General features: G+C 35.5%; 47 protein-coding genes, 1 other RNA gene and 2 pseudogenes (2 of these 50 cut by a window edge). 12 read left to right on the top strand and 38 right to left on the bottom strand.

From position 1 onward, the window contains the following. The 18 genes and pseudogenes from ASG22_RS10075 to ASG22_RS10160 all read right to left on the bottom strand — a co-directional run. Positions 1 to 197, bottom strand: partial view of a hypothetical protein gene (locus ASG22_RS10075; RefSeq protein ID WP_055983664.1) — the 5' portion only. Its footprint begins 157 nt before the window's first position; the window shows 197 of its 354 coding nt (coding positions 1-197); the start codon lies at positions 195 to 197; its stop codon lies beyond the left edge, outside the window. Between the two features lies 1 nt (position 198). Beyond that, the gene (gene traK, locus ASG22_RS10080; RefSeq protein WP_055983666.1) at positions 199 to 813 is read right to left on the bottom strand and encodes a conjugative transposon protein TraK; all 615 of its coding nucleotides are present in this window, start codon (positions 811 to 813) and stop codon (positions 199 to 201) included. 18 nt (positions 814 to 831) lie between these two features. After that, positions 832 to 2,064, bottom strand: coding sequence for a hypothetical protein (locus ASG22_RS10085; protein WP_055983668.1), 1,233 nt, complete (start codon positions 2,062 to 2,064; stop codon positions 832 to 834). Between the two features lie 2 nt (positions 2,065 to 2,066). Then, positions 2,067 to 2,897: a hypothetical protein gene (locus ASG22_RS10090; protein WP_055983670.1), complete on the bottom strand. Its 831-nt coding sequence runs from the start codon at positions 2,895 to 2,897 to the stop codon at positions 2,067 to 2,069. 6 nt (positions 2,898 to 2,903) lie between these two features. After that, positions 2,904 to 3,572, bottom strand: a complete 669-nt coding sequence (locus ASG22_RS10095) for a hypothetical protein (protein WP_055983672.1) — start codon at positions 3,570 to 3,572, stop codon at positions 2,904 to 2,906. 48 nt (positions 3,573 to 3,620) lie between these two features. Further along, the gene (locus ASG22_RS10100; protein ID WP_238586895.1) at positions 3,621 to 4,343 is read right to left on the bottom strand and encodes a hypothetical protein; all 723 of its coding nucleotides are present in this window, start codon (positions 4,341 to 4,343) and stop codon (positions 3,621 to 3,623) included. A gap of 10 nt (positions 4,344 to 4,353) precedes the next feature. Then, positions 4,354 to 5,007, bottom strand: coding sequence for a hypothetical protein (locus ASG22_RS10105; protein ID WP_055983674.1), 654 nt, complete (start codon positions 5,005 to 5,007; stop codon positions 4,354 to 4,356). Next, on the bottom strand, positions 4,994 to 8,062 hold the full coding sequence (locus ASG22_RS10110; RefSeq protein ID WP_055983676.1) for a TraG family conjugative transposon ATPase: 3,069 nt from the start codon (positions 8,060 to 8,062) through the stop codon (positions 4,994 to 4,996). Before ASG22_RS10110 ends, ASG22_RS10105 begins: the two co-directional genes overlap by 14 nt. Then, the gene (locus ASG22_RS10115) at positions 8,034 to 8,348 is read right to left on the bottom strand and encodes a DUF4133 domain-containing protein (RefSeq protein WP_055983679.1); all 315 of its coding nucleotides are present in this window, start codon (positions 8,346 to 8,348) and stop codon (positions 8,034 to 8,036) included. Before ASG22_RS10115 ends, ASG22_RS10110 begins: the two co-directional genes overlap by 29 nt. A 1-nt stretch (position 8,349) precedes the next feature. Further along, a complete protein-coding gene (locus ASG22_RS10120) occupies positions 8,350 to 8,670 on the bottom strand; it encodes a DUF4134 domain-containing protein (RefSeq protein ID WP_394366667.1) in 321 nt (106 codons plus the stop codon). Between the two features lie 135 nt (positions 8,671 to 8,805). Continuing rightward, the gene (locus ASG22_RS10125; RefSeq protein WP_131726182.1) at positions 8,806 to 9,399 is read right to left on the bottom strand and encodes a hypothetical protein; all 594 of its coding nucleotides are present in this window, start codon (positions 9,397 to 9,399) and stop codon (positions 8,806 to 8,808) included. 45 nt (positions 9,400 to 9,444) lie between these two features. Continuing rightward, positions 9,445 to 10,095, bottom strand: a complete 651-nt coding sequence (locus ASG22_RS10130; protein WP_055983687.1) for a ParA family protein — start codon at positions 10,093 to 10,095, stop codon at positions 9,445 to 9,447. A 74-nt stretch (positions 10,096 to 10,169) separates the two neighbouring features. After that, the gene (locus tag ASG22_RS10135) at positions 10,170 to 11,660 is read right to left on the bottom strand and encodes a relaxase/mobilization nuclease domain-containing protein (protein ID WP_055983689.1); all 1,491 of its coding nucleotides are present in this window, start codon (positions 11,658 to 11,660) and stop codon (positions 10,170 to 10,172) included. Continuing rightward, entirely contained in the window at positions 11,657 to 12,025 is a 369-nt protein-coding gene (locus ASG22_RS10140; RefSeq protein ID WP_055983691.1) for a hypothetical protein, read from the bottom strand. The genes ASG22_RS10135 and ASG22_RS10140 overlap by 4 nt, the downstream gene beginning before the upstream one ends. Next, positions 12,022 to 12,834 (bottom strand): hypothetical protein, encoded by an 813-nt coding sequence (locus tag ASG22_RS10145; protein ID WP_055983694.1) that lies wholly within the window; start codon positions 12,832 to 12,834, stop codon positions 12,022 to 12,024. Before ASG22_RS10145 ends, ASG22_RS10140 begins: the two co-directional genes overlap by 4 nt. Positions 12,835 to 13,670: 836 nt before the next feature. Continuing rightward, a pseudogene (locus ASG22_RS10150) lies at positions 13,671 to 14,252 on the bottom strand (PRTRC system ThiF family protein); the annotation flags it as partial. Continuing rightward, a complete protein-coding gene (locus ASG22_RS21565) occupies positions 14,209 to 14,544 on the bottom strand; it encodes a hypothetical protein (protein WP_055983700.1) in 336 nt (111 codons plus the stop codon). The gene ASG22_RS21565 and the pseudogene ASG22_RS10150, both read right to left, overlap by 44 nt. A 20-nt stretch (positions 14,545 to 14,564) precedes the next feature. Continuing rightward, positions 14,565 to 14,960, bottom strand: coding sequence for a single-stranded DNA-binding protein (locus tag ASG22_RS10160; protein ID WP_055983703.1), 396 nt, complete (start codon positions 14,958 to 14,960; stop codon positions 14,565 to 14,567). A 563-nt stretch (positions 14,961 to 15,523) separates the two neighbouring features. On the opposite strand from ASG22_RS10160, the gene ASG22_RS10165 reads away from it, so the two are divergent. After that, positions 15,524 to 16,006, top strand: a complete 483-nt coding sequence (locus tag ASG22_RS10165) for a transcriptional regulator (protein ID WP_055983705.1) — start codon at positions 15,524 to 15,526, stop codon at positions 16,004 to 16,006. Between the two features lie 8 nt (positions 16,007 to 16,014). Then, the gene (locus ASG22_RS10170) at positions 16,015 to 16,491 is read left to right on the top strand and encodes a nucleotidyl transferase AbiEii/AbiGii toxin family protein (protein ID WP_082504995.1); all 477 of its coding nucleotides are present in this window, start codon (positions 16,015 to 16,017) and stop codon (positions 16,489 to 16,491) included. A gap of 109 nt (positions 16,492 to 16,600) precedes the next feature. Here ASG22_RS10170 and ASG22_RS10175 read toward each other — a convergent pair whose 3' ends face one another. Next, the gene (locus ASG22_RS10175) at positions 16,601 to 17,155 is read right to left on the bottom strand and encodes a recombinase family protein (protein ID WP_055983707.1); all 555 of its coding nucleotides are present in this window, start codon (positions 17,153 to 17,155) and stop codon (positions 16,601 to 16,603) included. Positions 17,156 to 17,382: 227 nt separating this feature from the next. On the opposite strand from ASG22_RS10175, the pseudogene ASG22_RS10180 reads away from it, so the two are divergent. Further along, positions 17,383 to 20,267 (top strand): annotated as a pseudogene (locus ASG22_RS10180) (Tn3 family transposase). Positions 20,268 to 20,768: 501 nt separating this feature from the next. Here the strand turns inward: ASG22_RS10180 and ASG22_RS10190 are convergent. From ASG22_RS10190 to ASG22_RS10200, 3 genes are read right to left on the bottom strand one after another with little or no spacing between them, the layout of a single operon-like run. Next, positions 20,769 to 24,272, bottom strand: coding sequence for a DUF6443 domain-containing protein (locus ASG22_RS10190; RefSeq protein ID WP_055983712.1), 3,504 nt, complete (start codon positions 24,270 to 24,272; stop codon positions 20,769 to 20,771). Positions 24,273 to 24,277: 5 nt separating this feature from the next. Next, complete coding sequence (locus ASG22_RS10195; protein ID WP_055983718.1) at positions 24,278 to 27,001, bottom strand: hypothetical protein; 2,724 nt, start codon at positions 26,999 to 27,001, stop codon at positions 24,278 to 24,280. A 6-nt stretch (positions 27,002 to 27,007) separates the two neighbouring features. Then, on the bottom strand, positions 27,008 to 28,549 hold the full coding sequence (locus ASG22_RS10200; RefSeq protein WP_055983721.1) for a T9SS type A sorting domain-containing protein: 1,542 nt from the start codon (positions 28,547 to 28,549) through the stop codon (positions 27,008 to 27,010). A 365-nt stretch (positions 28,550 to 28,914) separates the two neighbouring features. Here ASG22_RS10200 and ASG22_RS10205 point away from each other — a divergent pair, with 365 nt between their 5' ends. Beyond that, positions 28,915 to 29,094 carry a hypothetical protein gene (locus ASG22_RS10205; protein ID WP_055983724.1) on the top strand — a complete coding sequence of 60 codons (180 nt, stop codon included), beginning with the start codon at positions 28,915 to 28,917 and terminating at the stop codon, positions 29,092 to 29,094. Between the two features lie 5 nt (positions 29,095 to 29,099). Here ASG22_RS10205 and ASG22_RS10210 read toward each other — a convergent pair whose 3' ends face one another. The 8 genes from ASG22_RS10210 to ASG22_RS21660 all read right to left on the bottom strand — a co-directional run bounded on the left by ASG22_RS10210 (position 29,100) and on the right by ASG22_RS21660 (position 35,066). Next, a complete protein-coding gene (locus tag ASG22_RS10210) occupies positions 29,100 to 29,939 on the bottom strand; it encodes a toprim domain-containing protein (protein ID WP_055986737.1) in 840 nt (279 codons plus the stop codon). 421 nt (positions 29,940 to 30,360) lie between these two features. Further along, positions 30,361 to 31,458 (bottom strand): hypothetical protein, encoded by a 1,098-nt coding sequence (locus tag ASG22_RS10215; RefSeq protein ID WP_055983727.1) that lies wholly within the window; start codon positions 31,456 to 31,458, stop codon positions 30,361 to 30,363. A gap of 92 nt (positions 31,459 to 31,550) precedes the next feature. Then, positions 31,551 to 32,327 (bottom strand): hypothetical protein, encoded by a 777-nt coding sequence (locus ASG22_RS10220; protein WP_185113803.1) that lies wholly within the window; start codon positions 32,325 to 32,327, stop codon positions 31,551 to 31,553. Beyond that, positions 32,269 to 32,520: a DUF3853 family protein gene (locus ASG22_RS10225; RefSeq protein ID WP_055983733.1), complete on the bottom strand. Its 252-nt coding sequence runs from the start codon at positions 32,518 to 32,520 to the stop codon at positions 32,269 to 32,271. The genes ASG22_RS10220 and ASG22_RS10225 overlap by 59 nt, the downstream gene beginning before the upstream one ends. Next, positions 32,517 to 33,065, bottom strand: a complete 549-nt coding sequence (locus tag ASG22_RS10230) for a hypothetical protein (RefSeq protein ID WP_055983736.1) — start codon at positions 33,063 to 33,065, stop codon at positions 32,517 to 32,519. Before ASG22_RS10230 ends, ASG22_RS10225 begins: the two co-directional genes overlap by 4 nt. Before the next feature lie 10 nt (positions 33,066 to 33,075). Beyond that, positions 33,076 to 33,339, bottom strand: coding sequence for a helix-turn-helix domain-containing protein (locus ASG22_RS10235; protein WP_055983739.1), 264 nt, complete (start codon positions 33,337 to 33,339; stop codon positions 33,076 to 33,078). Between the two features lie 413 nt (positions 33,340 to 33,752). Beyond that, entirely contained in the window at positions 33,753 to 34,598 is an 846-nt protein-coding gene (locus ASG22_RS10240; protein ID WP_055983742.1) for an RteC domain-containing protein, read from the bottom strand. A 42-nt stretch (positions 34,599 to 34,640) separates the two neighbouring features. Next, on the bottom strand, positions 34,641 to 35,066 hold the full coding sequence (locus ASG22_RS21660; RefSeq protein WP_409991384.1) for a helix-turn-helix domain-containing protein: 426 nt from the start codon (positions 35,064 to 35,066) through the stop codon (positions 34,641 to 34,643). 1,562 nt (positions 35,067 to 36,628) lie between these two features. Between ASG22_RS21660 and ASG22_RS10250 the strand changes: the two genes are divergently transcribed. The 3 genes from ASG22_RS10250 (at position 36,629) to ASG22_RS10260 (ending at position 38,858) form a co-directional block, all read left to right on the top strand. After that, positions 36,629 to 36,856, top strand: a complete 228-nt coding sequence (locus tag ASG22_RS10250; RefSeq protein WP_055983748.1) for a hypothetical protein — start codon at positions 36,629 to 36,631, stop codon at positions 36,854 to 36,856. A gap of 202 nt (positions 36,857 to 37,058) precedes the next feature. Next, entirely contained in the window at positions 37,059 to 38,555 is a 1,497-nt protein-coding gene (locus tag ASG22_RS10255) for a MauE/DoxX family redox-associated membrane protein (protein ID WP_055986739.1), read from the top strand. Positions 38,556 to 38,615: 60 nt separating this feature from the next. Then, complete coding sequence (locus tag ASG22_RS10260; RefSeq protein ID WP_131726183.1) at positions 38,616 to 38,858, top strand: hypothetical protein; 243 nt, start codon at positions 38,616 to 38,618, stop codon at positions 38,856 to 38,858. A gap of 12 nt (positions 38,859 to 38,870) precedes the next feature. On the opposite strand, the gene ASG22_RS10265 is transcribed toward ASG22_RS10260, so the two are convergent. The 3 genes from ASG22_RS10265 to ASG22_RS10275 all read right to left on the bottom strand — a co-directional run bounded on the left by ASG22_RS10265 (position 38,871) and on the right by ASG22_RS10275 (position 45,939). Next, entirely contained in the window at positions 38,871 to 41,411 is a 2,541-nt protein-coding gene (locus ASG22_RS10265) for an alpha/beta hydrolase family protein (protein WP_055983756.1), read from the bottom strand. Continuing rightward, positions 41,398 to 42,684 (bottom strand): RagB/SusD family nutrient uptake outer membrane protein, encoded by a 1,287-nt coding sequence (locus tag ASG22_RS10270; protein ID WP_238586896.1) that lies wholly within the window; start codon positions 42,682 to 42,684, stop codon positions 41,398 to 41,400. The genes ASG22_RS10265 and ASG22_RS10270 overlap by 14 nt, the downstream gene beginning before the upstream one ends. Before the next feature lie 129 nt (positions 42,685 to 42,813). Continuing rightward, positions 42,814 to 45,939, bottom strand: a complete 3,126-nt coding sequence (locus ASG22_RS10275; RefSeq protein ID WP_055983762.1) for a SusC/RagA family TonB-linked outer membrane protein — start codon at positions 45,937 to 45,939, stop codon at positions 42,814 to 42,816. Between the two features lie 672 nt (positions 45,940 to 46,611). Between ASG22_RS10275 and ASG22_RS10280 the strand changes: the two genes are divergently transcribed. After that, positions 46,612 to 46,860, top strand: a complete 249-nt coding sequence (locus tag ASG22_RS10280; RefSeq protein ID WP_055983765.1) for a helix-turn-helix domain-containing protein — start codon at positions 46,612 to 46,614, stop codon at positions 46,858 to 46,860. A gap of 55 nt (positions 46,861 to 46,915) precedes the next feature. Here ASG22_RS10280 and ASG22_RS10285 read toward each other — a convergent pair whose 3' ends face one another. The 4 genes from ASG22_RS10285 to ASG22_RS10300 are packed head-to-tail and all read right to left on the bottom strand — an operon-like array spanning position 46,916 to position 51,806. Continuing rightward, complete coding sequence (locus ASG22_RS10285) at positions 46,916 to 48,610, bottom strand: response regulator (protein ID WP_055983768.1); 1,695 nt, start codon at positions 48,608 to 48,610, stop codon at positions 46,916 to 46,918. Position 48,611: 1 nt separating this feature from the next. Further along, the gene (locus ASG22_RS10290) at positions 48,612 to 49,274 is read right to left on the bottom strand and encodes a hypothetical protein (protein WP_055983771.1); all 663 of its coding nucleotides are present in this window, start codon (positions 49,272 to 49,274) and stop codon (positions 48,612 to 48,614) included. Next, a complete protein-coding gene (locus ASG22_RS10295) occupies positions 49,271 to 50,479 on the bottom strand; it encodes a hypothetical protein (protein ID WP_055983774.1) in 1,209 nt (402 codons plus the stop codon). Before ASG22_RS10295 ends, ASG22_RS10290 begins: the two co-directional genes overlap by 4 nt. Positions 50,480 to 50,525: 46 nt before the next feature. Beyond that, the gene (locus ASG22_RS10300; protein ID WP_055983777.1) at positions 50,526 to 51,806 is read right to left on the bottom strand and encodes a reverse transcriptase family protein; all 1,281 of its coding nucleotides are present in this window, start codon (positions 51,804 to 51,806) and stop codon (positions 50,526 to 50,528) included. A gap of 699 nt (positions 51,807 to 52,505) precedes the next feature. Between ASG22_RS10300 and istA the strand changes: the two genes are divergently transcribed. The 4 genes from istA (at position 52,506) to ASG22_RS10320 (ending at position 57,269) form a co-directional block, all read left to right on the top strand. After that, entirely contained in the window at positions 52,506 to 54,059 is a 1,554-nt protein-coding gene (gene istA / locus ASG22_RS10305; RefSeq protein WP_055983780.1) for an IS21 family transposase, read from the top strand. Next, a complete protein-coding gene (locus tag ASG22_RS10310; RefSeq protein ID WP_238586931.1) occupies positions 54,053 to 54,538 on the top strand; it encodes an ATP-binding protein in 486 nt (161 codons plus the stop codon). The genes istA and ASG22_RS10310 overlap by 7 nt, the downstream gene beginning before the upstream one ends. Positions 54,539 to 54,622: 84 nt before the next feature. Further along, positions 54,623 to 56,089 carry a hypothetical protein gene (locus tag ASG22_RS10315; RefSeq protein WP_131726184.1) on the top strand — a complete coding sequence of 489 codons (1,467 nt, stop codon included), beginning with the start codon at positions 54,623 to 54,625 and terminating at the stop codon, positions 56,087 to 56,089. 649 nt (positions 56,090 to 56,738) lie between these two features. Next, positions 56,739 to 57,269 (top strand): antirestriction protein ArdA, encoded by a 531-nt coding sequence (locus tag ASG22_RS10320; protein ID WP_055986743.1) that lies wholly within the window; start codon positions 56,739 to 56,741, stop codon positions 57,267 to 57,269. A gap of 180 nt (positions 57,270 to 57,449) precedes the next feature. On the opposite strand, the gene ssrA is transcribed toward ASG22_RS10320, so the two are convergent. Next, positions 57,450 to 57,671, bottom strand: a transfer-messenger RNA (tmRNA) gene (gene ssrA / locus ASG22_RS20755) (it continues 177 nt past the right edge of the window).

The raw sequence follows: 57,671 nt of genomic DNA on the forward strand, positions 1-57,671 counted from the left end.
TGATTCGTCTTAGCTTTGGAATACAAAACCGGAGGTCTAATTTTGAATGTAGTGTCGGAAGGGAAAAATATGCCCTGAATGAGAGACCCTATAAATGAAACCGACAGGAGAATCATTGAATAAGTGAAGAATTTCTTCGGATTTTGAACTGCCCATTGCAGCCATTTCTGACCCTTTTGTTTTAATGTAGTTTCCATTTTAGTAAGAATTTTTATTTTGATTGGATAGTTCTTCGTTATTGATGATTCGCCAGTTTTTAAGAATCACACCGTGAGGATTATTGGGACTTCTGATGATGTCTTCAAAGAAACCTTCAGTGATGAGCTTTCTTGTAATGACAGAAGATTTTCTTGTGATCATCTGTTTCCCGAAAAATTGAAATTTCTTCTGTTCCATATTGAGTGCAATAGAATCGGTATGGATACTTACCATCGAACTGGAGGCGATGATCTGATTGTAAAATCCTTTTTCCTTTAAGTTGGTATATTCTTTTTTTCCGCTGTCATCAATGAGATACATGGACTTTTGAATATTATCCTTGATGTAGGTGTCGTCCGGAGCGAGTGTGAAAAACAATCGGTGGAATAATTCAATTTGAGCTTTGTATTCAACAGGTCGGTTAAGCAGGACATCTGTCTGCTTTGCAAGTACCGGAACCCCATTGTCTAAAATGTAAATTGATTTTCTGGAGTCCTCGATCATTCTGTACGCAAAGAAAAATCCGGCAATGACAATGAAAACAGCAAAAGCAATGGTTGAGATTGAAATAATCTTATTGATTTTAATTCTTTGTTCTATGTTTTTAATAAGCATTTGTGGTGTTTTTTGTGATTATTTTCCGTTTTTCATCGCTTGCTGAACCCTTCCCGATGCGGAACCTGTTGCTACACTTGCTGCTACTGAAGCTCCTCCTGTTTTAGCTGCCAGTATTGCTGTTTTAGCACTACTTGCCATTTTTCCTGCAGCATTTTTCATTTTGGTCATTGCTCCTGCTCCTCCGGCTGAAACGATACTGTCTGCAATAGTTGGAGTCATCAGCACACCAATTCCTGTAACAACATAGGCAACGCACGTAAAGAGCTGGTTGTAGATCATACCGGAATTTGAAACGTACACCATCAAAGCATCTAAATTGGTAATCGTTCCGTTGGATAAAAGCGTATCATATCTTTCGATCTCCATTGTATAACCGGAAGCGATGAGTTGCTGACCAATGTTGATGATCGTATAGGCAACAAAAGTGTAAAGATTGATGTTGATGAACTTGGATATCCAATTGTATAATGAACTTTCAAACCCGGGAACAAGAGCCATTCCAACAGCTATCGGTCCCAAAATAATTAAAATGTAAGACCATATTTTTTGAATGAAGAAAATGAGATATACACAAATCCTAAGAATGGAAAGACAACAAAATTCAATGAGTTCTGCCACTAATTTTTGCATTTGGAACTCCATTCTTATCGACCACTCTTTGATGGGCTGAATGAGTTTATCCAATCCTTCGCTGATGTCAAACCACGAATCATCTGCATCTTCAGTGGTATTTTCAATAACTTCCTGCTTGGCATCTTCTTCAGCTTTCAATTTGATGACTGCATCCAATAATTGCTGCTGCTTCTTAAATCTTTCGACCCTTAAGTCGTTGACTTCCGATTCTATTTCACTGAAAATTGAGATTCCTGGTTCGGCAATGGCCTCAAATGGTGCTTGAATCATACTGACAAATCCGCTCCAGTAAACAAGGGTAAATCCTATAAGGATTGGTTTCAGCATTGGGGTGATTTCCCACTCCCTGTCTCCGGCCGCCATTTGCCAGCCCATATATCCGAGGTACATCAGAGCGCCTAAACCTCCAATGGCTTTTCCAACCAAAGCAGAACCGGCGGCGCTATCTTGCACACTATTGTCCAGTTTTGTGAAAACTTCCATAAACCATTTCTCAAAAGCGCCATCCCCTTTTAAAAATTGGAGTAGATTACTGTAATCGCCATCTGTTTGAGCAAAGCCAATAATTGGCAGTAATATTGTCAAAAGGCAAAATAATAACGTTGTTTTATTCATTTTTAAAATCGGTGTTTATAATGATTCATCATATTTTGAACAATTTGTTGGTCTGATGCTGGTGTCCACGCCGGAGGTAACGCATAATTTGAATGGTTCTTTAAAATATTTTTGTAATCTGTAAGAAGTGTTGTCTTGTTATTGTAATCTCTCAATTCCCGTACGAATTTTCTCCACTTGATAAGGGCTTCGTGATACATAATGAATCGTTTTCCTCTTGGCATATCCATACTTCTGGACATTGAATATTTTTCTTTGATCAGATCCAGTTCTTCTTGAAGCCGTGTTATAGTACCCATAGTACTGAGTGTTTCAAACGTTAGCTGGTCTTTCAATCGCCACTCGATAAAATTTTGAGGCGTATCGGGAAATTCGGTAATGGGTTTTAACATTCGTTTGTAATACAACAACCAAAGAGGATCGGCATCAACAGTAGCGGAAGTCCAATGGGCAAAATCCTGAACGCTTCTTTTATGAATGGTGTCCGAAGCGGCTTTTATTTTTTTTGCTTCTTCTTCCTGAAACTTTAACTGGGCAAATCTTTGATTTTGTACTCCTGTAGGTTTTAATGGTCGAATGTCTTCGCCATCTTTATAATCCCTGTTGATTTTTGGAGACCATAACCCCCAAACCGTTGCGTAAGCAAAATTGGTTTGAACTCCTAAAAAGTATTTTGGGTAAGGACGCCAATCTCCCCAATCTTGAAAGACCATTCTTTTATGCTGGGCAACAATCGAAGGGTCATTCAATCTCTTTACACTCAATTGTCCAAAAACAGTGGTTGCGATTAGGAGTAACTGAAATAGGCTGATTTTTTTTAGTAGATTTTTCATGATTTTTTAATTAAAGATGTGGTTGTATTTAGTGATGATGTCGCCAACAATAGCTTTGTCGATATTGATGTAATTGCGGAGAACAGGAACCTGATACAGATAAGGGATCTTCTTGGCATTCTCTAATCGGAGATTGATGTATAAAATATTCCCATTGATATTTCTTACCCTTGTAAAAATCTTTTCAATCAGCATTTCCCTATCCATTGCATCCATCAGAAAGTCTTTGTCTTCATTGAGAATATCCTGAGTAACTTCCTGTTGAAGCTTTATCGTTTGCTTCCCGATTTCTATGTAGTATTTTGAAATGAGTACCGAATATTCAGGATGCTGTGCTGATAAATCCAGCATTTTATTGGAGTTCGTTACTATTTTTCCCAAATATTGATAGAGATAAATAAGTTTTTTGCTCTGGGTCAGGGCTGAATTCACATTTTTTAGTTGTTGATAGATGTATTCCTGAATCGCAATGATTTGCGTTACCTTATTGTTGATGTCATCATACAATTCTTTTTGCTTTTCATAGGAATCCAAAAAAGCCTGTTCGCTTCCTAATCGAACGCCGTGATTTACGGTGATCTGCGAAAGGAGTTTATCATTAATGACTATTTGCTGGCTTTTTACAGATGCAACAGAGAAGAATAAAACTCCGAAAAGAAATATTTTTTTGCTCATATCATTATCATTTTTTTGTTATGGAATTTGCGAATCTTCGATTTCATTTTAAAAAGATTTGATGTTATCCATGATGCTTTCAACTACTTGCTTATCTCTATTGACATAATATTGAAAGGCTCTTTTATTGCGTTTTACTTTGGCTTTAATATCCCTTATCTTCAAAAGCATATGCGTAGAATTCCTGCTCAATGTTTTTACTTCACCCAAGGCATAGTCTAATAATACTTTACGTTCTGATTTTTCCATTTGGTTGATGGCTCCGTAAGACAAAATGATCCCGGTTACAAGCCGTGTTACCATTTGCAAATCATCAACAAACTGAACCTGAGAAGGCAAAACGGCTATAATTGGATAAGGAGCATCGTTTATTTCATTGATAATGGCAGATTGATTGTTTGTTATTTTCGTTATTTCCCTGCTCATTGCTATTCCGGTGGGTATCGCTTGAATGGCAAATGAAACAATTCGCAATCTGTCCTGAACTTTGGTAATTTTTTCTTTAAAATTGTTCCATTGGTTTCTATTGAACGTTTCTACTGTGGCATTCGCAATTTGTTTTTGCCTCATTTCTTTTTGCCTGTCGTGTTCTTTCATCGTGGCATTGATTTCTATATCCATCATCGGAAATGATACATTTTCCTGTTGCCACGCTGGTGTAGAACCACCACCTGAAGAAGTTATTATCACATATACCGTCGGAATAAGCAAACCCATAACAATTTTCCTTTTGCCTCCATAAATTCGGCGAATCTTGTTTTTCGATTTCATCTTTTTGCTCTTAAAAATTCTTTTTATATCGATCCATAATATTTTCAACAATCGCTTTATCTGTATTGATGTAGCCTGCAAACGGATTGATGGAATTCCAGAACCCCAATCGGTTGGCTTTTTCCAGTCGTAATTTTATCGCCAAAAGCCAAAGCTTCAGATTTTTGACATTACCGGAAATATTATGCAGAATTTTGTATCGGTCTCCCGCAGTAGCCAGATTGAGTTCTCCGGAGGCGAGAATATCTGATACATCGGTAACGATTTTCAAACTTTGCTCATAGGTTTTTTGTGAAGCCTTGACTCCAAAAATGGCATACTCCGGATGTTCTGATGCTAATTGTACTACTTGTGAGGAATAAGCATAACATTTATTGAGCTCAGAGTAGATTTCTTGTGCCTGAATTCCGTTTTGTAATGTGCCGGAAACCTCTTTTAAACCCTTCAGAATTTTATTTTGAATATCATTGGCTGCTACCATCTGTGTTCCAACCCACGTTTGTGCGTCCTTTAATTTTGAAGTTTCTTCTATGACTTCATTTTGTTTGGCTTTTAGATTTTCAGAATACAGGATCATTGCCGCCGTTACCGTTGGGTCTATGTAGGTGTTTTGCGAATAAAGGAAACTTCCAAAACCTAAAAATAAAATGCTAAACTTTTTCATATTGTTGTTTATTGATTAATTCTGAAAAGATGATTTGGCGGTCTTCTAATTCCTGTGAGATGATTTTGAAAACATTCTTCCCTTTGTGTTCTTTTTTCATCCTTCTGTAGAAAGAATTGATTTTATCATCCAATGGATTTTGATATAAATTCACGAGTGACACCAAGTTTTCGAGGCTGTCTCCGAAGATTTTCAAATCACTAACTATTCTGCGCAACGCTTCATCATAGTCTCCGTATTGGTGCACATAATATTCAACTGCCGATTTTTCCGGTTTTTCTGTAGTGTAGGTGAGATATTGTTCAAGCGAAACTTCATTTCCATACACTTCTCCCTTAGAACCTCTCTTCAGGTAAAATTCTTTAAATCGGCTTCTACCGAATTTATTGTTGAGATTATTGATGGTGAAAATCTTGTTTTGCTCTACTTTATTAAGTGAAAGCAATGAGGCGATCTTATCAAAATTATCTTTGAACTTCGTCTGGTCAAGCAATATTAAAGTGTCCGAATTATTGATAATGGAATCTTTTACCACCGCATTGCCAATAATGTCATCCAGTTCCTGCGTTACCACCACCGCTTCTCCCCAAAATTTCCTCACTGTTTTATATAAATAAAGAATGTATCCACCCATCAATTTACTAGCAATGGCCTTCCAGGCTTCTTCGATGATGAGTGCTTTTCTGCGGTCTTTTCTAAGCCTCATTTTCTGAATGAAAGTATCCATAATAATGAGCGTTACAATCGGAAAGAGTTTGGGATTATCTTTTACGTTGTCAATTTCAAAAACGATGAATGTTTCATCAAAAAGCGTGTTGTCTGCACTTTCATTTAAAGTGGTTCCGTACCTCCCTCCTTTGTAAAAGTCTTTTAATACAAAGAGAAATGTTCTCAGATTGAACTCCTTTTCAGTGATTCTGTGCTTTCGGTTGTTTAAATAAAGGGGGAGAAATTGATCGCAATAATCATAAAATCCATTAAAGGATAGTTCTTTCGTTTCTAATTTTTCCTCTAATTCGATAATTTTCTTGATAATGGCTTTTCTAAAGGAACTGTACCAATCTTCAGGCGTTTTGGGTTGTTTGATAATTTCATTTGATTTTATAAGAATCAATTGGGTTTCATTATAGATTTTTCTTTTTTCTTCATCATTCAAAGTTTCATAAGCTTCATAAACTTTGTAAAATTGTTCACTGTCATATTCGGGATTATTAACATTCTTATCGGGATGATAAAATTTCAACAACTTTCTTCCCGCATCTTTCACTTCGTCAGAACTTGCATCGAAGGCAATTCCCAAAACATCATAGTAAGTATGTTTACCGTTTGATTCATTCTCATACTCGGTATAAATATCTGATTCGTGAATATTATATTTGCTTAAATACAGCATCAATTCTTCAGAACTTTTATTTTCATACCACTCGGTTCCTGAGTTGAAGTATTGATGGTAATAAGACATCAACACATTATCTAAAATGGATTTTTGTGCCGATGACATCGAAGAATCCGGACCTTGCCAAATCAAGAAAATCAAATTGGTTAAAAACTCGATTTTTTCGATATTAAATTCTTTCTTATCCATCAGAAAAGGATTCATCGTAATGGGTTTCTCTTCAGTGTATTGAATGTATCGTCCTCCCTTATATTTGCATGTTCCTGAATAAGAATCTCCTGTATCAACAATGACCACATCATAATTGTAAGTAAGATATTGCTCGATAATATTATTCATTAAAAAACTCTTGCCTGACCCGCTTGGTCCTAAAACAAACTTATTCCTGTTATTGATCCTTCCTGTTTTCATCGGTAAATCCGAAGGATCTACTTTTAGCGGAACGCCTTGCCTATCTGTAAATCTTAGGTAGAAATTGGATTCTTCATTGACTGGGTAACTTTCTTTAAAAAAAAAACACAACGCCGCTTCGCTTGTCGTCATAAACAGATCGTATTCTCTGAGTTCTGTTCCGTTACCGGGAATCGCTGACCGAAAGAGTTCTAATTGGTTGTAGGCGTTCTTTGAAACAATGATTCCTTTTGTAAATAGCTTATTTTCTATCATGGACTGGATGTTTTCCATTTTCTCCAAAGTATCAGCGGAAAATAAAATCGAGAAATGCGCATTCACTACCAGTTGTCCATCAATAGCGATATTATGAAGCAGGGTTTGAATTTCGTCTGCAATGATGGCATTGGAAGGTGAATTGTTGGCTGCTCCTTCGTGCTTTTTCTTTTTCTTGTCGAGTTCTCTTTGCTGTGGTGCTTGTAGTGGAATCGTAATAATCTGATTATAAACAATCGTTTCATTGTCTTCCAGTTCGTTGATGAATGTAAAATTATCAACTGCCGTTTCAGCTGCTACACCGTTTCCTGCAAGAATAGAATAGGGATCAATTTCTGATGGCAAATCAATGTTTTCTACATCTACGTAAGAGATGTTTTTGACAAACTTTTTGCCTATCTGCAAATATTCATTGGTGCTTTTGATATTATCAAATGTTGGAGAATCAGAAAACTGCATCGATAATACTCCTGAAATATAGTATTCAAAATCTTTCTCAAATAAAAACTCCGGTTCACAGTCATTCTGTTTTAAAAGCATCCATACTTTTTGGCATTTATCCCGAAGTTCTTTGTAGCTTTTTTCTGAAAAATCATAGTGTTTATTTTTCTTTTTCAGTTTGTCATCAATGATGTCGGTATAGAACAATACCGTTTCAATAGTTTTGAAAAGCCTTCCGTCAAAGTGTTCTGAATATTTTTGTTGTAGAAACTGATTGGATTGTTCAGCGGTGTATCTTTTCTTAGAAAAAATATCGAGCTTCTGAACAATTCTTCCTTCTCCAATAATCGACACTACTTGATTTAAAACCGTGTGGAAATTGAGATAGCTATCCGGGTCTGCCGAATACTGTTCTACAATATTTTTTATCCTTATGCCAATGATAGGATTCCCGTACTGTCCAAAAAGTACATCAAAATCCCAATTGAAATCCTCTCCATAATCATATCCGATAAAAGGAATGCTAAATGCTTGTTTTTTTGTTGTTGCCATTCTTTAAAAGTTTATTACTGTCTAACCTTTTTGGAAAAATTAAAATCTGATCGAAGTTTTTGGTTTTATCATACAAACCGTACTTATCCTGTCTTTTGAAAATGAAATAAACACCTCCCGCAGTGACTACAAGACCAAGCAGAGAGCCGAATAGACCGAACTTCGAGAGTACCAATGCTGAAATGACTCCGCCTCCGATAACACCGACTGCGTAAAAGATGTATTTCCCTTTGAGTCCGAAGAATACAAGGGGCTTTTTCAGCCCCTTATAAAGGTAGAATCCCATCTTATGCAAAGAATGCGGTTACGAATTCCGGAACGACAATCAAGAAGATCATCGCTCCTCCATAACCAAGGATTTCTTTGTTGACATCCTGGTCACCATTCGTCCATTTGTTATAAACCCGAAGACCTCCGATGAAGCCGACCAATCCACCTACCGCTTTTAGAATAAGCTTAACAGGATCCCAATAATCTCGGATATCACTTGCTGCGTTAGAAATGGCAGTTGCACCACCTTGGGCAAATGCGGGAGTTATCGCCATAATTGCCAAGGCTAGGGTTAGAACTTTTTTTGTTGTCACGTTTTTTGTGAAAAAATTTTTCATCATAATTCAAAAATTTTATAAGGGGTTAATAATCAATTGAGTGTTAAATTTTGGGCATAGGAGTCCCGGACAACAGATGAAAATCCGCTGTTAAGTCTAATAATCAGTACGTTATATTTTGTTTAAGTTGGCTAACTACATCGTGGATTGATAAACTTTGTATCCGTCATAGTTCGCAACCATTTGAACCAAGGTTTCAGAAAGATTAAGCATCGCCTTCCAATCTTTTATTCTGGAAGTTTCCTGGTCTGCACTAACTGTAATTGGGTTTTCGCGAATCACTTCGTTAGGTTTCTGATTTTCCTTTTCGGCTGATATTTTTTCCGTCTGGTCAAAATCTACTTCGATTGTTTCAGCTTTTTCAGGATGTGATTGGTTTTCGATTTCCGTGGAATCTTTTTTTAGTGCAATGCCCGGTTCATCCAGATCTTGTTCAGATTCAAATATTTCCCTCAAATACTCCAGATCTTGTCTTTCTTCATTTCCTTCAGTGATATCAGAATGGATTGCATTTTTATTAAAGGACTTGGGAGTGTTGAGATTTTCTACATCTTCAATCCCTACATTTTTAGTAAGATCTTCGTACTGTTCAGAAATTTCGGACAATGAAAATTCCTCCGTCTCTTCTTTATAGATTTCTTTTTCTTTTTTCAGAAACAGATCGTATAAGATATTTCCGGCGTAATACGTCAGATAAACAGCCAAGATGCAAAGCGATATTTTTATCATTTTTACTGAGGTTAAAGAGATTAATACTTAGGTATATTTTTTATTTCAAAGGGTGATCTTCAATGTTTGATTAATATATTCTATCAATTCATCGAAAGATTTTCTTACCCCATATTTTTGTTCGTAGGTCAGCTTTCTGGTATCAATCTTTTGTAGGCAGTTTTTTTTGAATACAGGATTTTCCAGTAGCAATCCGAATTTTTTCAGCTCAATGTCCATTCCTTCCTGATTCAGATACTTGTAGCCTTTATCATACTTGGAACGGATAAATACTCTTTCAGCCTCACTTTCCAATAGTCCCAGCATATTGATAAAGACCAATGTGGACTTGACAGAAACATCTGAATACTCAAACGGGATCACGATAAAATCACTGTAAATGAGCAGATCGCTGTATTTTGCATCGAGTGTTCCTGCCAAGTCAAAAAGGTTGATGTCATCGCTATCTTTTAAATTAATGAGGGTCTCAAAGTCTGAAAATGGCTGTTGTTCATCATCGCCAATAATTTCCACTTCATACAATTTCGGACTTTCCGATGATTCATCATCTTTCCATTTGTAGTAAAATGATTTCTGATAATCAAAATCAAAAACATTGATTTTCCTTTCCGAAATTGCCGAAATGTAACTGGCAAAAGCGATGGCTAAAGTTGTTTTTCCGGTTCCTCCTTTTTGTGTAGCAAATGTTATGATCATTGGATTTAGTTTATGTTTCTAACTGATTGTTGTTGGATCGAAGATGATTTTTATATCAGCCGACAACCATCATTTTATCGTCTTTTTTTTCGTCTTTTTTTGAGCTCATTTTCGACAGGGTCTTTTGCAGTTCCTGAACTTTTCATCAACTCAAACAGCATTTCGTTGACGGCTTTGTTTAATTCTGTTTTCTTATTATTTTCAGTCCGGTTTTCTGTCTGCATATCATTTACGCCTGTCGGATTCAGAAATTTTTGATATTCCTTTTCTCCGATTAATGATTGAAGTTCGCCGATGTAATGGAATCTGGTATGAACAGCATACAGCTTTCCGTCTTCAGCAGTTGTTATAGAAATATCTTTTTTTCCATCATTTGTGTTTTTGTTATTTCTAATAAAGTCCTTTACTTCAAACTGGACTTTTCGGTAGGTTTCCAGATCTTTTTTTCCTCGATTTTCAAAAAGCATAAAGTCCTTGATTTCTGCTTCCGGATATTTTTTATTTAAAAATTCAAGCAATATTTTTTTTGATTCCTGGTTCGGAATATTATAATCTTTCAGGATTTCAAAAGTCTTCTTATCTAGCTTGTCAGAAGTAAATTCAAACACTTCATTCATTTTCAGTAGATCACTTCCTTTATAGACTTTTCCTGTTTTATGGTCGATTACGGTGTAGCCAAAAGGATTTTTATCTTCTTTATGATGGAAAACCACATCGATCCCGAAAACATCTTTCAGCTTCTTTTGGAGTTCACTTTCAAAACTGATTTTTATTTTTAAATTATTTTCTCGTAATTTTTCTTTTGGGAGCATTGACTCCTTTTTTCTGTCATCTTCCACCTTGAAAACCTTGGTGGAATACAATTGTTTGTATTTGCTTAATATGGCTTTGATCTGCTTTGCCCTTTTATCATTTTTACTGTTATCAAAAACAATCTGATTTCCTGAAAGTGTTTGCTGTATTACTCCGTTTTTTAAAATGTTAAAAGAATTTATATCATCTGTGTTTTTGCCTATCTTATAACCATTTCTATTAAGTAGAGTTTCCAACTGATTAAGCGAACTTATTTTGTAGTTCAGCAGTTTTTCCAATTCTTCTTCCGGTTTCTGACCATACAATTTTTCCATTGTAACGCTTAAAGCTTTTTGGGCTTTAAGCCTTTCATAACTGTCATTGATCTTTTTCCCTGTCTGTTTATCAACACGAGTTGAAACAATGTGTACGTGATTATTATCTGTATCCTTATGAAAAACCACAATAAAAGGCTGTCCGCCATATTTCATTTCATCCATAAAATTTTCCGCTATCTTAGTAAGTTCTTCTTTCGAATGTCCTTGAAATTTCGTAGAGATCATGGCGTGAAATTGGAGATTCATTACTTTTTTATTCCCGATTGAAATAGCTCTTAAATAATTTTTTACTTGCTCCTTACTGCTTGATTCATTGATGAATGACGGAAAATTTTTCATCAGCATTAATTCTCCGGTTCCATTGTCAATTTTCTTATCGTTATAATTAACTCCTGGAAAACTCGGACCTGCCGGATCCATGATCTTAACAATCATCTTGATAGCTTTGCATAGATTTTTTTAAGGATTTCATTCTGTTCTTTTTTCAGAATCATGATCTCTGACAACTTATCCGAAAAATTTCTGAGTTCATTTTCGCTGATAAATTTTTGACCATTTGCTATTTTTGCTACCTGATTGATATTGTTTTCAATTTTTCCGAAAATGTTATCTTGCTTTTCAATGAACGCTAATACTTTTCTTCTCTCGTCTTCCATCATCCTGTTTTCAACAGAATTAATAATTAGACTTGATAAAGAGATTTTTTTTTCTGAACACACTTTCTTCCACTTTTCTTTTTGGATGATGGAAATCCTTATTTTAATGTATTTTTTCTTCTCAAAATCCTGCTTATTTATCATTCAATTACATTCAGATAATTAATCGGAAAAGTGGTCATGCCCTTTATGGTACCGGTAAATTTTTCGATTTGATTTTTCCAAAGAAGTAGATTGAAATCAACGTTCGTTAATGAAATAATGCCCTGTTCTACTCCTGAACTAATTCCATTTGAGTTCCCACTTACTAAAATATTGTTCAGTGAACTCACGCTGCCATCCGACATAAAACCTAAATCCCGTAATGGTTTTGAAAGATTCAGTATTACGTAGCTTGAAGTGATAGGTGTTGAACAAATTATACTGACATCTAAATAGCCAATTGTTCCTATTCGCCTCGCATCGATTCGCCCAGTTATTTCTAGACCTGATGTTCCTAATCTATATATTTTTGTAGATAATGTATGCTGACGAGGATTTGTAGGAAAAGGAAGGTATGTGTTCCACGAGGATTGTTCAGAAATAGTATTTGCAGAAAGTGTTTCGTCCAATACGATAAGAGCATCATAATAAGTCGGCTCCTTAAACATCTGATTCCAAAACATACCATTGAAATAGTAGTACCCCTCTTCAACAATATGAATGACTTGACCCAAAAGATTTGATGCAGGTTGAGTCACGTAAATAATGGCACCTTTTTTTGATGAGGAATATGTTTTTGCGGCAAGCTGGTCTCCTGTTATTTTTGGCGGAATAATACCGTCATAATGATTACTATCATTTGGTTTTCCTACAACTTCTAAAGTTGTTTCAGGAGTTTGGCTATTGATGCCCACCTGCCCCTCGATTGAAATAGTTATTAACAGTAGCAAGAAATAAATGAATTTGCTCATTGGTATTTTGTTTAAAATTCCTGAGACAAAATTGAACGAAAAAACCCCGTAAAACAATAGTAATCAAAGGGCTTGATCTAAAAACGAATAGTTTGGATTTAGCTGGAAAAGTTGGAGATTAAAAAAGAAAGATTACGTTGAATTTAGAACCTATTCAAAATTTTGATAAAATAAAAAACAAGTTCCGAAGTTTTTTCTCCTTTTTGCAGAAAAGGCAAGATCGTCTTTGTACTCGAAAATTTGCCAAAATTTGTGGGTACAAAGACACATCTTGCAAAATAAAGTATGTGAATTTCACAGGTTTGAAAATGTCGATTGAGTAACATTTATTGCGTAGAAAAAGATGCTTAAAAAAATAAAAAGCAAGACAGTTGAACAAATTCCCGTAGTTGTATCTATTTAACACAGGTTATGATGATGGGTGTAACATATTGCACAGTTGCATCGAACGACCTGTGGCTATTTTACTCATCCTTTAGAAATAGGAGCATTCTACTTGTATTCATTTTACACAGGTCTTATGATTACCTGTAGTTATTTTACACACGTTAGCAAATTAATACGTTAGATTGACACAGGTTCAGATTGGTGATGTAGAAATTTTTCTGTTTATAAATAAGGTCATATTCCATAAAACAACGAAGCCATTCTATGATAGGAATTTCTTAATAATATTTTGAAATTAAAAAGACCAATAAAAAATAAATCCGCAAGCTCTTTTCAAAAACATACAGGGAACTGACAAGGCAATGATTTTTGAAATGTGCTTGCTCCGCTTTGGCAAAAATGCGATTTCGACCATAGGAAGAAATTGCATTTTTGCCGCCCGATTTTTGTCAGTCGACTTTAATCGGTTGGGATTGAAACGTTTTTAAATTGAGAAAAAACCCTTTGTTTTCGATAAATCCATTGCGAAATAAACTCCACAGCAAAGATATTCCCATTTGAGCTAACGTTGAATTGATATACAGGTCCTGTTTTTCTAAAGCTTCCACAAGACTGCAACTCGGAGTATCATCTTGAGATTCTGAAACTTTCAATAAATCCCCAAATTCATCCGTTATAAACGGCAGACTTTCCACAGTGTCAAATTTTTCTGAATCAGGTTGTTTTATTTTACCAATTGTAGAAAGCAAAACCTGTCCAGACTGTTGACTATTCCCGAAGTCTATCCAGTATCTGCCTTTACTTCTGTAATAGCCTCCGATTTCTTTTAATTCGTTAAGGATTTCGGCAATGTTGAAGCGTGACTGTACACTATCAACACAGGAAATATAGATGGTGGACTGTTTATTTATATCAAAACCTCTTAAAATGTCTTTTTCAAAATTGCGTGTTTCAGCCTTCCAATTAGTCCCAAAAAATCTATTAGCCCTATTGATCAAGGCGATTGATTTGTGTATTCCATATTCTCTTTCTATGATTCAGCATCAGATGGCTGAAATAAGAATTAAAAAAGCAGTTCTCCCAATTCTCAATAAATTCTTCCAATGAGGCTGAGTTTTTTATCCTTGTTTCCACTGTGCCCATACAGACATGCTGTTCCTCTGAGATTAAGAGGGGAATTATCTTTCTTGTTTCGTCACCGCATTGCTCATTATTGAGCAATACGGAAAGAACGAAACTGTTATCTGTGCTTTCTCGAAGGATCATCTGTAAATCACCTTTAAGATTAAGCTTAGCAAGCTGCCTGAAAAAATTGGTCTGCATAATTTTGTTTTATATAGTTATTAGAATGGCAGATCATCATCATTATCCTCTTCTGTAAATTGCACTTTCTTCGGCTTAGGATCTTCTTTCAATACTGATTTTACTATTTGACCACCACCGTGTAATTTGATGTTTGACGTATGGAAATTGAGACCTGATTTAATTTCTCCGTCTTTTCCTATCCACGCATTAGAACTCACTCTTCCTGTCAATTCAACCAATGTTCCTTTGGTAAGGATGTTTGCCACTTTTGGACTTATCCAATAGGAGCAATTGTAGTAGGTTGCCTGTTCAACACGTTCACCTTCTTTGTTCTTATAACTTTCATTGATTGCTACTGAGAAATTCACAACTTTTTTGTCACCTTTCAAAGTGTTGATTTCTGCGTTTTTTGTAATTCTGCCTACGATGTTCATAATGTTAATTTTTGATTGTTAATAATTATTTTTTGTTGATTGATAAATTTTCGATTTGATTGATTTGGTTTCGAGGACACTCGGTTTTTTCTTTTTCTGCTTATATACAATTAAAAAGCAGAATTCTTATTTGTTTTATTTTATTGCTTTCCGCTGATGTCAAAGAGTGTCTGTTATTTAATTGATTCGTATAACTGAGGTTCCGGCTTTTTCTTTGCCGATGATCATAGGAAAGTATCAGACACACAAAACCCCAACGCTTCAAATTTTTTGATGGGTTGGGGCTAGAAATATTTTTGTCCGTAGGATTGAGGAGTGTCTGAAAAAATTATTGGAGCTTGTGGAAAGAATTTTTGTAGAAACCCAAAAATATTTTTTTGAGTGAGTGATGCTGTCCTACATTTGCATTAGTAAAAAGCAAGACATCAGTTCGAATTGACTAAAACAGACAAAACGACATTTCGGAAATATGAAAAATTCAACATCAGAAAATATGCTTTTAGTGATAGTTTAAAAAATAAAATCTTTAATAATATATAAACAAGTTTGTTTATATTTGTGTTATGAAATCACTGTTAAAATACAAAGGAATACATCCGGGAATCGTTCTTGAGCGGGAGCTTGAAAAACGTTCGCTTAAAAAGCGCCCTTTTGCCCTGTCAATCGGTGAATCTGCACAGGCAATCAATAATATAACCAAAGGAAAAAGAAAGATTCCTGTTCCGCTGGCATTAAAAATCGAAAAAGAACTTGAGCTTGAAGAAGGAAGCATCATTATCCTTCAAAGTTATTATGACATCAAGCTTGAAAAGGAAAAAATAAAGGATACACCGAAGCTTTCAATACTTCGAAAATCTTTATTTTGGGATACCAATATTAATACGATCGATTGGAACAGACAGCATAAAGCTGTTATACGCCGAATATTTGAGCGCGGAAATGATGAGGAAAGAAACGAGACCATTCGTTTTTATGGTAAAAGAAAGGTAGAGACAGCGTTAAAGACAAAAACGACGTTACCGATGAAGCTGCACAAAAAATCATAACATTAAATATGTACTATAATACCGTTAATAATCTACTGAAAAACACTTTACAAATCCTAATGGCTTCAAAAGTTTTTGCGGATTTCAGACTTGTAGGAGGTACTTCATTAAGTCTTCAGATCGGACACCGAATATCTGTTGACATTGATCTGTTCAGCGATGTTCTTTATGGCAGTATAAATTTCGAGGAAATTGAAAGTTTTCTAAAATCTAACTTTGCCTATGTTGATGGTTTTTCCGATCTACAGCCCGCAATGGGAAAATCATATCTTATTGGAACCGACAAGGACAACACCGTAAAAATTGATGTTTACTATACAGATTCGTTTATCAGATCTGAAAAGACAGAAGATGAAATAAGATTGGCAACTATCGAAGAGATCATTGCTATGAAAATAGATGTCGTACAAAGAGGTGGACGTAAGAAAGACTTTTGGGATCTTCACGAGTTTCTTTCGGAATATGGGTCGGTCGACGAAAAGTAAAATTTTGTACGTTAAGCTTAAAATCTATTGATTTCACTAAATTATATAGATTTAGTCTATATAATTTTTAAAATATACTTTGCTGAATGTTTGGTGTATTTTGCATATTTTATTCTGTTTTTTGTAAAATTCGGTAGATTGTTGCCGGATGAACTTTAAATGTTTCTGCAACCTGTTTGACAGAGCTTCCATTATTTATAAGCATCTTAACAGCTGCTTTTTGTTTAGGATCAAATTTTTTAGGTCTTCCGAATTCGATACCGTTTTTCATAGCAAGTTTTCTTCCTGCCGATGTCCTCTCAATAATAAGTTCTCTCTCAAACTCTGCAATTCCTGCAAATATTGTCAAAATCATTTTACCACCAGGACTCGTTGAGTCTGCCCAAGATTCTGATAATGATTTGAAAGAAGCACCTGCTTCATTAATTTTATCACAAATATTTAATAGTTCTTTAGTTGATCTCGCTAATCTATCCAGTTTGTAAATAATAATCACATCACCTTCTCTCAGCTGTTCAATCATTTTTTCGAGCTCTATTCTTTTAGAATATACTCCGGAAACTTTTTCTTTAAATATTTTTTTACATCCGGCATTCTCTAATTCTTGTATTTGAAAACTTAAATTTTGGTCCCCAGTAGAAACCCTAGCATATCCTATTTTCATCCCTATAATTAATTTTCGCAAAAGTTATTGCAAAAAACAGTATATATGCAAATAAGTTTTGCGAAAAAACATTTTGCAATAAATGTTACTTTAGGTAGGGTTATGGATTCTTTGCAAAACTTAGGACTTTTGCGATTAATAAATTTGGAAATATGACTTTAAGAAAAATATTATCTGAAAAAGAAAAAGAAAATTTATTTGAATGCCCTGCTTTAAAAGATGATATTATACGTTGGTATACATTGAGTGAATCTGATATTATTATTACTAATCAAAATTGCAGAGGGGCTGATAATAAACTTGGATTTATTATTCAACTATGTTATCTTCGATTTCCGGGAAGGGTTTTAAAGCCTAATGAGAATCCAGATCCTTTAATGTTGCAATATATTTGTGAACAACTCGATGTAAATCCTTCTATTTGGGAAAAATATGCTACTAGGGATGTTACTAGAAGAGAACATATTATATTGATTAGAGAATTTTTTGGGTTCAAAACATATGGAGAAACTGAGCAAAAAGCGTCTTTAAAATATATTCGTGATAAAGCTTTACAAACAGATACATCTATAATTATTGTTGAAGAGTTCATTACTTATTTAAGAGCAAATAAGGTACAGCTTCCTTCTATTAATACAATCGAAAAACTATGTTCAGAAGCCATAATCAATGCAGAAAAGCAAATTTATGATGTGTTGAGCTCTCCTTTGTCGAGTGAGCAAAAATATTTATTAGATGCTCTTCTCAACCTACAGGAAAAAGGTAATGTTAGCCATCTGAATTGGCTAAAGCAATCTCCCGGAGCAGTTAATTCCAAATTTTTATTGATCCATATCAAAAGGCTGAAAGTAATTAAAAATATCAATCTTCCGAAAGATATTGGTAAGGATATTCATCAAAACCGATTACTAAAAATAGCCAGAGAAGGCAGACAGATGACTCCGCAGCATTTGAGAGATCTTGAAGAATCCCGAAGATATGCAACATTAATAGCATTGCTTCTGGAAACTAAAGCTTCTATTATTGATGAAATTATAGAAATGAATGATAAGATTTTAGGTTCTATGTTCAGATATGCCAAGAATACGCAAGCTCAAAAAATGCAGGAATCGGGAAAATCCATGGGAGAGCAACTGGGTATATTCTTTAAAATTGGAAATGCACTTCTTGATGCCAAAGAAACAGGAGAAGATCCTTTCGATGCTGTAGAGTCAGTTATTTCATGGGAAGCTCTTGCCCGGAGTATCTCAGAAGCTAAAAATTTAACCACAAAGCAAAATTTTGATTCCTTATATTTTATATCCGATAAATATTCCACAATTAAAAAATATGGTAGAGAATTTTTAAGAGAATTAGATTTACGGGCTGCTCCGGTAGCAGAAGATATTTTAACAGCGGTGAGTGTCCTGATGGATTTGTATGATGGGAAAATAAAAAAACTCCCTGAAAAAATTCCCTCAAGCTTCATTAGAAGAAGATGGGAAGAACTAGTATTTACAGAGAATGGTACTAATAGAAAATTTTATGAACTATGCATTTTTTCTGAACTGAAAAACCATCTGCGCTCCGGAGATCTCTGGGTACAGGGATCAAGACAGTACAAAGATTTTGAAGACTACCTTATTCCTGCAGATAAATTTAAAAAAATAAAAGATGAAACCAATCTTCCTTTGGATATCGAACTCAATGCAGAAAAATTTCTATCCGAACGGATGAATCTTCTTTCAAATAAAATGCAAATTGTATGTAAACTTATTGAAAATAATGAACTTGCTGATGCTTCCATTATTAATGACAGAATAAAAATAAAGCCACTGGAAAATGCAGTTCCTGAGGAAGCCGAAATTTTAGGACGAAAAATATATGGTCTACTCCCTCTCATTAAAATTACGGATCTTTTAAAAGAAGTGGATCAGTGGACTCATTTTTCAGATCGGTTTGTACACCTCAAATCCGGAAATAAAGCCAGTGACAAAAACTTGTTACTCACTGTTATATTATCAGATGCTATTAATTTGGGGCTAAGAAAAATGTCGGAGGCTTCTCCTGGAACTTCCTACGCAAAACTTTCCTGGCTTCAGGCATGGCATATCCGTGATGAAACATATTCTTCAGCATTAGCAGAAATTGTTAATATTCAGTCCGGTCATCCCTTTTCTTCTTACTGGGGAGAAGGAAAAACATCTTCTTCAGACGGTCAAAGGTTTGCAACAGGCAGCTATGCACAGCGAACAGGAAACATCAATCCGAAGTACGGAAGCGCACCGGGAGTTCAGTTTTACACCCATATTTCTGATCAATATGCTCCTTTTCATACCAAGGTATCAACGTGGGAGTAAGAGACGCAACTTATGTGCTGGACGGGCTTCTCTATCATGAATCGGACGTACAGATCGAAGAGCATTATACAGATACTGCGGGATTCACCGATCATGTCTTTGCTTTGATGCATCTGTTGGGCTTTAAATTTGCTCCGAGAATCAAAGACCTGCACGAGAAAAAGCTATTTTCCCCGGTAGGATCAGAGGATTTTTCTGCTTTGTCTGAACATATAGGGGGAACAATTAATCATAAAAAGATTGTTCAGAATTGGGATGAAATTTTAAGGCTTTCCGCTTCCATAAAAAGCGGGACTGTTACCGCTTCACTGATTGTAAAGAAGATTGGAAGCTATCCAAGACAGAACGGGCTGGCAGGGGCATTGCGAGAATTAGGCAAAATTGAGAGAACTTTATTCATGCTGGACTGGTACATGAGCCCGGAGCTTAGGCGCAGAGTTACTGCAGGGCTTAATAAGGGAGAAGCACGGAATGCTTTGGCAAGAGCTGTTTACTTCAACAGGCTTGGAGAAGTCAGGGAAAGAAGTTTTGAAAATCAACGGTACAAGACGAGCGGTTTAAATCTGGTTACCGCTGCTATTGTTTTATGGAATACGGTTTATATTGAAAAAGCAGTGGAACATTTAAAAGAGCGGGGCGAAGAAATTAATGAAGAATTACTTCAGTATCTTTCTCCTTTAGGCTGGGAACATATTCACCTTACCGGAGACTATGTCTGGGAAGATCGGGTCAAGCTTAAGAAAGGTGAGTTTAGACCACTAAGAAATTTTTAAACTAGATCATCATTTACAAAAATCATTCATCACTAATTCTGATACACGAGGAATGATCTTCAATCATTTAGAGATTCTTTTTTCCTCAAAAATAAACGAGAACAGGATAACCTGCTCTCGTTTTCTATTAATTTGTTTTTAATTTTTGTTGGTTTTTAGCCTGTTAATGACCGAAAATATTCCATCACCAAGTCTGATACACGACCACATTACCACACTTTGATGGATAAAAAAATAATAAATAAATTAATTGTTATTAAAGCACATAGAATAATCTGATTGATAATATTTTTTTTAATTAAAAATGCGCTTGTAAAAAGAGACATAATTAGAAAAAAATATATCACAGATTTAATTTCCGGCATTTTATAATTAAAAAGATTATTTATATTATCAAAAATATTTTTATCCGATGAACTATAAAATATTCTAATAGCAAAAATAATTATAGCTGTTATCGCTTGTATTAAACTAAGTATTCTAGTTTTCATTTAAATTATATTAATTTCTATGTACAATCTTACCACAACTTAAATATCTGTGAGTAGATATATCATAAATCATGATATTTGTATATCCACCTCCATTTGTACCAATAACCACATTAACATTTACCGTAACACCTTTATGAAGTTCTGGATTCGTTTTATGCAATTGATCATATCTATATTCGGCATTTTTATAAATATCCATAATTTGACCAAATCTATCTCCTTCCATTTTAAGGGATGTCCCAACTGTCCCTGCTATAAAACCTACTGCAGATCCTAAACTTGGATTGTAATTTTTAAATTTCTCAACAACATCTTTTATTGTTTTCAAATTATCAATTGCAAAAGTCCCATAACCAGCTCCTCCCAAGTGATCTCCTGCAGAATCAAAGTATTCCTTCATACTTCCTAAAAGATCCATTGTTCCCTGATATTCATCAATCCAATTAGAGTGATCCAATTGATATTGTGTAACACTTTCTATAGCACCAAAATAAGCATTGGTTTGATCTTTTAAATATTTTCTTTTTGGTGTCGGATCGAGATTACTAAATTTAGAAAAATCAATATTACCAAAATAAAGAAATGCAATTGCTTGATCATAAGTGACTGAGGTTCCAATGGCACTTCCTCCACCGCCACTTTGTTCTGTTTCAAAGATAGATGTCATTTCTACCATTTCCTCCAAAGCTCCAAACTTTTTTCTTTGGCTTCCTGATACAAACCAGCCACTGTCGGTAGGAACATTCCAAGACCAGCCCTCATCTATTGCCATCGCCTTCCTGCCATCAGGATCAATAAACATCACAGGGTTGTTTAAAGCATAATTGTATGGATTAAACCTTCTGGAAGTTTCTGCCAAAGGATCGATCACTCCCCATCTTCCGATGTCACTCATATACATCCTTGCCCCATAATCACTCCAGCCTGTTTCCTTCTGTAATTCTTTTCCGTTATTCTCATAATTGTAAGAAGGATTTCCTGTCTGTGCATTGTAACCCTCATGTTTCATCCCAAATGGATAGAAATTGTTTTCTTCAAGAACTTCTGCGCTGCCAGATGAGTTTTTAAAGTAGCTTAACCTAATATTCCCCAAATGGTCTGTGTAGCTGTAAATATACCTATTATTTTCAAAATTGTAATAGCCTTCGGAGGTGGGTACAAATTTAAGTGAATAAACAGAAGTAGGATTCGCAAGTGTTGCATTGGCTTCATATTGAAAACCGTCCAGATAATCGGTACTTGTAGAAGCAAGGTATTCATTAAACCCGTCTTTATACTGATATACTTTTCTTACCTTGGTACCGTCTGCACGATAGGTGTAAGAGGTATTTACATACCTTGCTCCCCCTCTGCTGACTACAGACTGGTTGAATTTTATATAACTCGGAAGGTCTAAAATATTATAATCAATCTGAAGAATTCCTTTATCCTTATGATCTTTCATGTTTCCATTGCTGTCATAATTTATTCTTGCTCCGGATGTATCGGGATACCCTGCATAATCTCCGGAATCATCTGTTACTGTTGTTAATTTATTTCCCTCATAGCCATAGGTAAGATTATCGATTCCGGATTTCATGCCTAAAGAATTCTTTCCGTTTCTCTGCAAAGAGATGATGTTTCCTCCAAGATCATAAGCAACAGTTTCGTTATAGAAATCATTCTGCGGAACAGAGGTATTCGGTTCAGAATAAATTCCCTGTGTTAATCGGTTCAAAGCATCATATTGATAATTGTATTTTCTCAAAACATTATCCTGTGCAGATTTCCAGCTTGTTTCGGCTACATTTCCGCTGTATTTTCCTGTTGCATTATTGGCAGGATCAAAGTAAGAAAGGGCATACGCAAAAAGATCATTTCCAAGATTGGCAGGATCATTAAATTTGGTCACTGCTCCTCTGAAGTTATAGGTATAATCTATACTTTGAAGATTGTTTCCTACCTTTTTATTGGTCAGCTGCGAAAGTTCATTGTAAGTATTTTCCGATAACAATTCCTGCGGGTTGCTGTTTACCTGATGCCATTGTTTTTTCAAACGGTTTTGGTTATCATACTCAAAAGTCTGGGTAATCACTTTTGGTGTGTCGGAAGATAATCTTGCATGGGTAACTTTTGTTTGCTGTACTACTCCTGCGAAGTCCAAAGAAGATTCCGTTTTGGTAAATCCACCCAAATGGTTAATGGCATACGTTCCGAGGGCTCTGGCTTTTTCATCATACCAGATATAACTTTTCGTCCAGTTATCATCTTCGATATTCTTTACATAAGAAGCCGTAAGAAGGTTTTTGGTATTCACCGCATCTGCCAGATTATCTCCGATTATATTTTTAGTGAAAATCTGAGGTGGTCTTGCAGGGCTTCCTGTTGGGTAAGTATCATAATAATTTACACTCAGGATTTTTGTAAAAGTTGTTGGATAAACCGTGTTTGTGTAGTAAGCTGTTATCCCATTTGCAGTGAAACCTCCTGAGTTTTTGCTTTCATTTTGAGATGTTAGAGCATTATTGGCATTGGTTTGTTCTACCTGTCTTCCCTGACTTCCGTAGTTTTGTAAACTGGTGAAAAGCCCTGTGTAAAGTGTTCTTCCCAGTTTATCATATTTCGTGAAAATCCATTGTCTGGAAGCTCCCATATTGGCATCCTGCGACATCAGAACACGATCCTGTTTATCGTACACGATATATTCCCAGCCTTTTCCGGGAAGTTTTTTTTCCACCTGCCTGCTTTTGCTGTCGTGTTTGTACTGATAACAAAGATTATCTAAGGTACTTTGGTTTAAAGCTTCACCCGAAGCCAACGGAGGAATCACATAAGACAGCTGACCATATTTGTTGTAAACGTAATACGTATCTGTATTTTCTTTTCTTACCAAAACCGTTTGCCCTTTTCCGTTTTTAAACTCTGTCGTTTTGCGCCCGTCTTCATTGGTAACAGAAGTTTTCATTAAGTCTCCGGCGTTGTAGTTTCCGGAAAGAATAATTACATCGTTGGTTGCTCCGTTTGTCCACGAAGTTGTTACCGTATACTTTTTAACTTCATTGGCTGCATTCAGTTCATAGTTGTAATTAATGGAATGCCCGTGATAGTCTGTTCCTGGTTTTGTACTGGAAAGTAATTTTCCGACAGGGGAATTTTCCATCACCGATTCAGAATAAAAATACGGATCGCTGCCGTATACCTGCGAAGCATTAGATTTAGGATTTGTATATATCGATCCGTTTTGTGTTCCGTTCTGTGGAATCGGCAGATAAGATTTTACCTGTCTTCCGAAATTATCATATTCAATAGGGATTACAATATCTTTCCCCCCCGGAGAGCTTTTGATGCTGATGGTCTGCTTCGTTCTTCCCAATCCGTCGGAATATTCCACTGCTTCTGCTTTTTTGGAGCAGTCTTCATTCAGACAGTTTTTGGTGTAGACAAAGTTTTGATCTGTGGAAAGTCCGCCTGTTTGTGCATAAGAAAGTCCCGCTACAAACAACAGACTGAATATATTTAAACTTTTTTTCATGATGATTATTGTTTGTAGTTATACTGATTTTCTTTTACTACCTGCCCTTCACTGTTTAGTACTCTCAACAACCTTCCGGAGTCATCATATTCGTATGATTTTTTGATTCCGTTGGAAGAAATCGTATTGGTAACTCCAATTAAAGGATCATAAGTATTTACGGTAATGGTATATTCCTTAAGCTGTGAAGCGGTACGAAGATTATTCAGAGCTGTTAACAAAGTTCCTTCATTTGAAGAATCAGCAGCATCAAGATTGGAAGCATTTATTGCTGCTGTAATCACAGGAAGAGATGAAATATCAGAGTATTTTGCTCCTGCAATTTGAGCAATCGGTAAGGTTTGGTTATAACCCCAAATTGTGGTGACAGAATTTCCTGCTTTATCTGTTGTCTGTATTAGATTACCGGAACCATCGTATAGATCAAAAGTCATTTGCGTTTCAGCAGTCTGATTCAGATCTGTTGATTCCAGAGACGTAGGGTAAAAATGATTGGCATTATCATACTTAGTCGTCACTTTCGTCATCACTGTTCCATCTGTTTTCGTTTCCAACTGCAGTGGTACGGAAATCATATTGGCATTGATAAAACGGGTATTTCCAAGATCTAAAGCATATTTTGTAGAAGTTTCTGTAACCGAACCATCCTGCGCTGTAGTTTTAGATAAAGATTCCTGGAAATTATTTGGATTGAAGGTCGTTTCTGAAATTGTCTGATAGGAAGCCAAATTCAGATAAGACTTGGCTGTCTCTTTAGTGTATTGAAGCCATGCCGGTTTTGTTGTCGTGTCATAAACGGTATATCCTAAAGAATTAGGGATATCCTGAAAAGTATATTCATACTCAGATTTTTCCTGTAAACGGTTGAGATTATCATATACCTCTTTCTTTTCCATCACCCCATTAGAAGTCAGATTGTAATAAAGGAACTTATCATTGGTATCTTTGTAATCATCCGGTATTTTAAAGGTGTACCGGATGCTTCCATTATTTTCTGTCCCTGAAATTTCGGTTTCTCTTACATTTCTATATAAAATAAAGTATTCGGTAAAATCCATAGGATCTAAGGGATCACCATAAAAAGAGTATCCTGTAGCATCTAAAGGATTGGAGAAAGAGTTGTATTCATATTTTTTGGTTTTAATAAGAGTACCATCAGCATCATACGAACGGATTGCTTTTACTCTGGCTCCAGAACCATCTACAATAAAGTTCCTATAAGGTTTTGGCAGCGACACAATTTGATATATTCTAAAATTACCATATCCAAAAGTATTATTGATATTGATGGTATATGTACCTGCTTTTAATTGATAATTATTGGTGCCGGACTGTTTTGTCATTATTACACCGTTAGAATTTTTTATTTTATAATCAAAAAAAACAAAATCAGGATCCGGCTCATCTACTATTCCGTCATTCAGCTGTTCATCAACAATAACAACAGGATAAATTATATCAGTAGTACCGTTCACCTGAAAAGTGTAGGTTCGGGTATTATCCGTATGATATGGGATAACTGTTTCTCCCCAGTATTGTACTGATGGATCAACAATCTGATTATAATTTGTATAATCTAGAGAGCTTTTATCCGCATATAATTCATTGGCTTCAAAATCATACACTACGTAACCTTTAGTAGGAAAAGTAATTTTTTTTAGTAAGCCAATAGTCAATTTTTGAGCACTTGTTGTACTCGAACCAGCAGGTCCATAATCGGTATCGGAGCCTGTTGTATCATATTCAAAGTTGGTTTGTTCACTAATCCAAAGCATCCGGTCTATTTTTTTTAACCCTACAAGGGTTCTAGAAGAATTGTTTGTATTACTTATCTGCATAGAACTATATTCAGGATCATATCGAGAAATGAAATGTCCCGCTTTATCCGAAAGTGTGATATATTTTACAGAATACGCATCATTAGTGGGATTGTCTTTATCGTAATCCGGATTAAAGTCATATGTAAAAGCAATTTTACCTTTTGCAGATATAATTTCTTTTAATTTACTGTACTGATATTTAATAATAGTAGATGCTCCTACATATTTAGTTTTTTTATCATAGGAATAGGTAACTAGTTCATTGTTTCCGGCATCAGTAATTTTACTAAGAAAGAAAGAGGTCTTGTAATTTATATTTTGTACACCTTTTTTTGTAAGACCGAGACTGTAATCGTTAAAATAATATTGATAACCCTTATCATCTGTAATTTTAAAAGAAATAATTACCAATCTTGTTGTTGAAAGGTCTCTTGTATATTCTATTTTCACTTTCTCTCCGCCAATGTTATTCAATACCAAAATATTGCTTGTTACATCTTTGTAAATACTGAATTTACCTGAATGTCCAGGAATATTGTAATAAAAAACATCAGCATACCTCTCAGTGGTATCTGTCCAGTTAAGGGTATCATCTACCTCTTCAATGACTTTTCTGCTGATCGTTCCTCCTTTGAATAAAGACCATCCTAAACCGACCTCACTTGCAGGAACCCCAAGTTTAGCATTATAAGGATGATAAGACAGTCCTACCGAAACCGGCATGCTCTTGTCCGAAGTTTCCAGCTGGTAAATAGGAATATTTACGGAAGGAACTCCTGTTGATGGTGAAGCTCCTGCATTTACATAATTTGAAATGGAAGAAGTTGAGGGTTCGGGAAGGTTAATATTCTGAGCTTTTGTACATATACTGAGTAAAGACAGTATAATAAGTGTTATATTATTTCTCATTTGTATTTATTTTTTAATCAATTTCGCATTCGCAGTTTTATTATCATCCGTTTTAATCACCACCAGATAAGCTCCCTGTATCAAAGCTTGCGTATTGATCTTTGTAACTTTATTCTTTGTTTTCATTGTATAAAACTGTCTTCCGCCCATATCATACAGCGTAATATCCGCTTCCTTGAAATCAAAACCAATTTCCACATACGCATAATCCGACACCGGGTTCGGATAAATCTTAATATCCTGCTTCTCGATCAGCTGATCGATTTGTTTGTCTCCAAGTTTCACGATTTTCCAGTTTTCCTTTCCGAGTTCTTCAGCGCTGGTTCCGGCTAAAATGATCGAACCGTCTCTGTTCAGTTTTATATCAGATAGTCTTTCTTCACGTTTACTGGATTCACCTTTTACGTGTTTTCTCCATTGTTCTTTGCCGTTTGAATCCAGATAGAGCATCCAGAACGTTTCGTCATCAGTTTCGATTCTGCCTTCTGCCTGAGTGTAACCTCCAAGTAAAATTCCTTTAGAAGATTGGGCATCTGAAGAATGAATCACGCTCATTCCCATCAAAACATCCCTGTTTTTAAAATTGTAAGATTTCTGCCAGACTTCTTCGCCTCTTTCGTCCAATGAAATGAGCCATAAATCCGTTCCTTCTTCAACGCCAACTGATTTATTACCCGATTTTTCCGATCTTGATTCTCCGCCAATTAAATACCCTAATGATGTCAACGCTAACGTTCTTAGATGATCATCACCTTTTCCTCCAAAGTTCTTTTCCCATTCTACCTTTCCATCTTTATTCAACTTAATGATCCAGTAATCGCCTTCCCCTTCATTTGTAGTTTTTTTCGATCCTCCAGCTGAACTTCTGGAATAGACTCCTAACAAAGCACCGCCATCTTTTGTGGGAATCATTTTCTCTACTTCATCCAGGCCTTTTCCGCCTACAATTAATTGAGATAATTCTTTTCCATTTTTATCTAACCGTACAATTAAAACATCTTTAGAACCGTAACCTTTAGCCGAGTTCTGAATATTTCCGGCCACAAAAAAGCCCAAATCTGTTGTCTGAATTACTGCTCTGACTTCTTCATCCGAAGTTCCTCCAATGGTTTTCTGCCACAATTCATCCCCGAATTCATTGATCCTGATCAGCCAAATGTCAGATCCACCTTGGGAATCGTCTTTTTTATCCAAGCCTTTCCCGGAATACGAGGTTCCGGAAAGCAAAAATCCACCTTCCTGAGTACTTACTGTTGCCGATAAAAAATCATGGTTCTTTCCTGAGAAATATTTTTCCCAGACTTCTTTCCCCTCTTGGTTGAGTTTTACCACATGGAAATCATACCCGTTATTCTGCTTACTTTCTGCCGAAAGTTTCTTTGATTGAATAGAACTTCCTGTTATGAGATACTGCCCGTCGATGGTAGTGGTCACCTGCGAAAGAAAATCCTGTGTCGAGGATTCAATATCTTTCTGCCACAATACCTCCTGAGCGGATAAGCCCAATACCGTACATAAGAAAAATGCACCTGCGTAGAATTTTTTCATTCCCGTGTTTGTTTTGAGTGGTTAATTATTAATTTTTAAAACGCTGCAAAAATATCGCTTTTACTTCACATCTATAAGATTTATGAAGCACATTTAATATGAATTCAATCATCTTTTAGCAAAAATACCATCACAAAGCGACAAACCATGTCGCTTTATATTAGAGATGCAGAAAAAGAGAAAAAGGTTGGAAAAGAAAGAAATATTTTACGGGATTCTTAAATGCAACACTCCAAACATTCTGCAAAGTGTATTTTAAAATATTATAGATTAAATCTATATAATTTGGTGAATTAATAGATTTTAAGCTTAACGTACAAAATTTTACTTTTCGTCGACTGACCCCGGAATACGGCATTAGTAAAATGTTGGAGCTCCACGAGGAACGCTACCCTTACTCTCACGACAAAGATTTGATATTGAAAAATTTTATTGACTTCAGCTCTGCAGATGATGATTTTGACCCTATCTGCCTACACGGAAAATACTGGGAATTTATTAAAGAAGATATTGAAGAGGCTGTCAACAAATATCTCAATTCATAATTTTCTTACTGATTACAAAACCATTCATTCAAATCCTTAAAGTCAAGATACAGCAAAGAACAATCTTCCACATTTTTATAATTCTTTTGAATGTTTTCTTTATTTGTTTTCCCATTGGAATCATTATCCAGAAAAAGAGAAATTTTTTGATAACTTTTCAACTCGTTCTCAACTTTGAAGAACATTGCAGTGGAGTTTAAGATAAGGTAATCTGCAGATTCATTGCTAAAATTCTTAATGGTTAGATAGGTAAGAAAATCAAAAAAGCCTTCAAAGACTATCACTTCACGGAGAGTGTTCAAATCATTCTTGATTAAAGTAACATCCTTGCTTCCAAGGCACAATTTGGCGTACTTATTTCGCAATTCCACTCCACCTGAATTATTAAAGAAACCAATTCCGAAATATTTTTTACCATTCATTTCATAATGGATTTCTCTCACCAAATCCTTCTGATCCAAAACTTTTCGGGATTGCAAGTATTGAATAAGGGCCGCGTGTCGGATTTCACCCACCTTCAGTATTTGATAACTTGAAGATTGTAATAATTTAGCATCAATCTTATCTTCCCGGAGAGAAAAATTAAATCTTTGCAGATATTTCAGGGCTTCAGCAACAGAGCATTTGTTGATGACCTGAACAATTGAAATGACATCGTAGCTCTTCCCTGTTCCAAAATCAAACCCCTTATTTTTTATGTAGTCAACCGAAAAACTTGGAACTTTTTCTTCCCTGTCCAAAGCATAATAAAAAGCCGTTTTACGATTCTCTTTCACAGGAAAAATATTGAACGATTCCAAAAGTTCTCTTATATTCACTTGATCTTTAATTTGTTCGCAATTCATTTTTTTCTTTTTTAAAGCAAATTTTTCATCCACATTTCCCTTTTTATTAAAAAAAACACTTTTTATATTTTTTAATATACTTTTAGTGATCTGCCGGATTGCCTTTTGAAGGGGACTTTGACAGTTATTTGGAATGAGTGCAATTCCGAATTTCGGATGAGCGCAATTCCGTAAAATGGATGAGTGCAAATCCGAAAAAACAATAGTTACGGAATGAGCGCAAATCCGATTTGGATTTTATTTTCCTATCATTTTCCAAATTATGAGCACCTACCAAAATTATTTTCTATTTGTAATGAGTGCAATTCCGAAAAACTCATCTCAATAATTTCAGATTTTAACAATATGTTAACTTCAGCGAGTGCAATTCCGAATTCCAGATGAGCGCAATTCCGAAATACAGATGAGTGCAATTCCGAAATCAAATAATAACAGGATAGCCGTTCGGCAGCAACGTTCCCATTTTTGTATTTCTGTAAAGAACAATCATATATTCCTGAATTTCATTCAAAAATCCTTTCCCTTGATAGTCTGTAGATTTAAATCCTTTTAACCGAGTATTTCTGATAAATTCTTTGAAAGCCTTTTCTATAAGCTCTCTTGTTTGTGGAATATTCCTGTACTGATAAGAAAACTGAACCATTTCCTGCTCCTGCAGATCATATCTTTTTCTGAAATACCTTAATCTACGAGTCATTTCAAGCTGCATTCTATTACTGAGCGATAAATCAATATCTCTGATCATTTTTGTCTGGTAAGGAACGATAAAAATGGAATCGTCTTTATACCTGTAATGAAACGACAGATTATTATATTGGTCAAGACTCAATCTTGCAGGTTTTAGAAATTTGAAACAAACATCATTGGCAGTTCTATAATTCACTCCAAATTTTCTGTTCAGAGATGCGAGCTTTACAACAGTTCCCTTCTCGGGAAGCTTTGACAGCCAGATGGCGAAAATAATATGTTTATTATTTCGGATATTGTACACCAGATTATACAGCACATAGTTGTATTCCGGAATAACCATCAGTTTTTTCAGCCAGTAACTGCTGATTAAAAATGAGGTGTATCCTCTGTGATCATAACTTGGAGTTGAGATCAGTCCTCCAAAAGTTTTAATTTCCTTTCCTTTTGAATTCACGGATTTGTACCAAGTCATTTTAAATTTTGCCAGAAATTCGTACGCATCTATAACCTGCTTGCTGGAGCCACTGGGAGAGATCTTATTGTTTCTGATTTTCATAGAAGCGAAGATGTTATTCTCAGTTTCAAATTCTTCGTCGAACAATGAAAGCTGCTTCGGTCGGTCTTCCGGACGAAACTGCTCACTGCTTATTATTGAAACGATATTAAAAATAACACGTAAAGCATTGATAGGGATATCTGCAGCTTCGTGATCCTCAAAAATAAAATCATCCACAAAGCCATTTCCTAAACGAATCCGATCAGGAATTCTCTCATTTTTATCTTCAAAAATTTTCCTGATCAGTCTCAAATTCTTTTCATTTTCAGCCATATTACGATCTTACTTATCAAGTTTTTTTTACATTTTTTGTTTCAAATTGCATTTACTAATCACGATTTGTCATTACTTCATTTATTGGTTTATTAAGGAAACTTAGGACGCTTTATATCAGGGATTGATTTTGCTGAAAAAATATCTGTATCTACAGAATTATTGATAAAGGGCAAAGCACTTTTCAATGAAGATTTCCAGTTGGTAATGGGTCTTTTTAAATTGTTAGTCCAGCCATTACTGATCCAGGTTTCATATTTTTCCCTGATACCTGTTTCTAATTGAGGATCAAATGCATTTAATGTTTGCGCATAGTCCAGAAATTCAGAAAAGGAAGGAAACCCTATATCCTTGTGATCTTGTTGCGATTCAATTAATGCCTCATTATTCTCAGGTTGATTATTTTGCAAAATTTCAGACACCAACTCTTTTTGCAAAAGTTCTTCTACAATAATGTGATCATTTTCCTCTGTCTTAATATCATCATTTTCTTGTTCTGTTACTTTTTTCTCATCCTCCACTAAAAACTGTAATGAATTGTTGAGCAAGATTCTGTAATGACAGGGATGTCCTTTTGGCGTTTGAAAATCAATCAATCCCAAATTTTTAAGCTTTTCTCTGGTTTTGATCACTGTTTTTCTTGACAATCCTAATTCTCTGCTGACAACAACATCTGAAATTTTAAAATCGTACCGGTCATTTTCGTTAGAAGTTTTAAGAAGAAATAAATAGGCAGCAATGGCAGCCGATCCAATTGGTTTTTTGGTATTGTAATCCCAAAAGCGTTGTATCAATTCAAAATAATACATTCTATTTTTTGCCAAATAATTCCAGGGCTTTGTACTTATCAATAATGATAATGTTGCCATTCTGAATAATGGCCTCATTCAATATCCCAGATGATTTTACTTCGGAGGCTTTAGAAACTGAACATCCCAATATTTTCGCAAGACCTTTAAGACCGTATTCATATTTCTTTTCAGAACTGGCGCCTTTCGAAATTTCCATAAATTCTCCAACAGTCAGTTTCCAGATCGGGGTTTTAGGATCAATTTCTTTCATGAGTTTTGGTTTTGATTTTTAATTTTAGAAATCCAGTTTCTTGCCGCAGATTTCCAGCACTTCATAGGTCTGCCATTAACCAACTTCCAATTCTTAGATTCATATAAAGAATAAAATTGATGAGCCTTCTCAAACAGTAAATCACGCTCCTCAAAATACAATTCAACCTCATAAAGCATCGGCACAGAAAAGCAAACTTCTTTGTGCGATACTGTGCTTTGACCGGACAAAATTTTATTTTTTCTACGGTTCTCACTTTCAAAATCAATAATTTCAATCGAACTTCCAATATGAGGGTTAAAACTGGGGGAATAGATAATGAACCGGGCTTCATGCAGTTCCTTAATACATTTGTGATACGTAGCAAAAGATTTAATTTTACTAAGTTGCATGACATACTTACGACAAATATGAAAAGGAGTTTGATATTCATTAATACTCCACATTTGGAAAAGCGAAACATAAAGACTAATATGCGCTGGAGACATTTGGTAATCCTTTATTACATTTCCAAAAAAATCTATAATTTTATTATTCTGCTTCATAACTACTGATTTAATGTTTGAAGCCTGTCATTAGTTTCTCAATATCTTTGTAATTGTAATACAATGTCCCCCCTATTTTACTGTAAGATAACGTTCCGTTGACCCTCAGATTCTGCAAGGTTCCTGAAGAGATATTCAACAGCTTTTTGACCTCAGAAGTCCGGAGCCATAATTTTTGTTCTGTCATCTTACCTTGGAGTAAATCTTTGATATCTTCCAGCAATTCAATTTTAAACTGCTGAAGATCTTCTTTGGTGATAATGGATATTGCCATGATTTCAAAATTGTTTTGTCTGACAAATTTTCAAAATCACGGAAAATATCTTTCGGTAGTTTTTCGGTACTACCGAAAGATTTTTCTCCAAAGCCTATGGATAAAGGGTTTCAACTATAGCTATTTTTGTGGAGTGCTACTTTTGTAGAAATGAAGGAAAAACTTTTATAAATCGCTACCATTTTTTATGAATTGATAACAAAAAATGCTGCAGTATCGAGATCGGTTAAAAAGAAATTCGATCGTTCTACTCTTTAGTAATCCTATTCTCATATCTGAAAATTTTAAAATCAAACATAATGTCTTTCGGTAGTTTTTCGGTACTACCGAAAGATTCATCCCTAAATCCTATGAATAATGGTTTTGACTCACGAGATTTCTATTTCCTCTACACTTTTGTAGAAAAAAAACTCTTATTCATCGCCATCGATAAAGAGCTGATTAAGATTATCGTTCAGGGATTGCAAAAATTTTGTTCTCCCGTTCTTTCGGCTTTTGATTTCTCCAATAGTTTTGTAAGAATTACCTAAGTCAATTTCGAATAACTTTTCGGTTGCTTTCACAATCTCACTGAATTCAATATTTCCTCCGTTGAAACAGCGTGTCTGATGGAGAGCATACAGTAATTCTACTAATGAAACTTTTGATGATGACCAAACAAGTGGAAATTTGAAAGTGTTACCAACATGAAACTGGCCAACGTTATTCATCGCATTTAATAAATAGGCTTCCAGATATTCATTGGAAATAATGTGTGCAATTTTAATATCGTGTGATGTGGTGAAACCTTCATCATAATCATAAAGACCGGATGGCAATGCCATTTTAAGATCATACATTCTCCTTCTAAAATACTTCTGATCAAGAAATGTTGCATCACGTCTGTAATAGCTGTAAAATTCTGCATTTTCAGTATAATATGTGGTCAGCTTTTCAATTTCTTTTGTAAAATAACTGCGTTGAGCCTCCTCTCCTGCTGCAGGTTTATACATCAAAATTTTGATGACTTTCGAATGATAAATAAATTTTGATGTAAAGAGAGGTTTGACGTTTTTAAAAAAATATATTTCATCCGCTGCGCATTCAAATTCAAAATTAACAATCAAAGCTTTAAGCTTTTTGATTGCTTCGTCAATTTTAAATAAACTCAATTCTGAGATCCTGAGAGAAGAACTATTTTCACGTTCGATCTTCTCCAGTTCATCCGTTAGTTGTTGATGCAAATTTTCTGCTTTTCTAAAAATGGTTTTATTAATCATGTCCTTTTTTCAGAAAATTTACAAACTTCTTATGATTTTCTGCTACTGCTCCCGCTCATTATCCTTCAATTTCATTTTTATAAAATCACCAACCCCGATCCCATTGATTCGTTTAAAATGATCAGTGAAATTATTTCTTGAGGCAATTCCGCACATTTCTGCCAATGCCTGGATTGTATATTTGAGGTAATCTTTATCAGAATTCAGTTGCTGGGTAATGTATTCAATCCGTAGTTGGGTAATGTAAGTTGAAAAGTTCAATCCTTTGCGTTCGTGGATAAAAGTTGAAAGATAGGTAGGATTTGTTTTGAAACGTGCTGCGAGTTTAGCTGCAGTCATTCCGGCTTCAAGAAACTGCTTTTTATCTTCAAAATTTTGGACTTTAAGCGTAAGATTCTCCACCAATTCATCCGGCAGCTCACTCTTAACTCTTACATAAGGTATTTGGTTTTCTTCCACAATTTGCATCGGTTCCTTGATTTCGTTAAGCTTCTTTTGCAGATCAGCGTACCGTTTTTTTAAGTCCCGTTCTTTCTCATATCGCCAGATAAGAATAATGATTAACAGGGCTGAAAATACAATTGCAAAAGTTACCAGAATAGTTCGCCTGCCTAAAGACTTCTCCAATGTATATTTTTCCTTAACCAATCCGGCTATTTCAAAATCTTCATAGATCTTTTCAGCCAGGTACGCAAAGTCTTTCCTTATTCCTTCGTTTACTTTTAAGAGCTGATTGGTATAATACAACTGCTCTTTTTCATTCTTGTTATGTTTATAGTAGTTAATCAGATTCCCATAACTTTCTGTTGCTTCAGCTAGAATGAATTGATGTTTATTGTAGATAGAATCCACTTTCTTTAATTCGATGATTCCTCTTCTATCATCTCCGTGCTTAAGGTAAATATTTCCAAGGTAAAAGTGGATCACTGAGGCCCATGTAAAATCATTTTTCTGATTGAGAACGGGCAACGCTTTCTTTAAATAATAGAGAGCATCACTGTATTTATTGTTTTTATAATAGATAATTCCGGCACATTTGAGAAAATAGGCATGCTCAAGGGTGAATTCTGGTTTGTTTTTGGTGGCAGCTAATCCCACCGTTAATAAGCTGTCGGCTTTTGCATTTTGATTCAGGTTCCGGTGACAGATAATCATCTGATGCAAACTATTCATATAGCCTCTGAAGTAATTAAAACGCAGATTTGCGTTGACTTCATGTTTTGACTTACTTTCATTGAATTTGATGGACTGATTGAAAAGCTGCAATGCCTTATTATAATAGCCGAGATAACTATTTACAACTCCCAAGTGATAAATAATTTTCTTTTGAAGATATTCATCGTCCGTTTTTACAGCATATTGGTGAGCTTTAACATATTCATCAGAAGCTAACTGAAACTTTCTGAAATTGAAATAGTAAATAATCCCTTTTCCTAAATAAGCATCACTGATCAATTCATCTTTTCCAGACTTAAATGCAGCAGCTATTGTACTGTCAGCATAAGACAGCTTTACGCCTGCATCCTTCGTATAGTATACTGCGTCTTTGTACCCTAAGCAGAGTTTTTCTAAGTTATCTTCTTTTTTTGCTTTCTCAATAAATGCACTGACATAAGGCAAGGCACTCCCGTCTTCTTTCTGAAGATTTTCATATTTCTTTCTAATATCAGCGTAGGAAATAGTTACAGTATTTTGCGACAGCAGCATCGTTCCGACAATTAAAAGAAAAAAAGTAAGTACTGTTCTTCTTGACATCCTATACATGTGATTGGTGATGTTCAAAAATAAAAAAAAATGTGTGAATTATCTTGAGTTTTTAACGGAGACAAAAGACTTTGGATGCAAAAAGAAGACACATAATGATGTGGTGCTTCTTTTTGCATTTTTTTAGCTGCACCAATATTAAAATTAGTGCGCCCCAATTTTAATATATACTCCACAAACGCTTTTATCAGGCACTTCTACCCTATACCTTTGACCTAAGAATTCTTAATAATCCGGCCGGGAATTATTCACAAAATCTTATTAAAATGAAAACATTAATCCCATTATTAAGTTTAGTATGCGGCAGTTTTGCGGTTCAAAACTGTACGAATGAAGATCAGGAATTTCAAAATCAACCAGATAAATTTGAGATAGTTGCAGAAGATCAACCCATAAACTATTCTGGCAGGCAGGACTCAACAACATCAAAAGATTCTGAATTATATCCTGACCCACCCGTGAAGGATACCCACGATTGGAGAACGAAACCATAAATAAACAGATCATGAACATCAATCCCCATACAATTGTAAAACGAACTACCGGTCAAGCATGTCCGACCAGCGGAACGTGGCAGTGTGTGGGGAGTTTTGTGACAACAATCACTATCGCAAAAGGCTCAAAACTGCCTGATTACTGCGGTATTCATGTTCAATGGATATTGATCAGCTTAGGATAACAATAAAAGATAATTCCATGAAAAAATTAATCAGTCATCTTCCTGTTTTTGTAAGTTATTTTTTTGTGCTGCTATTCTGTTATGCAGCGATCAGCAAAATGCTGGATTTTGAAAATTTCCAGATACAGATCGGACAGTCCCCTTTGCTTAGTGCTTATGCAGGAGTAGTTTCTTATGGAGTCATCATCGCAGAAATTGCTATAGTGCTTCTGCTGATCATCCGATCAACAAGGCTCTATGGTTTATATCTATCTACCGCTCTCATGACTGCATTTACAGTTTATATTTACCTTATTCTGAACTACAGTGAATTTATTCCTTGTTCATGTGGCGGAATCTTGGAAAAACTAAGTTGGAACCAGCACCTTATATTTAATGTCCTCTGCGTTGTTTTAGGGTTGTTATCAACATTTATGTATGAAAAGAATAGGTTTTTCCCATACAAAACTACAATGATCAATATTGTTTTGAATCTTTTTAGTGCAGCTATGGTTGTATTAATGTTCATCAACTCGGAACACATCATCAAACGTGAAAATAATTTTACAAGACGATTTTTACAGTTTCCCGTTGTCGAAGATCAATCAATAAACCTGATTAATGACCGCTTTTACTTCGCTGGTGATGAGAATAACAACATTTATCTCGGAAACCATTATAATCCGCTTATTATTTCAACTGCTAATAAAAAAACACTTATGGTCACGGAAATGAAATCTGAGCCTGACCATATGAACTTTCCGTTCAGGAATATGATGCTGGAAGTTAAAGCTCCCTATTATTATTTGACTGATGGAACTGTACCTGTTATCTTCAGAGGAAAGATCGGAGATACCAAAGCCGATATGATCAGTTATAACGACGCTTTTTTCAGTCAGATCAAAATAATGGATTCTCTAAAGTTTGCGTTGAGAACACAAAGCAATCAAACTAAGCAGCTTACCATTGCAACACTTAATTTAGCTTCACAGCATAAAGTAAATTTTCATCCTGATATTTTGCAAAAACAAATTGACGGTGTCTTTGACAGTGATGGTCAGTTCATTTATAGCAAGAACCCTGAAAGATGGATCTATATGTATTCGTACCGCAATCAATTGATGGTGCTTGATGAAAAGATGCATCTAACAAATATTGTGAAAACGATTGACACGACAACCGTTGCAAAGATCAAAACCACAAAAATGAAAGACGGACTGTATAAAATGGCAGAGCCTCCAATGATAGTTAATAAGCGGATCACTGCCTACGGAAATCTTGCATTCATACAGTCCAATCTGAAAGGTCGCTTTGAAAAAGAAGAATCTTGGAAAAAATCGAGCATTATTGACATCTACAGAACTGACAGGCAGGAATACATAGGGAGTTTCTATATCGATAAAAAAAAGGGAATTGGATTGACAGATATGATGATGACTGACCGCCACCTTTACGTAATAATTGGTAAGCAACTGATTCGATATACCTATCGTAAGCCATTGACAGAAATACTACAGGGGAAGCCGAAAACCTGAATCCAGAGTAGGCAATCAAAATCCATATTTATTATGAAAAATTTGTTTTTATCTGCTTTTGTGGTACTGATCGGTACCGGAGCAGCGTTTGCAAGCAATGCAGACAAGAGTAAAAAGAGTGCGATTGTTGACGGACATTACTTCGACAACAATTTGAATCAGTGTGTCAGCGCACAAATTGACTGCAGTACGATTGATACCGGTCAGATGTGTACATGGGGCGCCGTTGGATCAGAGATCGTATTGAGAGAAGCCGGCGATACATCTTGTGGTAATCAGTTATTTAAGGCTCCACAGCCGTAATTAAAGAGGACGCTATAAAGCGTCCTTTTTCATTTGTTTACTAATCCACTGAACCTCTTTTTGATCCCTTAAAAAATAATCCCACCATTCCATAGAGCGGAAAGTGATATCTTTATTATTCTCCGGAGTTTCATAGAAAGTATGATCTCCGCTTTCGTAGAACAGGGCAATTACTTTTTTATCAAATCTTTTGAGTCCCATATAAAATTCCATGGTCTGGTCCCACTGTACATTTTCATCTTTCTTTCCTGTCCATAAAAGAATGGGAGCCTTCACCTGATCGACATAGTGAATCGGACTGTTTGTAAAATACCTTTGTTTATCTTCTGCAAAGGAAACACCCATTTCATACTGACCGGTCTCTATGCGCCATATCTGTGGAATATTGGTATTGTAGTTGTATGAAAAATAATTCCTGATCAGATCGGAATGGGCAGAACCCGAGATAAAAGCGGCAAATCGGTTAGACTGAGTGGCAATAAAATTGGTCTCGTACCCGCCCATCGAATGTCCTGTCAACCCTAATTTCTTCCAGTTGATATTGGGATGGGCATTCAGAGCATTCAGAGCAGAATCCACGCAATCCAATGCTGACCTTCCAGCCCCTTTATTTCCATAGACTATATCCGGAAGATAAACGAAATATCCTTTTTTCAACAGTGCTCTCAGGTCAAAACCTACATCATCTCCCCGATGGTGATACAGATTGGAATCTGTACTTCTGATCTGATAAATGTGAACAATCATGGGATATTTTTGAGTAGCATCATAATTGACCGGATAATAAAGCAGACCCCGTAAAGAAATATCCTGGCTGTTGCTGAATCGAATGATATCCTGTCGGATATTCTTTGCATCTAGATCTGCAGTATTTCCTGCAAAGATAACATCCTTCTTTTTGCTTCCTGAATCAGAACAGAAAAGTCTTGGCGGCAGATTGTAATTCTCTTCAATGGTATAGATCATCTTTTGATCTTTTGTCAGTCTTATCTCACTTATTCGATTGGGAGTATCAGCCAGCAGCGCAGTATATCTACCATTTTTATACAACCCATACGCAGTCTGATTGTTTTCGTCCCGCACGCTTAGAATCAATGACTGATCTCTACGTAAATTCCTGCTATAGATATGATACTCTGTATTTAAACTGCTTTGATCAGATGACAGAACAGAACTTCTCAAACCTTCCGTGCCTTTGACCACAGAAAGTTGCCTTTTTCTGATATCATATTTCCAAAAGCCCTCATTGCTCTCAAAGAAGATATTTTTAAATATACTGTCATAGACCGGTTTTTTTAATTGTTTACCTCCGATTGCAATGGATTCATCTGTGTCGAAGTCATAAAAAAACCACGTATCCTTTTCTGAATTATAGCTGATCACCGATGAGCCGTCCCCTGCAGCAATGGTTTCAAGGGCATGATTAAATATTGCTTTCGATATTTTATGTTTCACATCATACACATACAGCGTCGGCAGTGGAACTCTTGTCCGGTAATTAAAATTAACGCGTGGGTTGAATGCCAATACCTGATCAGTTCGCTGCAATGATGCAAATATTGGAAATTGGCGGTCACCTATCTTGAGGGGTGTATGATCCTTCTTTTTCCATAGATAATAATCATGCACCGTTATATATCCGTTGCGTTTAGCTTTAAGGTCACCGTCATTGCCATACCATATTTCGGGAACTGTTCTCCCGGGAACTTCCTTTCTCCATACATCAATCCAGAGAGAAGTTCCATTTTCCAGTTCGTTGACGTCAAGCTTTAAAAAAGATCCTGAATCCCCAACGAAAAATGATTTTCTCTCACGGGTCTTAACATCAATAAAAAGCAGCTGAATCTCTGATTTTACCCGATCCTTCTCTGTCATCATCAGATACGATTGACGCTCCGTCAACTGTATCCTTTCCACCTTGCTGTCTTTTCTGTACAATTCCACAGGCAGTTTTCCTGAAAAATCTGTAATGACGGTGGTTAAGGATGAAGCATCCGATTTGCTATCAGAGGGTTGACCGATGGTTTTTACTTCCGATATTCCAATCAGGATCTTTACTTTATCCGTCACTACCCTGTTGATTCCTGAATAATGATTAAGAAGCACACCGTCGTAATCGTAGACTGACAGAACCTTGTCACTGCCCAAAATAAAAAAAGTCTTTTGATCTTTCAGAACACCTGCCTGCTTTAACTGATTAAATTCTTTTCTTCGTTGAGTGGTCAGATCAATGAGCATTGCCTTACCCGTACCCGTTACAAAAAGATAATGATTGTTCAGAAAAGAGACCGCAGTACTGAAACCTCTTAATTTTAGTACGGGAATCTCTTTCTGACGGGAGTCGAAGACCAGCAGTGAGTCAAGCTCCCTTCCATAGAGCTTGCTTACCGCTGACCATCGCCCACCCTCTGAAGCGGTCAGATTTCCTAAAGTAAAATAAGAAACAGCATCTGCTGAATCGCTGACCTTCTTTGCCGCATAAACATTCCTGCACAGGCAAAGAAGCAGGAGCAGCACCAACCCTAAAATTTCTCTGATATTAGTAGCCTTCATTCTGTGGATTCAATTGGTTGTTGAGTAATATTTCTTTCTGCGGAATCGGCCACAGTCTGTGATAAGATTTCCAGTTGGTCTTTACACCATTCAGGCTATTGAGCTGATTATTTCTTTTGAGATCCATAAAGCGGTGCCCTGTCTCGGTGAAGAATTCTTTTCGGTTTTCCGTGAGAATTTCATTCAACATAATTTCTTTGCTGACAGACACACTCAGCAAACTGATACCTGCTCTTTGTCTGATGGCATTGATAAGAGGAACTGCTTCTGTAGTCTTATCCTGCTGAGCCAGTGCTTCGGCTAAAAGAAGATAGACCTCTTCAAGACGGAGCACCACGGAATATTCGGTGGTATTATTCGTTGTGTTCTTATATTTATTGACCCTATACCAGGTATTAGCACCGACCGTGACAGGCATGATCCAGTTGAGCCTCCTTTTATCTGCTGCATCAAAAATTCCATACAATGTCGGGGACAGCGCAGTATTTACAGGAGCAGCGTTGGCAAAGTAATAGCTCGACATTTCCTTTACCGGATCTGTATTATTTTTAGGTTTCAGCTGCCAGAGAATGTGCGTCCCTGTTTTTTCAAACACCTTGGTGATATCATTTTGAAACTGATACAGTGAACTCTGTCTGATCTCTTTGAGCACCAGCTCCGCTTCATTCCATTTCTTTTGGGTCATCAGCACTTTGGCAAGGTAAAGCTGCGCTGCCTTACGGTTCAGGAAAATTCGTTCCGTATTTCGGTAAGCATCTGAAAGCAGGGGAACTGCTTCTTTCAGATCACTTTCAAGACGTTCCAGAACTTCTGGCGATGGTGTTTTTCCGATGCTTTGGTTGATCAGGTAATTGGTGGTCACGGGATATGGAATATCGCCGTACAGCTGCTGGAGATAAAAGAAAAGGACAGACCGGATGACCAGAGCCTCCCCTTTTAAACGCTGTTTCTCAGCAGCAGGAAGCGAAACTGAATATTCAACCCCTTCCAGAATGGCATTGCTCATATAGACTTTCTGATAAGCATTCGTCCAATAGGTATTAATCAAAGGATTGGAGTCGATCAGGGTATTCTGATAGATTTCAATGATCCCTGTATTGGAGGTAGCCTGATAAAAATTCAATTCGTCGGTGTACAGCCCAAGAATCCTTCCGGTCTGATCTCCCGACAACGGAGAATTATCATAGAGTCCTGCATATAGACCTGATAAGGCGGCATTGGCAGTCTGTACATTTTCAAAGACCTGCTCGGCGCTGATCTGATTGGTCGGCATATCGACTTCAAGCATCTTATCACAGGACAGGCAGGTCGTCAGGACGCTGAGCATTCCTGTGAAGGCTATTTTTATGAATATATCGTTTTTCATTTTTCTTTTTTCTTTTATTTTAATCTTTAAGAATTCTTACAGGCTCATGGTTACACCAAACGCATAGGTCTTTAATGGCGGAAGAAAGGCTCCCGATCCTGTTTCAGGGTCGATCCCAAAGTAATTTGTAATGGTCAACAGGTTCTGACCCTGAATATAGACTTTGACATCCTTGAATACCGACCGATCACCCATCGGAATCTGATAGGTCAACTGAATATTTTTCAGTCGGATAAAAGAACCGTCTGAAACACTCGCATCACTGAGCTGCATTGTGGAATGCAGAGGGTTGGAAGCATAGTTGTACGGCATATAGAATCCGCCCGGGTTTTCGGGAGACCATACATTCAGGGCTTCAACGGGGAGATTGTTCATCTGTCCCGGAGAAGGCATCGCTGCATTATAGTTCCGGCTTCTCTGTTTCACGAACTGAACGAGAAAAGACAGATTAAGGTTTTTATACCTCAGCTGATTGTTCCATCCTCCAAAATAGCGCACCCCTAAAGATTCTATGATCTGTCTGTCCTGAGGAGAACTGATCTTACCATCCCCATTGAAATCCGTGAACTGATAGGCACCGGTCTGTGGGTTGATACCTTCGAGATGATACAGCTTGATAATATTCACAGGCTGACCGATCACATACGTATTGGCATAAGTAGACCCTTCAAGACCCGGAAAGCTGAGCAGCTTGTTTCGGGGAATGCTGAGGTTAAAACCTGTCTCCCATTGAAAACCTTTTCCACGAAATACCTTGAACTTTGCATCGGCTTCGAAACTGGTATTCCGAACTTCGGCATCAAGATTGGCATTCACGGTTGCAAATCCTGTAATCGCCGGAAGCTGATAACCTACCAGCTGATTGGTGGATGTGTTCCGGTAATACGCTGCGGTAACATTCAAGCGATTCTTAAACAATCCCAACTCAAGACCCAAGTCTGACTTCGTGGTTTTCTCCCAGCTAAAGTCAGGATTATACAATCTTGACGGAATGATTCCCGTAACGCCATTGTAGATGTTGGCGGATGAGATGGAGTATGTATTCAGATACTGATAATCTCCGATATTGTCACTCCCAGATGTTCCGAAACTTCCTCTCAGTTTTCCAAAACTCAGCCATGAAGAGTCTTTGAGCAGGTTCTCTTCAGAAAAAAGCCATGCCGCACCGACCGCTGCAAAGTTGGCAAATCGGTTATTGGGACCGAACCGGCTGCTCCCGTCTCTTCTTCCTGTGATATTCAGAATGTATTTTTTACTGAACTGATAGTTGATCCTTCCGAACACTGCCCCATAGCGGTATTCTGAAGTGATCTGATCACCGACGGTTCTGGTCTGTGCCGCAGCAAGGTTTTGAATAAAGACATTGCTCTCAAACCCACTTCCACGAAGTGAACTTGTCTTAGTGACATCCTGCTGATAGGTTGCCCCTGCCAATACATCCAGCTGATGTCTGCCGCGCTCAACTTTCCAGTTGATCTGTGGTTCCATAATATAGGAGAACTTATTGTAGTTCGACTTGCTGGATTGTGAAAAAAGACTGGACTGTCCTGAAAGATAGGCAGGATTGTTGATGGTATTGGGACGGATCGACCACTCTTCAAATGCCTGATAATTAAGTCCCCCGTTCAGTTTAACCCGAAAATCCTTAAAGAGTTCGTATTCCGTAGTGATGTTGTTCAGGAACTGTACATTGTCATAGGAATACGTTCCGTTATAGGAAGCTACAGGATTATTGAAGGTATTATTCTGCCAGTTAAGATTTCCGTCTGCATTGTACAAAGCGGGCGCAGTAGGTGGAAGAATATAGGCCAGTCTCGTAACATCCTCATTAATGACATTGTTCTTCTGATTGGAGAAACGATTGCTCATATTCATCTGAAATCGACGGTCAGTTGACCGGTGGCTCAGGTTACCGGATATGCTATTGGTCTTGTACTGAAAGTCTTTAGCATACACCGTGGTTTGTTCTTGATGACCTAGACTGACCAAAAAGTTGGTGGTTTCACTTCCTCCATTCAGAGACAGTCTCGTATCCGATGAAGTAGCATACTGACCGAGCAATTCTTTTCTCCAATTCCTATCCCCATCCATTCCCCATGCTCCGTTCAAGTCATAGGAAGTAGCAGGATAGCTTGTAAGTCCTGCATTGGTATGCGCCTGTCTCCGCATATTCAGGTACTGTTCGCCGTTCATCATGTCAAGGTTGGACAGAGGCCTGCTTAAGGAATACAGCGAATTAAAGGTCAATCCAACCTTACCTGATCTTCCTTTTTTGGTGGTGATCAGCACAACTCCATTCGCTCCCCTAGATCCGTAGATCGCAGTAGCATCGGCATCTTTCAGCACTTCCATGCTTTCGATATCCTGAGGGGCAATGCTGTTCAAAGGATTAATACTGCTTTGGGAAAGAGCTGAACCTGCAAACTGTGCAGTAACCTCCCCGCCTATCGGAACTCCGTCCACTACATACAGCGGAAGATTCCCATCAGTACCGCTGTTCAGAACAGTTCTCAAGGAATTCTGTCCCCTGATCTCGACCTTAAAACCTCCACCCGGTGTCCCTCCGTTTTGGATAATGTTCACTCCTGCCATTCTACCCTGTGCCGAAGCCAACACATTCGTCACAGGCTGGTTCTCAATATCCTTAGCAGAAATCTTGGCAATACTACCCGTTCTCTCCTTATCCCGAACCTTATAATATCCCGCATTCAACACCACCTCCTCAATCCCCTGCACCTTATCAGAACTAGCATCAGAACCAGAACCAACCCCATCACCTCCACTTCTAACAACCAACTCAACATTAACAACAGACCGACTCCCTAAAGAAAGTCTCTGCTCAGCATATTCAGGATGCCTAAAGACAAGAACAGCACTCCCACCTCCATTTCCATTTCCATTTCCATTCCGATTTCCATTCTCATTGCCATTCCCATCATCTCCGGAAATCTCCAACCGATAAACACCTTGAGAATTAGTAACAGCAGTCTGGTCACTTCCAACTTGAGAAACACTAACTCCCGAAAGAGGCAACATTTGATCTCCTTTTCCTACGGTAACCCTTCCCGTAACGGTTTTGGTCTGAGCCTGAACGAACCCGCTAACAGCGGTCAATATCAAGGCAAAGCCCATGCTTCCTATAGTATTATAGGATTTTTTCATAGTTTTGTAAAGTTTTTAATTAAACGATTCAATAATCAGTGCTCCTTCCTCAGTGTCCAAACTTAAGGGAAGGGGCATTTTTTTTATTGAATACTTTTCTTCTCAGGCTAAGCCTGCCGAAGTGCTATTTCATTGTCATCTATAATATCACTACCGAATTCATGTATTTGAAAACAAAACTTTCCTAAGTGCCTTTCAGTACAAAAAAAGACATAGTAAGGTCTAAACCAATGACCAAAAGACACCGGAAAGCATTAATTAATATGAATGAAAATTGTGTCCCGTGAAAGCTTAAAAAAAGCTGCAATAGGTTGTACACCCTACTGTATCATGTCAAGATACTCTATTGGTAAAGCGCGCCTAGAATGTTTTGTAGAAAAAGCAACGACATGAAAAGAAAACAGCATGAACTCTACAATATCCGAACTAGAGGTACTGGTATACCATGAGACAGATAAGAGAGCCCACGCCTAGGTCGTGAGCTTATACTTATCCTCTTGTCTCAATAAAATTACCAGTTTTCTAGTACAAGATTCTAAGCAATAGCTTCTAAAATTCGTTGAAGTATCGCAAAGTTACGCTACAGTAACCTATTTTACAAATATAACAATAATTTCGTATTGCGCACAGAAAACCGCACTATTTTTTTTCACTTTCATTTAATTTGTGATAATGGACGATGAAAAGGAAGTAATAGTTGCTATTTGCAAATATGTGTATACAAACTGGATTTCAAAAGCAAAATCACAGAGAGAGTTTGCGTCCAAATGTGATATAGAAGAAAGTACCGTTAGGAGAATAAAAAATATAGCGCTAGGCACATCGAAAAGCGATTACAATATGTCTGTAAAGACAATTGCTAAAATCTGCCGTAAAAAAGAAATTACCTTAGAAGAGCTATTTCAAAACATAAAGAAGTAAATCCTTATGATGTCAGGATTTACTTCTTTATGTTTAGGAATAAACACATTTAATACTAATTAATATTTTCTATATTCTTTGTTACAATGTCAAAAATATTTTGCAAATCTTTTTTAGTAATATTAATAGAATTGCCCGTAGTAGTATTAGAGTGAATAATATCATTCCTTTTTCTAATCATATCACTTATATTGGTTAGGCTACATGACAACTCTGCTAATGTATTTATGATTTTTTGAGTCCAACTTATAGTCCTTTTTGAAATCAGATCATTACCTGTCAAAATATAGATGTCAAAAGGTGATGAATATTCTTGTAAAAATTTATGATTTTTTCTAAACTTAAATCTGTATTCTCCTTTTCTTACAGCTTCAGGATTATCTATGTCTATAATTCTATTAGAAATATTTTCAAGTACGCTAAAAAAAATAGAAAACGACATTACATTCCCTGTGTTAGATTTATATTTTAAAATATTTAAGATACCAAATTCTAACCACTTTAAATATTCATCTACAAATTCTTTTGGAAGTGGACTTGAATGTTTTTTAAATTTTTTTCTTGGTTCGAGTTGCTCTTTTAAGAAATTATACTTCTCAAAATATTTTTTCAAAAAACTATACTGAAGGCAGATATCAATTGTTTTATATATATTTTCAATTAATCTTCCTGTGAATTTCTCATCAACACTATTTTCTGGTGATTCTTTCAGAATAAACCCATCAATACCAACATCTTGAAGCTCTTGTAAATTCCAAATCTTATTAGATGCAGAAAAAATTATAACTTGTATTCCTTTATTGTATTCTTTAATTTTTTTTAGCAACTTATAACCTGTTAATTTTTTTGGATCTGTTTCATCAAAATCACAATCATGCAATCTTAGATCTAATATTACTACATCAACATCCTTAGCTTTATCAAATGCTACCTCAACAATTTGATCTCTATCATTAATCTTTTTAAAATCCTCACCTAATGAATTAAAGTTCAAATCTTTACATATATCTTGGAAAATAGTCCTCCAACCTTTTTCTATTTCATCATCTATAAGCAATACAGTAGCATCACTATTAAATACTTTTTTTGTTAGTGTTTTGATTGGGGATATTGGATATTTTACACTTAAATATTTGTAAAATAATGATTTATTGATATTGTTTGAATTTTTTTTTAGCTCATTGTCTAAGTCTGCTGTTACATTAAGTACTTTTGACCAACGAAGAATTGACCATTCATTCGAAATTGAATGATGAGACTTATAACTTGTTGGCGGTTTAATATTAATTAGATCTATTTTTTCTAACGCTTCATTTCTATCAAAGTTTTTTACTTGATTTTCACTTATAATTGATTCGATATCATGAAAGTTATTTTGTGAATAATAAACATTAGGACATCTCAAAAAATAAGAATAATCACAATTCTGATAGAAAGAGGACTTCTCTTCAATTCCTAAAAGAATAATTTTAAAATTTAGTGGAATATCTAAAGAAACAGCATGAAGATACCACCTAATTGCAAAATCCACACCACCATACGACATTGAATTTTCAGGATCAAAAATAGTCGGAATAAAAATAAGTTCTGGAAAATTTTCAAAAGCAAAATTTTCAGGAAAATAATCCTCAAGCTTGATTAGAGAAAAATGTTCAATTTCTGTAATTTCTGAAAGTTTTTGCTTTATAATTTCATTTAATTCATTAAATCTCGTAATTCCTGAATAAGGTAAAAAATATAGACTCTTCATACTAATTTAATATTTTATCATTCATCCGTTGAATGCTTAGAAGTAATCGTTGTTTTTTTACTGGTAAATCTTTAGATGCTTTATCTTTTAACCATTCGAGCAGTCTCGTTTTATCATCATTTAGTTCTCTTTCTTTTAGCCTGGCTTCAACAAACTCAATGATTTCATACAAATCATTCGTACTGAGATCTTCGTCATTTCTTTTATCAAACAAATACAAAGTAATTATATTCTGTAGTTCTAGCAGTGAATTTAACAAGTAAGCGGTACCATTGACTAGCAAAGGAACATTCACTTCCTTATTTTCTTTATAATACTCTAAAAAAGTATAAATATTTTTATACATATCACCACTATTAATATTACCATTAACTATAGCATTCTCAATTACCAAACTATTATTAAGCCCACCACTAAAATATATAAAAGGTATTTTTTTCTCTATAAAATAGTTCTTAACGTCCTCGTGAGTAATATCAATATCTATAAAACTATATGATTGATGAAAAATAATAGCACTAGCGTCTGAAAAATTAGATGAAAGATATTCTTCTAATTCACTTTTTCGACAGTCAATAATTACTTGTTTTACAAAATCGGAATCAAGATTACCCTTTAAATAACTTTCCATCCTATCTTTTCGATCTTCAAATAGATAAATCATAAATTTTTCGTTTTATAAAGTTTCAATCTATGCTTAACGTAATCTACTTCATAGGGACTTATAGTAATTACATTTGGGGTTAGCAAATTATCACTTAAAGTAGTATTTTCATCTAAACAGATTATTTTGCAGTTTTCCATTTTTTCATGATTCTTTAATTTAGCAATTATTTCCCAATCAGCGACACTAAAAAGCATTTTTCTCACTTTATCAAAATCCCCTGATAAACCTAACAATTTAACATCACTTGAAATTGCTGACATATAACTATTAACATGAATTATTTCCAAACAATAAAATTCATCGTGGTCTTCCAAATCTACTTTTACTTGAGATGACTTCACTTTATTTAGTTGAATCCACTCAACGATTTGCTTTATTGCACCAAATAATAAATTTATGTCACAAAACAATTTAACAGAATGCCCAACATCATTAAAAGATTTTGTAAACTCCGGCTTAAAATCGACCCCTAATATTCCTCTAATTAACTTTCTAATGCGAATATTAAAAGTTAAATCTGCGTCATCAGTTCTAAACTCAATTATATGCTTAAATTGAGTAATATAATCCTTAAATAAATAACCTTCAAAGTCTACATTATATGGATGTTCATTCGGATGTTCTTTACACCATTTTTCAACATCCCTCCAAGAGAATTGTATATTACCTTTGCCATAAATATTGGTTTTGTTACTATCTCCAGTGTTAAAAATAAAATTTTTGACATTATGATAAGTAACATTATTAATATTCCATCCCGTAGCTATATTATAATCTTGATTTGCATTTTCAATATATTCCTTGTAATTAAATGGTTTTAATCCTTCAAGATTATGTGTAAACCATTTAAACTTTTCACCTATACTAAAATTATAAAGAAACTTTACCATAGTTTTTGGAGCGTGTATCTTTTGTTTTGATGAGATACCTGAATTACTTTGTAGATCTAAATTGTTAAGCAAAGTATTATCTTTAGTTATAATCTGGTAAGATTCCGAATTGAGAGATCGTAAATTTTTAGCAGTTTTAACAACAGATTTTATTTGAAGCCTTAACTCCTGAATTTCACTCTTCATTTGATCTTCATGTAAATTCAATTTTTGTAACTCTTTAATTGACAAGTGCCAGATTTGCTCCTTTTGAGAGACACTAATTTTTCTTGAATTTAATAACTCTATTATAAAAGATATTTTATTATTCATCTTTAAATTCCTCAATTAAAAATATGCGATTTGGATCTTTATATATTTATTTTTCATTTTTAACCTTTTGATTATAGTAAATCTCCATTGCTTTTTCTATTCCATCATTTTTCCAAATGTCAATAATGAAACTAATTGAGGAATGGGGCATTATTACAGAATCGAAACGATTTTTTAATTTCAAATAAGTTTCATTTTTATCACCTTTTACCATCTTTAGATATAACAATTTACCTCTTATAACCATTAGCATATTTGGTGTTTGTGAAGATGAATTTTTCTTTCCATCAATATAGTTACTCAAGAAAAGTGAGTATGATTTATCATATCCATAAGTTTCTAAATAATAAATCCATTGACGCAATTGTTTGATATATCTTTTAGAAACATTCACTTTATTATTTACTACTAAACCAGTTACCTCTTGACGATAGCCTTCTTTTTGTAAACGAACCTTGTCTTCTTGAATATGAAACTTCTCGTTGTTTATAATACGTCGAACTTCCAAATCAAATGTACTATTTTTCTCAAAAATTTTCTCGACTACCCCTAAGCCTTTCAGGTATGTATTATGTTTACCACTAAAAGTTATATCATCAGCGTATCTACTATAATTTAAGCCAAATCGTTTAGAAACGCCCGTTAATTGTCGGTCTAACCTTTCACATATTATGTTAGTAATAATTGGTGACATTGGTGATCCTTGGGGTAAAACTGAATTCTCAATATTACACCAATACCCGTCAATAAAACGTTCAACTTCCATTGGGGTACAGGCTAACCCAGCAATCATATTTGCAATTTTTTTTCTTTGTGAAGACGTATTCAAATTAAAGGGAGGAAATAATAACCTTCCCCAAATTCTCGATTTATCAATACTTGAAAAGAAATCTTTTAAATCAATATTATAAACATACGTCTGTCCAACGTGAATTTTTGCATTATCTACTATAGATTTACCCGGTACAAATCCTGTTGCAGCATCATGACAATCAAAAACACATTGTAGTATAATATTTAATGATTTTTGAAAATTTTTTAACCCAGTTACTGGAGCATTTATAATCCGCTCTTTGCCTGATTTTTTTTTTATTGAAAAAGAATTGTAAAAAAAGTTTTTTGAATTTTTAGTTAAAGATTCAGCATCTTTTTTATTTGTAGAATCTTTATTAATATAAAAATTAAGTTGTTTTTCTTCAAAATCAATCATTTTATCTTCATACTCAATCATCTTTGCCTTATTTAATAAGAAAAGAAAATCACTTTTACTATTCATTTTATCGAATAAAGATCGAATTTGACTTTTTTGTTCCTGAGTAAATTTCATTTATCTGTCAGTTAGAATCATTGAAAACCGTAATTTAATTCTTTCTTTATATAACAAAACTTAAAAGTTAAATAAAAATAAAAGCCGAAGATATTAAATGATTAAACGATATAGTAAAGATAACATCATTAACATTCAGTTTTGGACTACTCCAAAACCACCTGCCGATTTGAGCTATAAAATTATTTAACTCCAGCAGGCAAGTCTATCAGAGATAGACATTCAATTTTCAATTACGGTTTATCAATGAAAAATACTTTACAAATACAAAAATACGATTATTAGTGGAAAAGACGGTCAAATTGACCACTTAATTTCGGAGTAAATTGACCACTAATTTCGGAGCAAAGTGACCACCACTTTCCGGTCCAAAATGACCACCTNTGTGATGAAAGATGAAAATCTAATCGAAAATGCTCAGGAAATGGATTATCCGTACTCTATAATGGAAAAGACGGTCAAATTGACCACTTAATTTCGGAGTAAATTGACCACTAATTTCGGAGCAAAGTGACCACCACTTTCCGGTCCAAAATGACCACCTGTTATCTGGGTTATATTTGAGATAAAAACGACTTGATTTTTTCATGATGTTAGCGTCATACATTCGTTAAAAAAAGCGGATTATGGCAAATAAAATAACAGACACTTGATTTTTTCATGATGTTAGCGTCATACATTCGTTAAAAAAAGCGGATTATGGCAAATAAAATAACAGACATGAGTAAAATTAGAAAAGTCATAAAATTCTACAGTACTGGAAAGAGCAAGTTATTTATAAGTAGCTATTTATCCCTTTCCAGAAATACCGTTAAAAAATACATCTCATTATATGAGATCCTGGGCTTAAACCTTGACGCGATCAATGCCAAGACAGACGCCGAGCTGGAACTTTTGTTTTCCAATACCACCGTCCAGTCCATCAGCCCCAAACTACAATCCCTGTACGATTTTTTTCCCAAGATGGAACGTGAGCTCAAAAAGGTAGGTGTCACGGTAAATCATATGTGGGAGCAGTATCTTGTACTGTATCCTGATGGTTTTCAGAGTTCACAGTTCCGGCATCATTACAAGATCTGGGGCAAGCGTGTGAACCCGGTGATGCATATGAATCACAAATCCGGTGATAAGATGTATGTCGATTATGCAGGAAAGACACTCTCCATTATTGATAAAGAAAGCGGGGAGCTTAAAGAAGTTCAGTTTTTTGTAGCCATATTGGGAGCCAGCCAGTACACGTATGCTGAAGCCTCTATGAGTCAGCAAAAGGAAGATTTTGTACGATCTGTAGAAAATGCCATCCGCTTTTTTGAAGGCACACCGGCAGCGATCGTTCCTGATAATTTAAAATCCGCAGTGATCAAAAGCAGCCGTTTTGAACCCACCATCAATGAGACCCTGGCCGATCTGGCCGAACATTATGAAACGACCATCCTGCCTGCCAGGGCTTACAAGCCGAGAGATAAATCCTTAGTAGAGGGCGCGGTCAAGATCCTGTACAGAAGGATCTACGCCAACCTTCAACAGGGAGCCTGCGGTCTGGATGAACTAAATAGTGAGATATGGGATCTGTTGGACTCTCATAACAAACGCAAGCTCACAGGACGTCCTTACTCCCGGTATGAGCTGTTCTTAGAGGACGAGAAGCAGCAGCTGCGCCCACTGCCTGAGCATCGTTTTGAGATCAGGTACCAATCCTTTGCAACCGTGATGCAGAATGGGCACGTACAGTTGAGCCATGACAAGAACTACTACAGTGTTCCATATCAGTATATCAAGAAGAAGATCAAGATCCTATACACATCTTCCACCGTAGAGATCTACTACAAATACAACAGGATCGCAATGCACAGACGCAATTACAAGCCTTATGTCTACACAACCATTACAGAACATTTAGCCAGTACCCACCAGTTCGTTGCCGGATGGAGTGCTTCCCGCTTTATCGATTGGGCTAACAGTATTGATACCGCAGTGGGAGAATATATCCTCCAAATTATCGACAGTCGGAATCATCCCGAGCAGGCTTACAAAAGCTGCCTGGGGATACTGAACTTCGAAAAAAAAGTAGGAAGAGAACGATTGATAAATGCCTGTAAACGGGCATTGGATTTTAAGATCTACAGCTTTAAGACCGTACAGAAGATATTGGAGAACAATCTGGATCAGATGATCGATCCGGAAAAAGAAGAAAGTCCAGTATTGAAAGTGTCAACTTCGATGACACCCGCAATCTCGACCGTAATCTGGTAATGCGTCTTGCAGGATGTGAGTTCGTAGAGAAAAATGAGAATATCCTGATCACAGGAAGTACAGGCGTGGGTAAAAGTTATCTGGGAACTGCGTTGGGTTATCAAGCCTGTATCGAAGGCTTCAAGGTCAACTATTTTAATACTTCCAAACTGTTTGCCAAATTAAAAATGGCAAAAGCAGACGGATCATACCTGCGGGAACTAGCAAAAATACAAAGACAGGATGTGATCATCCTTGATGATTTTGGTCTTCAGGCTTTGGACAGTGCCAACAGGATAACCCTGTTGGAGATCATAGAAGACCGTCACAACAACGGATCCATCATTGTAACATCGCAGATCCCGGTGCAGGGATGGTATGATATTATTGGTGAAAAGACCATCGCTGATGCTATTCTGGACAGACTTATCCATCAGTCTCACCGACTAGAACTTCAGGGGGAATCTATGAGAAAGAAGAGAGGAGTTAACAGGGAGTAATTAATTATTATATTTGCAAGAGTTTTTATCAAAATTAAGGGTGGTCAATTTAAACCGAAATTACCTGGTCACTTTGAATTGGAATTGGGTGGTCAATATCACTGGAATTTACACTCTATAAATGATGATGATCTTAAAAAACCTACAATTAAAGATATTGCTGAGAATATAATTGCAAGAGAAATACATATTCAGGAAGAGGGCATTGAGTTTAATAGCATCTTATTTTTACCTAAAAAACAATATAATTTCGAACTAGAAGGTTGGAGATTCAATAGTTTAATCATTGGAGCGTCAAATAATTTATCGATTGATGGAATTATTATTGAATTAGATGGCTTGCATGGACATCATTATACTGATGAAAGTTACTTTTTGTCAATGCTGAATAATAATGGAAACTTAAATTTCACAGGTGAGATTCGTCCATTAATTTCAATTGATCGAAAATCAATAATATCATATCCTGATGAGTGTAATGTCTTGGCAGAGAAAATTATGCAAACATATACTAATCAAATCATTGATATTGCTGTTGAGCATATTATATCGGAGCTTTTTTTTAATGATAGAGATGCTTTAGAAGATATATGTGATTATTTTCTTTCAAAGATTAATTTGGAAAAAGGATATAAATTATTCATTGATAAAATACGCCATAGTGATATTGGAGATTGTGATTTAGGTAGTTTGAATAATGCAATTGATGAACCACTAACTATCCGAAGCTTTTTAGATGCCGAAATAGTTAGATTTAAAACACTAAATTTTTCAAATTATAATCGGTTTGTAAAATATCTTCTAAAATATAAATTTGATAATTCGTCGAAAATAGATGTTGAGGATAATATTATAATAATTTATACAGATAGGTCAAATGAAAATGATCGTGAAAATAACGAATCTATTGATGATGTTGCTGGATTGGGAGATCTAGCTTATAAAACGACTTTATGGAACCCATTTAATTCTGATTATGATATCATAACAAATTTATATCCATTATTACCTTCAAAATTATACAATCTTTTAGACTATGCTGAAGTCAAGGCACCAGCACTAAAAAAGTTTGTGCCTTATAGATATAGTTCTTTAATGGATGTTTTTTCTTTAAACCCATTTTCCGTTACTATTAATATGGAAATAGATAATGAAAGATTATATTCAAAAGAAGTATTTCAAATGTATAATTTAAAGAATACTAGTGGGGCTATGTCTTTTAGCGAGATAATTAATGAAAATGAACTGCAAAAAATTGTTTTAATGGTTTTTGTATCCCCTCACCCAATAAATAATGAGCAGAAAATAGCTATTGATTACTATAAAGATAGGGATCCTGATTATGTTAAAGGTATTGTGGAAGGATGGAGTATATTATTCACAACTGTTGAAAAACAGAATTTTGTAATATTACCTGGGAAGGTGAGTAGAGATGAACTTGTTGATAAATTAAGTCAGGAATTTTGGGATGAATATGATGAGTTTGAATTTATATTTACAGATGGATCAGTTATGAAAAAAATAACATTAGTAACTGATGATATATTATAAAAGGGTCCGTCTCACAACTAGTGTAAACGGACTTTTTTACGTTTTTTATCGACCCTCACTGATGGAGAATGGTTTTCGTACAATGGGATCTTAACCCATATCATAGAGTTATGAGACTAACTTTTTTTAAATGCAAATAAATTGTAAATATCTAAATAGGCACATGTATAGCTTGTGCCTTGATAACTTTAAAAAATAAATTATTATATAGGAATGCATATTTTTGGCAAATATATATCTTCCCATTTACCCCACATCCTAAATTTGGTATAAAAACTACCCCTTATGTCATATCTTAAAATTTTTGTAGCGTGTCGGGTGTGTATCTACTATACGGATTTCGTACCCCGTCAGCGAGGTTTTTTTCCAACCGCCCCCTATCAAAGATTTTTGTTTTTTGAAGGCTGTTTTTGTTTTCCTGCGCTCTGAGTTGTTAAAAAGTTTTTAACAGACGTTGATATTTTGGTTAAAAACTACTGTAAACACTTGTGTTTATGGGCTTTTTATTGTATATTTATACATCTTTACAAGCTAGTTTTAGCCTTGTGTCTTTGGGTACAAGGTTCAATATAAAACAAAAATGCCTAGAAGTATTGGCGTACTGCTAGGCGAATCAATAAATTTTAAATCACGCTTAAAACTTATTAACATGACAAATTTACGAAATTGTCTTGATACTGCGAGTATCTATGTAGGAACGTACACTAAGTATAACAATTCAAGCCTTTACGGCAAATGGTTAAATCTCGGCGGAGATTATTCGGATTATGAAGATCTTTTAAAAACAATGCGAAAACTACACAGAGATGAATCAGACCCAGAGTTCATGCTACAAGATTATGAAGGGTGCGAACTGTTTGAAAAACTCGGATTAATTGGTGAGTGTTATTTGTCGTCTGATATTTACGAAATAGCACAACAAATAGATGATTCTGGGCACGATCTCGAAGTTTTTATAGCTTGTATTGATTGTTTAGGAAAAATGGATTTCCAAAGCTTGTATGAATATGTAAACAATTCTTATTACGGCGAATTTTCTAGTGATGAAGATTTCGTACAATGGCTTTATGAAGATGATACTTTTAATATTCCTAATTGGGTTGTGATTGATTGGAGCGCAACCGCACGGAGCATAATGTATGATTATTTTGAGAGTAACGGACATTATTTTAAATCGTAATATATTTGCATCATTATAATAACTTATTGTATTGTTAAAATTCAAATAAGTTTAATTAAATTCAAACAGATTTAGAAAAGTACATTTCAAAAATTTGGGTACAATTTTGGGTACAAAAACAAAAAAGAGAAAATGCAACTATTTAAAATTCAATAATTTACAAATTCTCTTTGGCTTAAAAAGTGGAGTTGGAGGGATTCGAACCCTCGTCCAAACAAGCAATACATAAGATTTCTACATGCTTATTCTGCTATTGGTTTTCGACTGGAGGCAGAGAGCAGACACCCAACTTTCAGCTTATCTTCTGAGGTTTTCGAATTTTAGCCGAAGCAACTAAAATCTTATTTCTACATTCCTATATCTCAGAATCAAACGCCGTAGAACGGAGCATTTGTGAGACAT

Origin of the sequence: Chryseobacterium sp. Leaf405 (assembly GCF_001425355.1) — a bacterium.
GTDB lineage: Bacteria > Bacteroidota > Bacteroidia > Flavobacteriales > Weeksellaceae > Chryseobacterium.

Excerpts from the sequence above, each read along its gene's own strand:
- ASG22_RS10105 (WP_055983674.1), bottom strand. The coding sequence starts at position 5,007 with ATGAAAAAGTTTAGCATTTTATTTTTAGGTTTTGGAAGTTTCCTTTAT.
- ASG22_RS10270 (WP_238586896.1), bottom strand. The coding sequence starts at position 42,684 with ATGCCGACCAATCAGATCAGCGCCGAGCAGGTCTTTGAAAATGTACAG.
- ASG22_RS10125 (WP_131726182.1), bottom strand. The coding sequence starts at position 9,399 with ATGATAAAAATATCGCTTTGCATCTTGGCTGTTTATCTGACGTATTAC.
- ASG22_RS10290 (WP_055983771.1), bottom strand. The coding sequence starts at position 49,274 with ATGATTTATCTATTTGAAGATCGAAAAGATAGGATGGAAAGTTATTTA.
- ASG22_RS10200 (WP_055983721.1), bottom strand. The coding sequence starts at position 28,549 with ATGAAAAAATTCTACGCAGGTGCATTTTTCTTATGTACGGTATTGGGC.
- ASG22_RS21660 (WP_409991384.1), bottom strand. The coding sequence starts at position 35,066 with ATGCAAATTGTGGAAGAAAACCAAATACCTTATGTAAGAGTTAAGAGT.
- ASG22_RS10225 (WP_055983733.1), bottom strand. The coding sequence starts at position 32,520 with ATGAAAGAAATTGATCCTAAAACCCCGATCTGGAAACTGACTGTTGGA.
- ASG22_RS21565 (WP_055983700.1), bottom strand. The coding sequence starts at position 14,544 with ATGCAGACCAATTTTTTCAGGCAGCTTGCTAAGCTTAATCTTAAAGGT.
- ASG22_RS10145 (WP_055983694.1), bottom strand. The coding sequence starts at position 12,834 with ATGAGCAAATTCATTTATTTCTTGCTACTGTTAATAACTATTTCAATC.
- ASG22_RS10165 (WP_055983705.1), top strand. The coding sequence starts at position 15,524 with ATGAAATCACTGTTAAAATACAAAGGAATACATCCGGGAATCGTTCTT.
- ASG22_RS10285 (WP_055983768.1), bottom strand. The coding sequence starts at position 48,610 with ATGAAGAGTCTATATTTTTTACCTTATTCAGGAATTACGAGATTTAAT.
- ASG22_RS10235 (WP_055983739.1), bottom strand. The coding sequence starts at position 33,339 with ATGGCAATATCCATTATCACCAAAGAAGATCTTCAGCAGTTTAAAATT.
- ASG22_RS10240 (WP_055983742.1), bottom strand. The coding sequence starts at position 34,598 with ATGATTAATAAAACCATTTTTAGAAAAGCAGAAAATTTGCATCAACAA.
- ASG22_RS10085 (WP_055983668.1), bottom strand. The coding sequence starts at position 2,064 with ATGAATAAAACAACGTTATTATTTTGCCTTTTGACAATATTACTGCCA.
- ASG22_RS10175 (WP_055983707.1), bottom strand. The coding sequence starts at position 17,155 with ATGAAAATAGGATATGCTAGGGTTTCTACTGGGGACCAAAATTTAAGT.
- ASG22_RS10295 (WP_055983774.1), bottom strand. The coding sequence starts at position 50,479 with ATGAATAATAAAATATCTTTTATAATAGAGTTATTAAATTCAAGAAAA.
- ASG22_RS10215 (WP_055983727.1), bottom strand. The coding sequence starts at position 31,458 with ATGGCTGAAAATGAAAAGAATTTGAGACTGATCAGGAAAATTTTTGAA.
- ASG22_RS10205 (WP_055983724.1), top strand. The coding sequence starts at position 28,915 with ATGTTGGAGCTCCACGAGGAACGCTACCCTTACTCTCACGACAAAGAT.
- ASG22_RS10115 (WP_055983679.1), bottom strand. The coding sequence starts at position 8,348 with ATGGGATTCTACCTTTATAAGGGGCTGAAAAAGCCCCTTGTATTCTTC.
- ASG22_RS10130 (WP_055983687.1), bottom strand. The coding sequence starts at position 10,095 with ATGATCATAACATTTGCTACACAAAAAGGAGGAACCGGAAAAACAACT.
- ASG22_RS10280 (WP_055983765.1), top strand. The coding sequence starts at position 46,612 with ATGGACGATGAAAAGGAAGTAATAGTTGCTATTTGCAAATATGTGTAT.
- ASG22_RS10100 (WP_238586895.1), bottom strand. The coding sequence starts at position 4,343 with ATGAAATCGAAAAACAAGATTCGCCGAATTTATGGAGGCAAAAGGAAA.
- ASG22_RS10140 (WP_055983691.1), bottom strand. The coding sequence starts at position 12,025 with ATGATAAATAAGCAGGATTTTGAGAAGAAAAAATACATTAAAATAAGG.
- ASG22_RS10255 (WP_055986739.1), top strand. The coding sequence starts at position 37,059 with ATGAAAAAATTAATCAGTCATCTTCCTGTTTTTGTAAGTTATTTTTTT.
- ASG22_RS10300 (WP_055983777.1), bottom strand. The coding sequence starts at position 51,806 with ATGAAATTTACTCAGGAACAAAAAAGTCAAATTCGATCTTTATTCGAT.
- ASG22_RS10210 (WP_055986737.1), bottom strand. The coding sequence starts at position 29,939 with ATGAATTGCGAACAAATTAAAGATCAAGTGAATATAAGAGAACTTTTG.
- ASG22_RS10320 (WP_055986743.1), top strand. The coding sequence starts at position 56,739 with ATGACAAATTTACGAAATTGTCTTGATACTGCGAGTATCTATGTAGGA.
- ASG22_RS10195 (WP_055983718.1), bottom strand. The coding sequence starts at position 27,001 with ATGAGAAATAATATAACACTTATTATACTGTCTTTACTCAGTATATGT.
- ASG22_RS10160 (WP_055983703.1), bottom strand. The coding sequence starts at position 14,960 with ATGAACATCGTAGGCAGAATTACAAAAAACGCAGAAATCAACACTTTG.
- traK (WP_055983666.1), bottom strand. The coding sequence starts at position 813 with ATGCTTATTAAAAACATAGAACAAAGAATTAAAATCAATAAGATTATT.
- ASG22_RS10275 (WP_055983762.1), bottom strand. The coding sequence starts at position 45,939 with ATGAAAAAATCCTATAATACTATAGGAAGCATGGGCTTTGCCTTGATA.
- ASG22_RS10090 (WP_055983670.1), bottom strand. The coding sequence starts at position 2,897 with ATGAAAAATCTACTAAAAAAAATCAGCCTATTTCAGTTACTCCTAATC.
- ASG22_RS10250 (WP_055983748.1), top strand. The coding sequence starts at position 36,629 with ATGAAAACATTAATCCCATTATTAAGTTTAGTATGCGGCAGTTTTGCG.
- ASG22_RS10230 (WP_055983736.1), bottom strand. The coding sequence starts at position 33,065 with ATGAAGCAGAATAATAAAATTATAGATTTTTTTGGAAATGTAATAAAG.
- ASG22_RS10110 (WP_055983676.1), bottom strand. The coding sequence starts at position 8,062 with ATGGCAACAACAAAAAAACAAGCATTTAGCATTCCTTTTATCGGATAT.
- ASG22_RS10220 (WP_185113803.1), bottom strand. The coding sequence starts at position 32,327 with ATGGCAACATTATCATTATTGATAAGTACAAAGCCCTGGAATTATTTG.
- ASG22_RS10265 (WP_055983756.1), bottom strand. The coding sequence starts at position 41,411 with ATGAAGGCTACTAATATCAGAGAAATTTTAGGGTTGGTGCTGCTCCTG.
- ASG22_RS10135 (WP_055983689.1), bottom strand. The coding sequence starts at position 11,660 with ATGATTGTTAAGATCATGGATCCGGCAGGTCCGAGTTTTCCAGGAGTT.
- istA (WP_055983780.1), top strand. The coding sequence starts at position 52,506 with ATGGCAAATAAAATAACAGACATGAGTAAAATTAGAAAAGTCATAAAA.
- ASG22_RS10170 (WP_082504995.1), top strand. The coding sequence starts at position 16,015 with ATGTACTATAATACCGTTAATAATCTACTGAAAAACACTTTACAAATC.
- ASG22_RS10190 (WP_055983712.1), bottom strand. The coding sequence starts at position 24,272 with ATGAAAAAAAGTTTAAATATATTCAGTCTGTTGTTTGTAGCGGGACTT.
- ASG22_RS10095 (WP_055983672.1), bottom strand. The coding sequence starts at position 3,572 with ATGAGCAAAAAAATATTTCTTTTCGGAGTTTTATTCTTCTCTGTTGCA.
- ASG22_RS10120 (WP_394366667.1), bottom strand. The coding sequence starts at position 8,670 with ATGAAAAATTTTTTCACAAAAAACGTGACAACAAAAAAAGTTCTAACC.